Source organism: Thermostichus sp. OS-CIW-30 (assembly GCF_054060215.1).
The window spans coordinates 1-55565 of the sequence record NZ_JBSSCZ010000003.1; the positions used below are offsets into that span (position 1 = coordinate 1).

General features: G+C 59.6%; 53 protein-coding genes (1 of these 53 running past the window's edge). 29 read left to right on the plus strand and 24 right to left on the minus strand.

Annotation, left to right across the window (positions count from 1 at the left end; genetic code table 11):
* Positions 1-251 precede the first annotated feature (251 nt).
* The 4 genes from dnaN to pyk form a co-directional block, all read right to left on the minus strand.
* Complete coding sequence (gene dnaN / locus ACVWZF_RS01665; protein WP_457410722.1) at positions 252-1652, minus strand: DNA polymerase III subunit beta; 1401 nt, start codon at positions 1650-1652, stop codon at positions 252-254.
* Between the two features lie 740 nt (positions 1653-2392).
* Positions 2393-4675 carry a RelA/SpoT family protein gene (locus ACVWZF_RS01670; RefSeq protein WP_457396201.1) on the minus strand — a complete coding sequence of 761 codons (2283 nt, stop codon included), beginning with the start codon at positions 4673-4675 and terminating at the stop codon, positions 2393-2395.
* Between the two features lie 151 nt (positions 4676-4826).
* Entirely contained in the window at positions 4827-5057 is a 231-nt protein-coding gene (locus tag ACVWZF_RS01675; protein WP_457410666.1) for a DUF4327 family protein, read from the minus strand.
* A gap of 138 nt (positions 5058-5195) precedes the next feature.
* Positions 5196-7055, minus strand: coding sequence for a pyruvate kinase (pyk, locus tag ACVWZF_RS01680; protein WP_414374333.1), 1860 nt, complete (start codon positions 7053-7055; stop codon positions 5196-5198).
* Positions 7056-7225: 170 nt separating this feature from the next.
* On the opposite strand from pyk, the gene ACVWZF_RS01685 reads away from it, so the two are divergent.
* A complete protein-coding gene (locus ACVWZF_RS01685) occupies positions 7226-7468 on the plus strand; it encodes a hypothetical protein (RefSeq protein ID WP_414329067.1) in 243 nt (80 codons plus the stop codon).
* 88 nt (positions 7469-7556) lie between these two features.
* Here ACVWZF_RS01685 and ACVWZF_RS01690 read toward each other — a convergent pair whose 3' ends face one another.
* The 3 genes from ACVWZF_RS01690 to ACVWZF_RS01700 all read right to left on the minus strand — a co-directional run bounded on the left by ACVWZF_RS01690 (position 7557) and on the right by ACVWZF_RS01700 (position 10208).
* Entirely contained in the window at positions 7557-8219 is a 663-nt protein-coding gene (locus ACVWZF_RS01690) for a hypothetical protein (protein WP_457410668.1), read from the minus strand.
* A 143-nt stretch (positions 8220-8362) separates the two neighbouring features.
* Entirely contained in the window at positions 8363-9109 is a 747-nt protein-coding gene (locus ACVWZF_RS01695; RefSeq protein ID WP_011433160.1) for a GvpL/GvpF family gas vesicle protein, read from the minus strand.
* Positions 9087-10208 carry a nucleotidyltransferase family protein gene (locus ACVWZF_RS01700; RefSeq protein WP_414329069.1) on the minus strand — a complete coding sequence of 374 codons (1122 nt, stop codon included), beginning with the start codon at positions 10206-10208 and terminating at the stop codon, positions 9087-9089. The genes ACVWZF_RS01695 and ACVWZF_RS01700 overlap by 23 nt, the downstream gene beginning before the upstream one ends.
* A gap of 283 nt (positions 10209-10491) precedes the next feature.
* Here ACVWZF_RS01700 and hisG point away from each other — a divergent pair, with 283 nt between their 5' ends.
* The 4 genes from hisG to ACVWZF_RS01720 all read left to right on the plus strand — a co-directional run bounded on the left by hisG (position 10492) and on the right by ACVWZF_RS01720 (position 14719).
* Positions 10492-11199 (plus strand): ATP phosphoribosyltransferase, encoded by a 708-nt coding sequence (gene hisG / locus ACVWZF_RS01705; protein ID WP_457410669.1) that lies wholly within the window; start codon positions 10492-10494, stop codon positions 11197-11199.
* A gap of 108 nt (positions 11200-11307) precedes the next feature.
* The gene (locus ACVWZF_RS01710) at positions 11308-12102 is read left to right on the plus strand and encodes a photosystem II manganese-stabilizing polypeptide (protein WP_011433163.1); all 795 of its coding nucleotides are present in this window, start codon (positions 11308-11310) and stop codon (positions 12100-12102) included.
* 363 nt (positions 12103-12465) lie between these two features.
* Positions 12466-13650 (plus strand): NAD(P)/FAD-dependent oxidoreductase, encoded by a 1185-nt coding sequence (locus tag ACVWZF_RS01715; RefSeq protein WP_457410670.1) that lies wholly within the window; start codon positions 12466-12468, stop codon positions 13648-13650.
* Between the two features lie 97 nt (positions 13651-13747).
* Complete coding sequence (locus tag ACVWZF_RS01720) at positions 13748-14719, plus strand: GDP-L-fucose synthase family protein (protein WP_457394744.1); 972 nt, start codon at positions 13748-13750, stop codon at positions 14717-14719.
* Here ACVWZF_RS01720 and ACVWZF_RS01725 read toward each other — a convergent pair.
* From ACVWZF_RS01725 to ACVWZF_RS01735, 3 genes are all read right to left on the minus strand, one after another.
* The gene (locus tag ACVWZF_RS01725) at positions 14716-15453 is read right to left on the minus strand and encodes a DevA family ABC transporter ATP-binding protein (protein WP_011433168.1); all 738 of its coding nucleotides are present in this window, start codon (positions 15451-15453) and stop codon (positions 14716-14718) included. The two genes, ACVWZF_RS01720 and ACVWZF_RS01725, sit on opposite strands and share 4 nt — an antisense overlap.
* Before the next feature lie 225 nt (positions 15454-15678).
* The gene (gene devC, locus ACVWZF_RS01730) at positions 15679-16863 is read right to left on the minus strand and encodes an ABC transporter permease DevC (protein WP_457384302.1); all 1185 of its coding nucleotides are present in this window, start codon (positions 16861-16863) and stop codon (positions 15679-15681) included.
* A gap of 9 nt (positions 16864-16872) precedes the next feature.
* Positions 16873-18024, minus strand: coding sequence for an ABC exporter membrane fusion protein (locus tag ACVWZF_RS01735; protein WP_414329074.1), 1152 nt, complete (start codon positions 18022-18024; stop codon positions 16873-16875).
* A gap of 311 nt (positions 18025-18335) precedes the next feature.
* Here ACVWZF_RS01735 and murC point away from each other — a divergent pair, with 311 nt between their 5' ends.
* The 3 genes from murC (at position 18336) to ACVWZF_RS01750 (ending at position 21230) form a co-directional block, all read left to right on the plus strand.
* A complete protein-coding gene (gene murC, locus ACVWZF_RS01740) occupies positions 18336-19811 on the plus strand; it encodes a UDP-N-acetylmuramate--L-alanine ligase (RefSeq protein WP_457396188.1) in 1476 nt (491 codons plus the stop codon).
* Between the two features lie 61 nt (positions 19812-19872).
* Entirely contained in the window at positions 19873-20859 is a 987-nt protein-coding gene (murB, locus tag ACVWZF_RS01745) for a UDP-N-acetylmuramate dehydrogenase (protein ID WP_011433172.1), read from the plus strand.
* 104 nt (positions 20860-20963) lie between these two features.
* Positions 20964-21230: a hypothetical protein gene (locus tag ACVWZF_RS01750; RefSeq protein WP_041436475.1), complete on the plus strand. Its 267-nt coding sequence runs from the start codon at positions 20964-20966 to the stop codon at positions 21228-21230.
* Between the two features lie 49 nt (positions 21231-21279).
* Here the strand turns inward: ACVWZF_RS01750 and ACVWZF_RS01755 are convergent, their stop codons facing one another.
* Positions 21280-21408 (minus strand): hypothetical protein, encoded by a 129-nt coding sequence (locus tag ACVWZF_RS01755; protein ID WP_255344536.1) that lies wholly within the window; start codon positions 21406-21408, stop codon positions 21280-21282.
* Positions 21409-21534: 126 nt separating this feature from the next.
* Between ACVWZF_RS01755 and ACVWZF_RS01760 the strand changes: the two genes are divergently transcribed.
* Positions 21535-22317: a DUF3598 family protein gene (locus ACVWZF_RS01760; RefSeq protein ID WP_457410671.1), complete on the plus strand. Its 783-nt coding sequence runs from the start codon at positions 21535-21537 to the stop codon at positions 22315-22317.
* On the opposite strand, the gene ACVWZF_RS01765 is transcribed toward ACVWZF_RS01760, so the two are convergent.
* Positions 22283-23089 carry an alpha/beta hydrolase gene (locus ACVWZF_RS01765; RefSeq protein ID WP_011433176.1) on the minus strand — a complete coding sequence of 269 codons (807 nt, stop codon included), beginning with the start codon at positions 23087-23089 and terminating at the stop codon, positions 22283-22285. The two genes, ACVWZF_RS01760 and ACVWZF_RS01765, sit on opposite strands and share 35 nt — an antisense overlap.
* 42 nt (positions 23090-23131) lie before the next feature.
* On the minus strand, positions 23132-23905 hold the full coding sequence (locus ACVWZF_RS01770) for a ZIP family metal transporter (protein WP_457410673.1): 774 nt from the start codon (positions 23903-23905) through the stop codon (positions 23132-23134).
* A 329-nt stretch (positions 23906-24234) separates the two neighbouring features.
* On the opposite strand from ACVWZF_RS01770, the gene ACVWZF_RS01775 reads away from it, so the two are divergent.
* On the plus strand, positions 24235-25218 hold the full coding sequence (locus ACVWZF_RS01775; protein ID WP_457410675.1) for a DUF7933 domain-containing protein: 984 nt from the start codon (positions 24235-24237) through the stop codon (positions 25216-25218).
* Here the strand turns inward: ACVWZF_RS01775 and ACVWZF_RS01780 are convergent.
* The 3 genes from ACVWZF_RS01780 to ACVWZF_RS01790 all read right to left on the minus strand — a co-directional run bounded on the left by ACVWZF_RS01780 (position 25215) and on the right by ACVWZF_RS01790 (position 29585).
* Positions 25215-26222 (minus strand): aspartate-semialdehyde dehydrogenase, encoded by a 1008-nt coding sequence (locus ACVWZF_RS01780; protein ID WP_457410676.1) that lies wholly within the window; start codon positions 26220-26222, stop codon positions 25215-25217. The genes ACVWZF_RS01775 and ACVWZF_RS01780 overlap by 4 nt on opposite strands.
* A complete protein-coding gene (gene aroB, locus ACVWZF_RS01785) occupies positions 26201-27382 on the minus strand; it encodes a 3-dehydroquinate synthase (protein ID WP_457410678.1) in 1182 nt (393 codons plus the stop codon). The genes ACVWZF_RS01780 and aroB overlap by 22 nt, the downstream gene beginning before the upstream one ends.
* A gap of 100 nt (positions 27383-27482) precedes the next feature.
* Positions 27483-29585 carry a toll/interleukin-1 receptor domain-containing protein gene (locus ACVWZF_RS01790; RefSeq protein ID WP_011433181.1) on the minus strand — a complete coding sequence of 701 codons (2103 nt, stop codon included), beginning with the start codon at positions 29583-29585 and terminating at the stop codon, positions 27483-27485.
* Positions 29586-29810: 225 nt separating this feature from the next.
* Between ACVWZF_RS01790 and ACVWZF_RS01795 the strand changes: the two genes are divergently transcribed.
* From ACVWZF_RS01795 to ACVWZF_RS01805, 3 genes are read left to right on the plus strand one after another with little or no spacing between them, the layout of a single operon-like run.
* Positions 29811-31346, plus strand: coding sequence for a hypothetical protein (locus ACVWZF_RS01795; protein ID WP_238376718.1), 1536 nt, complete (start codon positions 29811-29813; stop codon positions 31344-31346).
* Positions 31346-31768: a thioesterase family protein gene (locus ACVWZF_RS01800; RefSeq protein ID WP_011433183.1), complete on the plus strand. Its 423-nt coding sequence runs from the start codon at positions 31346-31348 to the stop codon at positions 31766-31768. The genes ACVWZF_RS01795 and ACVWZF_RS01800 overlap by 1 nt, the downstream gene beginning before the upstream one ends.
* Positions 31747-32355, plus strand: a complete 609-nt coding sequence (locus tag ACVWZF_RS01805) for a hypothetical protein (protein WP_041436487.1) — start codon at positions 31747-31749, stop codon at positions 32353-32355. Before ACVWZF_RS01800 ends, ACVWZF_RS01805 begins: the two co-directional genes overlap by 22 nt.
* Before the next feature lie 364 nt (positions 32356-32719).
* On the opposite strand, the gene ACVWZF_RS01810 is transcribed toward ACVWZF_RS01805, so the two are convergent.
* On the minus strand, positions 32720-33781 hold the full coding sequence (locus ACVWZF_RS01810) for a carboxypeptidase-like regulatory domain-containing protein (protein WP_011433185.1): 1062 nt from the start codon (positions 33779-33781) through the stop codon (positions 32720-32722).
* 88 nt (positions 33782-33869) lie between these two features.
* The gene (locus ACVWZF_RS01815; protein ID WP_457394374.1) at positions 33870-35846 is read right to left on the minus strand and encodes a carboxypeptidase regulatory-like domain-containing protein; all 1977 of its coding nucleotides are present in this window, start codon (positions 35844-35846) and stop codon (positions 33870-33872) included.
* 165 nt (positions 35847-36011) lie between these two features.
* On the opposite strand from ACVWZF_RS01815, the gene rpmJ reads away from it, so the two are divergent.
* The 15 genes from rpmJ to ACVWZF_RS01890 all read left to right on the plus strand — a co-directional run bounded on the left by rpmJ (position 36012) and on the right by ACVWZF_RS01890 (position 48310).
* Entirely contained in the window at positions 36012-36128 is a 117-nt protein-coding gene (rpmJ, locus tag ACVWZF_RS01820; RefSeq protein ID WP_011433187.1) for a 50S ribosomal protein L36, read from the plus strand.
* A 201-nt stretch (positions 36129-36329) separates the two neighbouring features.
* Positions 36330-36713 carry a 30S ribosomal protein S13 gene (rpsM, locus tag ACVWZF_RS01825; protein WP_011433188.1) on the plus strand — a complete coding sequence of 128 codons (384 nt, stop codon included), beginning with the start codon at positions 36330-36332 and terminating at the stop codon, positions 36711-36713.
* An 84-nt stretch (positions 36714-36797) separates the two neighbouring features.
* Complete coding sequence (gene rpsK, locus ACVWZF_RS01830) at positions 36798-37184, plus strand: 30S ribosomal protein S11 (RefSeq protein WP_011433189.1); 387 nt, start codon at positions 36798-36800, stop codon at positions 37182-37184.
* 134 nt (positions 37185-37318) lie between these two features.
* Positions 37319-38326, plus strand: coding sequence for a DNA-directed RNA polymerase subunit alpha (locus tag ACVWZF_RS01835; protein WP_011433190.1), 1008 nt, complete (start codon positions 37319-37321; stop codon positions 38324-38326).
* 95 nt (positions 38327-38421) lie between these two features.
* Complete coding sequence (gene rplQ, locus ACVWZF_RS01840) at positions 38422-38772, plus strand: 50S ribosomal protein L17 (RefSeq protein WP_011433191.1); 351 nt, start codon at positions 38422-38424, stop codon at positions 38770-38772.
* Between the two features lie 13 nt (positions 38773-38785).
* Positions 38786-39643 (plus strand): tRNA pseudouridine(38-40) synthase TruA, encoded by an 858-nt coding sequence (gene truA / locus ACVWZF_RS01845; RefSeq protein WP_414331177.1) that lies wholly within the window; start codon positions 38786-38788, stop codon positions 39641-39643.
* Between the two features lie 45 nt (positions 39644-39688).
* A complete protein-coding gene (rplM, locus tag ACVWZF_RS01850) occupies positions 39689-40144 on the plus strand; it encodes a 50S ribosomal protein L13 (RefSeq protein ID WP_011433193.1) in 456 nt (151 codons plus the stop codon).
* On the plus strand, positions 40141-40551 hold the full coding sequence (rpsI, locus tag ACVWZF_RS01855) for a 30S ribosomal protein S9 (protein WP_011433194.1): 411 nt from the start codon (positions 40141-40143) through the stop codon (positions 40549-40551). Before rplM ends, rpsI begins: the two co-directional genes overlap by 4 nt.
* A 76-nt stretch (positions 40552-40627) precedes the next feature.
* Positions 40628-40852: a 50S ribosomal protein L31 gene (rpmE, locus tag ACVWZF_RS01860; protein WP_011433195.1), complete on the plus strand. Its 225-nt coding sequence runs from the start codon at positions 40628-40630 to the stop codon at positions 40850-40852.
* A gap of 54 nt (positions 40853-40906) precedes the next feature.
* Positions 40907-41989, plus strand: coding sequence for a peptide chain release factor 1 (gene prfA / locus ACVWZF_RS01865; protein ID WP_011433196.1), 1083 nt, complete (start codon positions 40907-40909; stop codon positions 41987-41989).
* Positions 41990-42091: 102 nt separating this feature from the next.
* Positions 42092-44716 (plus strand): bifunctional aconitate hydratase 2/2-methylisocitrate dehydratase, encoded by a 2625-nt coding sequence (gene acnB, locus ACVWZF_RS01870; protein WP_457410681.1) that lies wholly within the window; start codon positions 42092-42094, stop codon positions 44714-44716.
* 67 nt (positions 44717-44783) lie between these two features.
* Positions 44784-45095 (plus strand): PepSY domain-containing protein, encoded by a 312-nt coding sequence (locus tag ACVWZF_RS01875; RefSeq protein ID WP_011433198.1) that lies wholly within the window; start codon positions 44784-44786, stop codon positions 45093-45095.
* A 178-nt stretch (positions 45096-45273) separates the two neighbouring features.
* Positions 45274-45714 carry an Hsp20/alpha crystallin family protein gene (locus ACVWZF_RS01880; RefSeq protein WP_011433199.1) on the plus strand — a complete coding sequence of 147 codons (441 nt, stop codon included), beginning with the start codon at positions 45274-45276 and terminating at the stop codon, positions 45712-45714.
* A 279-nt stretch (positions 45715-45993) separates the two neighbouring features.
* A complete protein-coding gene (locus ACVWZF_RS01885; RefSeq protein ID WP_457410683.1) occupies positions 45994-47115 on the plus strand; it encodes an ABC transporter ATP-binding protein in 1122 nt (373 codons plus the stop codon).
* Between the two features lie 88 nt (positions 47116-47203).
* The gene (locus tag ACVWZF_RS01890; RefSeq protein ID WP_011433201.1) at positions 47204-48310 is read left to right on the plus strand and encodes an RNA-guided endonuclease InsQ/TnpB family protein; all 1107 of its coding nucleotides are present in this window, start codon (positions 47204-47206) and stop codon (positions 48308-48310) included.
* Between the two features lie 245 nt (positions 48311-48555).
* Here ACVWZF_RS01890 and ACVWZF_RS01895 read toward each other — a convergent pair whose 3' ends face one another.
* Positions 48556-49824: a class I SAM-dependent methyltransferase gene (locus ACVWZF_RS01895; protein ID WP_011433202.1), complete on the minus strand. Its 1269-nt coding sequence runs from the start codon at positions 49822-49824 to the stop codon at positions 48556-48558.
* Positions 49825-49996: 172 nt separating this feature from the next.
* Here ACVWZF_RS01895 and ACVWZF_RS01900 point away from each other — a divergent pair, with 172 nt between their 5' ends.
* Positions 49997-51745: a peptidase M8 gene (locus ACVWZF_RS01900; protein WP_011433203.1), complete on the plus strand. Its 1749-nt coding sequence runs from the start codon at positions 49997-49999 to the stop codon at positions 51743-51745.
* A gap of 56 nt (positions 51746-51801) precedes the next feature.
* On the opposite strand, the gene ACVWZF_RS01905 is transcribed toward ACVWZF_RS01900, so the two are convergent.
* The 5 genes from ACVWZF_RS01905 to ACVWZF_RS01925 form a co-directional block, all read right to left on the minus strand.
* Positions 51802-53367, minus strand: coding sequence for a hypothetical protein (locus tag ACVWZF_RS01905; RefSeq protein ID WP_148202728.1), 1566 nt, complete (start codon positions 53365-53367; stop codon positions 51802-51804).
* Positions 53368-53685: 318 nt separating this feature from the next.
* Positions 53686-54153: a hypothetical protein gene (locus tag ACVWZF_RS01910; protein ID WP_457410684.1), complete on the minus strand. Its 468-nt coding sequence runs from the start codon at positions 54151-54153 to the stop codon at positions 53686-53688.
* Positions 54154-54289: 136 nt separating this feature from the next.
* On the minus strand, positions 54290-54853 hold the full coding sequence (locus ACVWZF_RS01915) for a hypothetical protein (protein ID WP_457410686.1): 564 nt from the start codon (positions 54851-54853) through the stop codon (positions 54290-54292).
* Positions 54854-54901: 48 nt separating this feature from the next.
* A complete protein-coding gene (locus tag ACVWZF_RS01920) occupies positions 54902-55060 on the minus strand; it encodes a pentapeptide repeat-containing protein (protein ID WP_457410688.1) in 159 nt (52 codons plus the stop codon).
* 299 nt (positions 55061-55359) lie between these two features.
* On the minus strand, positions 55360-55565 hold the 3' end of the coding sequence (locus ACVWZF_RS01925) for a hypothetical protein (RefSeq protein ID WP_457410689.1). Its footprint extends 937 nt past the window's final position; only the last 206 of its 1143 coding nucleotides appear in the window; its start codon lies off the right edge, out of view — the gene reads right to left on this strand; its stop codon occupies positions 55360-55362.

Here is a 55565-nt window from a genome sequence, read left to right on the forward strand (position 1 = left end):
GTCTACTATATCCCTCTCAATGACTTTTGCCAAACCGCCTAAAGCTCAGTAAATTCAGCAAAGTTCAGGGTTTTGGGGGTTAGAGGCATGCTCCCTGAACGCTCGGCGCCGCTTCCGCGACCATCCCTGGCTCCTTTCCCTCTGGGAGAGGGGGCAATGCAAACAACTGTAGATTTGTACAAACAACTGTAGATTTGTACTGAGATGATCTTGAGAGTTTTGGACTAGAGCTGGGTGGAGCTCTCCTAAGACTAGGTAGCCCGTAGCTGCACCGGCATAACCAAATAACAGAGCCGCATTGCCCCAAGGGGCTTCCAGATGGCCGGCTGCGTGGCGCCGTTTAGCTCCAGGCTCACCTGCTGCGTATGAAACACCCTGAGGGCATCCAGCAGGTAACGCACATTGAAGGCCAGCTCCAGGTCAGGACCAGACATCTGCACTGGCAACGATTCCTCGCCACTGCCCACATCGGGCGCCTCGGTGCTGATGCGCAGGGTTTGGGTTGCGGCAGAAAGATTGAACTTGACGATGTCGTTTCTTTGGGCAGCAAGTACTCCCACCCGTTCCAGCGACTCAATCAAAGGCCGACGCTCCAGGGTTATCTGCCGCTCAAATTGCCTGGGAATCAGGCGGTTGTAGTCGGGATATTGGCCCTCCAAAAGGCGGCTGGTGATCCGCTGTTGGCACTGCGTTTTGCTGGCGCGAGGAGGCAGCACAAACTGCACCTGGGAAGGGACTCCGTCCCGCTGACGCGAACGGTCAAACCTCAGCTCCACCGTAGAGGTGACGGTCTGTGTGCCGAGGATGCGCTCCACCTCTCGCAAAGTGCGAGCAGGAATGGTGAAATCCAACCCTATTTCCCCATGGGCCGAAGCAACCGGGATCCCTTCGGCCTCCACCTGCACCATCGCCAGACGGTGCCCATCGGTGGCTGCAAACTCCAGGCAAGGGGGATCCCCTGGCAAGAGCTTGACATGCACTCCTGTGAGCACCTGCTTGGTCTCATCTCCAGAGGCCGCAAAAAGGGTTTGGCCGATCCCCTGCAACAGGCTCTCGATGGGCAGCTCCAGAGCCTGAGCTGTCGGGCTTTCCTCCCCCGCAAAATCGCCATCTGCGTCGGCGGCGGGAAGCGATATCTCCGGCAGGGTGGGGTACTCTTCAGCCGACATGCTGCGCACTTGGTACTGGCCGGCTGCCGACATGAGAATCACAGGGGCACTCTCCTGGGCTTGGCTGCTCGCGTCAAGAGTCACTGGGCCGCTGGGCAGACGGCTGACGATGTCGCTGAGCAGCTTGGCCGGCAGGGTGGTGCAACCGGATCCCTTGACCTGAGCCTCGAACTCGCTGCGAATGCACAAGTTCAAGTCAAAGGCAGTGAGGGCAACCCGTTGAGTTTCCGCATCGACCTCTACCAACACGTTGGCCAAAACGGGCAGGGCGGGGCGGCTGGCCACAGCCCGTCCAACGGAAGCGAGGTGGTGGCTGAGATCGGCTTGCTCGCAGGTGAAGCTAAAACCCTCCAGCGGCGCGTCAACAGCTTCGTTAAAGCGGCTCTCCCCACGATAGGGAGCTGCAGTCTTGCTGCTGCGCAACACCAGCGCGAACGACTCGGTTTCCGATTCTCGATCCACAGGACGCTGAGCTTGCACCATCAGGGGCACTTGAGGGCTGAACATGCACATCCTACACCGGCTGCCCCGACTGGATCCCTGCCCTTGCAGACAAGTTTTGGAAAATTTGCCTCGCGCGTAGGACAGATCTGAAATTTCGATCCCTGCCTAATTTAATTTTTTGATCTAGTAGTAGTAGGGGCTGTGGAAACTGTGGAAAGTGATCGTCAACACCTTGCGCCATGAGCTTTTGAGCTTATTCCCCACCTGTGGAAAAACTGTGGATAACTTGGCCACTTTTCCACAGAGTATTTATACCTGTTAATAACTTGGGGGGTTTTTCCACAGGTTTTCCACAAATTTTTCAGGTTTTTCCACAGGTTTTCCACAGGCTAATGTTATGGTTTTCTGACAAATTCATAAAAATTAACGCACAGTCAGTGTAGGATCCCGTAATGTAGTGAGTCCTCCCCCTAGATATGGCCAGGAACTCCATCGGAGCTGGGGCGGGCTTCGCTGGATTTCCACAGGTTTTCCACAGGCTGTCCAAGAAAGCCTGGGATATTGCTCTGGGCTTGTCGGCCTTGCCTGGCCACCTGTGAGCTGACACGGGATTTTTGGCAAGACCCCAGAGGAGCGGGAAAGCGCTCTGCGCACCAGAAGCGGCAAAGGAGGTCAGGATGAGGATGGGACAGCGCCTGACCCAAAATTGGGCTGCTGCAGGAGCGAGTCGCAATAGGGATGCGGTCTAGAGTCCGTACCCGCGAAGGGCCAGGCGTAGGTCAACGGGATCCGTTTTGGTGATGGCGGGAGCGCAGCACGAGCACGTCAGAAAGCTGGCGCAGTTGACTTTGAACCTGGGTGAGCTGTTTTTTATCACGTACATCGATACAGAGATCGATCAGGGCGGTGCGGTTGGCAAAAGTTTGTACCTTAGCATTGCGAACATTGATACCTTGATCCGATAGGCGGGAAAGGATGTCCCGCAGCACCCCGACGCGGTCGATAACCTCCAGATGCAGTTCTACCGGGTAGATCTGGGTGCTCTGCCGCAGTTGCTCTTCGTTCCAGCGTACTGGCACCAGGCGTTCCCCCGAAACCTGAGCCACCCGTGGACAGTCCTGATGGTGGATACTAATACCCTTAAAGCGGGTGACTACGCCCAAAATCGGATCCCCCGGCAGCGGGTTACAACACTTGGCCAACTGGTGTTTCAGACCCTCCACCCCCAGAATGGGAGATTGGGATTTGACGGAACTGGAAGCCACAGAAGCCCGCGGCAACAACAGCTTGGATCCCTCAAGCGATTCCTCCTCTGTGGGAGCAGATACTGCCGGCCTGCTGACCTCCTGTAGCCGATGGATCACCAGCGTGGGGGTCGTCTCGCCATAACCCAGAGCGGCCAACAAATCCTCTACGCTGGCGTAGTTGAGCTTTTCGGCCACCTTCTGCATCCGCTCTGATTTGAGCAGGGCATCAAAGCCCGTTTTGCCAAGTTCCCGCTCCAGCAAATGCCGGCCCCGCGCGATGTTTTGCTCGCGATTGGAGCGCTTAAACCATTGGCGAATGCGATTGCGGGCAGAGCTGGTGGCAACGAAATTGATCCAGTCCAGGCTGGGATGGGCATTTTTGTGCGTGATGATCTGCACAATGTCGCCGTTGCGCAGGCGGGTATCCAGGGGCACGATCTTGTTGTTTACCCGCGCTCCTGCACAGTGATCCCCAATTTCGGAGTGGATGCGATAGGCGAAGTCCACCGGACAGGATCCCTGGGGCAGAGCCAGCAAGTCCCCCTTGGGCGTAAAGACGTAAACCTCGCTCTCAAACAGGTTCTCGCGAAGGGTGTCCAGATACTCCTTGTCATCTTTGAGGTCGTTTTGCCACTCCAAGAGCTGTCGCAGCCAGGTGAAGCGCTCCTCGTCGGGCTTGACAGTGGTGCTGCCGGCCTCCTTGTACTTCCAGTGGGCGGCGATCCCGTACTCAGCCACGCGGTGCATCTCTTCGGTACGAATCTGCACCTCCACCGGTCGTCCCTGCGGGCCAATCACCGCCGTATGCAAAGATTGGTAACGATTGGCCTTGGGCAGACCAATGTAGTCTTTGAAACGCCCAGGGATGGGGCGAAAGCAGTTGTGAACGACTGCCAGCACCCGATAGCACTCGCTGTTGGTATGCACGATCACCCGCACTGCCGAGAGATCGTAAATCTCGTGAAATTCTTTGTGCTGCTGCTGCATCTTGCGATAGATGCTGTACAAATGTTTGGGCCGTCCGCTGATCTCAAAGCGTTCCAGTCCCGCTTGAAGAAGGTTCTGCCGCAGCTCTTCGATAAAAGCTTGGATCTCGGCCTCTCGCTCGGCGCGCTTGGCGTTGACCAATTCCTGAATCTTCCGGTAAGCCTCGTAGTCCAGATACTTAAAAGCCAAGTCTTCCAGTTCCCATTTGAAATGCCAGATCCCCAGCCGGTTGGCCAAAGGGGCGAAAATTTCCATGGTTTCGGCTGCAATCTGCCGTTGCTTGCTGGGGGAGAGATACTGCAGGGTGCGCATGTTGTGCAAGCGATCCGCCAGCTTGACCACGATGACTCGAATGTCTTTGGCCATGGCCACAAACATGCGGCGGAAATTTTCCGCTTGCTGCTCGGTTTTGCTGGAGAAGTTGAACTTAGAGAGTTTGGTAACTCCTTCTACCAGTAGGCGAACTTCAGAGCCGAATTCAGCTTCCAGGGCTTCTGGGGTAACTTCTGTATCCTCAATAACATCGTGCAAAAGGCCCGCTGCCACCGTCACCGCATCTCCCCCCAGCTCCCGCAGGAGAGTGGCCACGGCTACCGGATGGGCAATGTAGGGATCCCCCGATTTGCGTTTTTGGCCCTGATGCAAACAATAGGAAAACTCAAAGGCACGGCGCAGCAGATCGGCTTCTTCAGCCGTGTAGGGCCGCAACCCATCGCCGGGATCCTCGGCACCGGAAAGCAGAGCACGCAGCCACCCTGGCACCTCAAAACTGAGGTTATTCAAGTCGAGACCTCTATCTGAGGTGGCAATGACAGCCGTCTGACCCATGCGAACCCGGCGAAAAGGGATGTTTAATTACTGACTATAGTTCATCCAGCTTAGCCGCCGACAGATTAGAGGAGGAAAAAACGGCTGGAATAAAAAGAGGCATTGGCTGTCTGCCAACGCCGACCGCTTGCCATCCTCGGCAGATCGAGAGTCAGTCTTCGCTCCACTCCTCGCAGTTGGCGATTAAATCGCAGAGGGGATCCGAGGGGCAGTAGTCTTGCAGCTCCAGCTCTTGGGCAATCGCCTGCCACTCCCGCTGCGGGAAAAAGGGTTGCAGGTGGGCAATGGCTGCAGAGCGGCGTAAGACCCCCTGCTGAATGAGGCGACGAGCTTCCTCCTGGATGGCCTCAACCGCATAGTGGGTGGCTTGTAAAGTGGGCATAGCTTAACCTACACGTGGGATGAATGGGACGCACCGAAGGGTCAGGGAAAATCTTGCCCTGTCACCCCCATCATAGAACTGGGTCTCGTTTCGTAGCAAGAGATACAAGTTTGTATTGCAGGCAACCTTAAGGCCCGCTTAAAAGCCCAAGCCATCGGCTCCTGCGGTCACTATGCCTTTTTCTGGGTTCAGAGTGACGATAGATCCATCCCGGATTAAGCGGGTAGCATCCTTGACCCCCACCAGCACCGGCACTCCCAGCCGCAGGCCAATGACTGCTGCATGAGAGGAGGCTCCCTCTTCTTCGGTAATCACGCCGGCTGCCTGTTTGATCGCCTCCACATAGTTGGCGTCGGTGGATTGGGCAACCAAAATGTCTCCGGCGGTGATTTTGCTGGCATCGAGGCTGGATCTCAAGATGCGGGCCGGGCCGCTGACAATGCCTTTGCCAAACCCTTTGCCTTGAGCCACCACCGCTTTCACCACATCCACCTTGATCAGATCGGTGGATCCCGCAACGCCTGGCAGGGTTCCTGCACTGAGCACCACCAAGTCGCCATCCTTGAGCAAGCCATCTTCCTGAGCCAAGCTGATGGCCGCTTGAAAGGTCTGGCGGGTGGTGGCCAAATCCATAACCAACAGCGGATGTACCCCCCAAACCAACTGCAGCCGCCGTGCCACTTCCACATGGGGGGTTACGGCTAGGATGGGAGTGCGGGGGCGAAACTTAGAGACATTGCGAGCAGTAGCCCCTGTTTTGGTCAGGGTCATCACGGCTACAGCATCCAACTCTTGGGCGATCTCCCCCACGGCGCGGCTGATCGAGTCGGTGATCAGGGTTTTGGGCCGCATCCCGGCAGGACTGTTGCCGTTGTTTTGGCTCAGCTCCTGCATGGCAAGGGTGCGAAGGCGTTGTCGTCGGTCGGCGTAGGTCAGGTCAAAGTAATCGCGCTCGGTGCGCACGGCAATGCGGGCCATGGTGGCAACGGCCTCGACAGGGTATTTGCCCACAGCCGTCTCGTTGGAGAGCATGACGGCATCAGTGCCATCCAAAATGGCGTTGGCCACATCGGAGATCTCGGCACGGGTAGGTCGGGGGCTGTGCACCATGCTGTCCAGCATTTGGGTGGCCGTAATTACCGGGATCCCCAGGGAGTTGGCCAGGGCGATCACCCGCTTCTGCAGGATCGGCACCTCTTCCGCAGGCAGCTCTACCCCCAGATCTCCCCGCGCCACCATCACACCGTCGCTGAGGGCCAAAATCTGGGGCAGCTGTTCAATGGCCTCGTGTTTCTCGATCTTGACGATGATGGGTACCCGCTTGTCGGCTGAGCCGGAAGAAGGCCGTTTGGCTGAGGCAATGAGCTCCCGCAGCTCCAGCACATCAGAGGGATCCCGCACAAAGCTGAGGGCCACCCAATCCACCCCTTGGTTGAGGCCGAAGTAGAGATCTTCTTTATCCTTTGGGGTCACGGCGCGGATGCTCAGGCGCACACCGGGGAAATTGACCCCCTTGTTGTTGGAGAGGGTACCCCCGACAATGGTGCGGCAGAAGAGTTCGCCCGCTTCCGGATCCACGGCTTCCACCCGCATCTCCACTCGACCATCGTCGATGAGGATCGTCGCTCCTTCGGGCACTTCTTGGGCCAGCTTGTCGTAGGTGACCCAGCTGCGCTCTTGGGATCCCAAGACAGGTTTGCTGGTCAACACAAAGGGATCCCCTGCCTTGAGGGTGATCGAGCCTTCGGCGAACTTGCCCAGGCGGATTTTGGGCCCCTGCAGGTCTTGCAAAATGGCGACCTGGATGCCCAGATCCATCGCGGTTTGGCGGATCAGGCGAATGCTGCGGCGGTGTAGCTCGTGATCCCCATGGGAGAAGTTCAGGCGAAGGGTGGTTGCCCCTTGCAGGATCATCTCCCTGAGAATGGCTGGATTTGAGCTGGCAGGGCCGATGGTGGCAACAATTTTGGTGCGTCGAAAAGAATCCCTCAAATGCATGTCCACTGTTCCCAAGGGAGAGCAGCCCAGATCCTTCCCCCACATAGGGATCTCTCTGATTACGATAACCCGTTATGTCTTTTTTGAGGCACCGCTTTTTTAAAATCCCCAGCGAGAGAGGATGGGAAAATAGGCAAAGCAGAGTGTAGAGATCCATCTGGAGTCGAGCGATGCCGGTTGCCCCCGAATACGCCTTCCCCTTCGAGCACCATCAAAAGTTCTCTCTGGACAACCCCACCATCTCCAGCCCAGGGGTTTCCAAGCGGGAATACATAGCCAGCAAGGTATTGCAAGGTATCGTGAGCAATCCCCAGACTCCCGTCGGCGATTTGTCTCCTGAGCAACGACAGGCTTTGGTCTATACGGCGGTGTTGTTGGCAGATGATTTGTTGGCGGCCCTCGGCGCTCAGTAGAGAGGTTCTTGAGATTGCAGCGCACCCTCTTGGGGTGAGGTTTAGGCCGAGGTTGACCGTTCGCGGCGGGGGGCCGTAGGCTCTGCTACTACATACGCCGCAGCTGTTGCGTCAACTCTTCCCCCAAGCGCATCCATTCTGCCATCCCTTCGGGATTCACCTGTCGGTCATTCTGCCAGAGAATGAGGTGGGCGCCGGCCCCTTCGGCACAATAGTTGGGATGCTGCTCCCAAAAACCAAGGACGCCAGGATGGAACCGCAGCCGAACTTGGGCTTCATTCTCTCCTCGCAAGAGATAGCTCCGGGAGAACTTAGGGTGGCTCTCGAAATTGATATCTTGCATGCCAAAAGCTTTGGCGATGCCATGGAAAAGGGCATTTTCGGGGTGCAGCCGAAAACGCGGCAGATGAAGATCCTCGTGATAGGCGTAGAAGACGGACTGGCGATAAGTGCTGGAACTCTTGCCACTGCCGCGGGTGTATTGGTAATCAAAAACGGTAATCTCAGTGCCATCGATCAGCCGCTTGGACATCGAATTATAGAAACGCCGCCCATGGCTTCGTTCAAACAGTCCAAAGCCTGCTTGCAACAAGCGAGATCGAATCTCTTCAGGCAACTGGGCAGAAAAGCGCATTCCTAGCTGTGCAGCTACCTGCTCCAGAGCTTCTCGACGTTTCTTTTCGTGGTAAAGGGCTAGAGCCAAGATCCCGGCAGCCAGAGCTAAAAACAAGATAAAAATAAGCAACCCCATACCGTCTCCCTCGGCTTACAGACTGCAGCGCCCATCCCCACAATACCTGAGCAGATTTCCAAAAGGATCCCTGCCTTCGACCATTCAGCCGAGCGGTCTCCTCTTGTCTTTTGTAGAGAAGTGACCCAATACAGCTGAGTGTGTCAAAGTTTGACGAAATTGTAGGGAGCGGTGAAGTTGTTGTAGCGAATGCGCAGCCGCCCCTGGAAGGTCTGGTCTAGCTCCTCTACTTTTTGGGCAAAAACCGGCTCATCTTCCCAATTGATCAAAAACGAGCCGTTGTAGGCCATGTTTTCGGTGAGCAGATCTCCTTCTACGCGGTCGCTGGCCAAGGGGCTGAGGGCTGCTGTAAAGGTCTGGGCAATGCGCTGACGTCGCTGCTCTAAGAGCTGCTCCAGAGCCCGTCCGATCTCGACTACCGCGTCCAGCCCCAGAGGAGCGCCGGCCATTTCGTCTCGCCGAGCTTTGAGGGCAGGGTTTTCCTCTAGCCCCAGCTTGAGCTCCTGCTCGGGATCCCAGAAGACTTTGACTCCCACCTCCCGCTTGCCCTCCAGGCGCTCCAGCAGAGCCAGCAGATCCGCCAAGCGGGGCTGCACCAAGTCCCGTTCCACCTGCTCCCAGCCGCTCACCACCAGGCCAAATTGCAGAGGCAGCAGAGCCCGGTGTCCCTCGTTCATCACTTTTTCCAGCACGGCCTCATGGGCGAGCAAGTTGGCCCGGCTGGCCAGGTAGCGCTCCTGTCGAGCCTGGGAGTACAAGAAGGCCAGGGATCCCAGCCCATGAACCTGCACCGGCTGCTTGTCCAGCCCCACCACACTCAGATGACGCGGGCCAGGGGCAGCGACGATCCCGTAGAGGTAGAGGGCGCTATGGGGATTTGCCGTTGGCATTGCTGCGGGCATCTCCGATCAGCCACGTGAGGTTGGACTCTTCGGTGTCGATGGCATTGCCATCCGAGGAAATGCAGTAGCGACCCATCACCATCTGGTGGCGTAGGGTCACGCCTGCCGCAATCTGGGTGTAGTTAAAAATCAAGCTGCCATCCAGCGTACACCCTTCATTCAACACACATCCGTAGCCAATTGCCGTGGGGCCGATGAGTTTGACCCCGTCCGCCAAATAGCTGCTGGCCCCGATGTAGACCGGTGGCTCGATGTGGATGCGATCCCAGTTGGCGCGGATGTTGATCCCCGTCCATACGCCGGGTTGAATCTGGATCCCGGGCACCTTGACCCCCTTGATCTCGCCGCGCAGCACTTTTTGCACCGCCAGCCAGTAGTCGTGGGTGCGGCCAATGTCCACCCACTGAAAGTCAGCCGTGATCCCATAAAAGGGGGCACCCGCTTTCACCAAGGCCGGGAAGAGATCGCTGCCGATGTCGTAGGGGCAGCCAGGGGGAATGTAGTCGAACACTTCCGGCTCGAAAACATAGATGCCGGTGTTGATGGTGTGGCCGAGGGCCTCTTCCCGCCTAGGCTTTTCTTGGAAAGCAGTGATGCGACCCGTCTCGTCGGTGACTACCACCCCATAGCTGGAGACCTGGCTGGGATCCACCTGCCGCAACACCACGGTGGCCAGCGCTCCCTTGGATTTGTGGAAGTTGACGATCTGCGTGAGGTTCAGGTCGATCAGGGCATCCCCACAGAGCACCACAAAGGTACTGTCGAAAAATCCGGAGAAATCCTGGATCTTGCGCATACCGCCAGCGGAGCCCAGAGGTTCGGCCACCGGCTGGCCGTTCTCAAAATGGCCTTCGAAGGAAAAGCCGATGTGAACCCCCCATTGCTGCCCATCTCGAAAGTAGTCTTCGATTTGGTGGGCCAAGTGGCTGGTGTTGACCATGATCTGGTCGAAGCCGTGTTCCCGCAGCAGCTCCACCAAAAATTCCATGACAGGCTTGTGCAAAATGGGGATCATCGGCTTCGGCATCATGTAGGTGATGGGCCGCACCCGCGTGCCTTTGCCTGCTGCCAGGATCATGGCTTTCATGCCGTCATCACTCCTCCGGGCTAACCGTGCTCTGACTTTATCATCCCAGGATCGGCATTCCAGAGAACCGGCGGGGCTTTCAAGAGGCTGGGGAATCGCTGCTGGGATTCCGATCCCCTACAATCAAGGGGGCTTGCTCTTCTGGGCATTTCGCCAAGGGTTTCCCCTGAGCCCCTCGTTTTGCCCCGTCTCTCCTGAGAGTTCCACCCGGCAGACGGGGATCCCAGCATTCTTATATCGATTGCTCCCAGCTCAAGTTCAGAACTCAGATCGGCAGAGGAAGATGCTGGATGGCCGTCCCGACAGCCCACCCATCACGATTGCCCTGGCCAAGGGGGCCTTGCTGCCTGAGGCCATTCAATGCCTGCAGCAGGTGGGGATCGATTTTAGTCGTTTTTTGGATCCCGGCAATCGCCTGCTGCGGATTGAATCCCCCACCCGGCTGAACGGACAACGCTACGAAGCGCTGCTGGTGCGCACTCACGATGTGCCGGTGTACGTGGAGTACGGGCAGGCGCAGTTGGGCATTGTCGGCTACGACGTCTTGCGGGAGCGCTATGCCGGCACCGAAGCGCGGGTGGCCCACCTGTTGGATCTCCAATTTGGCCACTGTCGCATGTCGGTGGCCCTTCCCCAAGATAGCCCCTACCACTCGGCAGCTCAGTTGCCTGCTCATGCCCGCGTGGCTTCTAAGTTTGTCGGCTGCGCCCGGGAGTATTTTGACCGCCTGGATTTGCCGGTGGAGCTTATCTCTCTCTATGGTTCGGTGGAGTTGGCCCCCCTCACCGGCATGGCCGATGCCATCGTCGACTTGGTAGCCACAGGGCGCACCCTGAGGGAAAACGGCCTGATTGAGCGAGACTGCCTATTCGAGAGTACAGCTCGCCTGATTGCCCATCCCATCAGCTACCGTGTCAACCAACAGCCTATCCGCGAGTTGATCACCCAGATTCAGGAACGCTGGCTGGGATCCCTGTTGGTGGGTGGCTAATTTTGAGGCACTTCCTCTGAGGGGGATCACGATTGCGTACAATGGGGGCATTCGGGCTTATTTCCCCCAGCAGCGTTCAGATTCAAAAAAGGTTTTTCGAGGTTGATTATGCGGTACCGTCCACTGCTCGCCATCCTGTTGGCGCTTTGTTTGAGCGTCTTTGCTGTTCCGGCTAAGGCTGCCAAGGCGCCGCTGACCTATGACCAGATCCGCAACACCGGCAAGGCCGCCATTTGCCCTTCGGTCTCGGACAACGCCCGGGGCCGTATCGAAGTGCCTAGGGGGGGATCCCTGAAGCTGACGGATGTCTGCTTCCAGCCGGTGCAAATTGAGGTGGAAGAGGAAAAGCGGAACGGCGAGAAAGAGTTCATCAAGGCCAAAAACATCATGATCTCAGCGGCCACTCTGGGGCCGATTAAAGCTGAGGTGACTCCCAAAGACGGCGTGCTGGAGCTCAAAGTGGTGGATGGGATCACCTTTCAGCCGACCACCGGCCAAATGCCCCGCCGCGAGCTGGTGCCGTTTCTGTTTAGCGTGAAGGACTTGGTCGCCACTGCCCAGGGCTCCGCCATTGACCCTTCGACGGATTTTGAAGGGGAGTTCTTGGTGCCCGGCTATCACAGCAGCACCTTCCTCGACCCGCGCGGGCGGGGATCCAACACCGGCTACGACACTGCGGTAGGTCTACAGGCTGCCAAAGATGATTTTGCCACCAACCGCAAGGTGGACGAGGTTTCCCAGGGGAAAATGTCCCTGCGGATCGCTCGCGTGGATCCCAGCACCGGGGAGATGGCGGGATCCTTTGTTAGCATTCAGCCTTCCAGCACCGAGCAAGGGGCGATGGAACCCCACACTGTTCGCGTTCAAGGCTTGTTTTACGCTCGCCTGGCGCAGGAGTCTTGAAGAGGCTTGAGGAAAGCCGAGAAGAGATCCAATTTCGGGCTTGAGATGGGCAGAGATCCCGGCGATCCCTGCCTATTTCTGTTGATACTATGTCTGTCTGGGTTTGCCCGTTGGGGAAGTGTGCAGCGATAAAGTCTGGGCCAGATGCCGCCACAGGTTCATTTGCAGATGGCCGATGCCACTAACCTGCCTTTTATGTTGACCCTGGACCCAAGGGGACTCTCAATCTGGACTCAAGGAAGCCCTTTGTGAGTTCCGCTTCAGCCAGTACCGCCACCAGTGCGGATCCGAGTTCTGCTGCGCTTGCTACCCTGAACGGAGCCACTTTGCCGCAAGATGAGGTTCAGGGCAAAGAGGGAAGTGATGGCCAACTACGACTGGATTCTGATCGGCGGTGGGATTACCGGGGCAGCCCTAAGCTATGAACTGGCCCGCCAGGGGGGATCCGTTCTGCTGATGGAGAAAGATGGAGTGCTGAACGGAGCAACCCGCTACAGCTACGGGGGCTTGGCCCATTGGGCGGGCAAAACGCCGATGCTCAAAGCTTTGGGGGAAGAAGGGATCCAACGCTACCGCACCCTGTCAGAGGAGTTGGAGGCAGACATTCAATTTCGTGAGCTGGACCTGCTCATGCCCATTGCCCCCGGCTACGATGCAGAGGCCGTTGAGGCGGATCTGGCCGACTGTCGCATCCCACCCCGGCGGATTTCGGTGGCGGCAGCCTGCGAGCTGGAGCCGCTGCTGGATCCGGCCGCTCTGGAAGTAGTCCTCTGGGCTCGGCATGGCCACATCAACCCCTTGTTGACGGCGCTGGCCTTTCAAAAAGCCTTGCAACGATTGGGGGGATCCCTCTTGATCGCAACAGCAACGGCCCTGCGGCGGCAGGGAGCGCGCATCACGGGCGTAGAGTCCGGAGCCGACTGCTACGGAGCAGGCCAGGTGGTGGTGTGCGCCGGCGGCTGGACACGGGCTCTGTTGCGCCAAGCGGGAATCCGGGTGCCCATCTACTACACCCATGCCGAATCCCTGGAGCTGGAGCCCTCGGATTTGCAATTGAAAGCGTTGGTGATGAGCGTGCCCGTGCAACGCTTGGAACTGGAACGACAAGCCGCCCATCCCGATCGGGATCCCCTTTGGGACGAGCCAGGGCACGAGCTTTGCCCGCCGATTCTGGATGCCGGGATCCTGCAATTTGTAGATGGCAGCATTCGCATGGGCCAGATCAGCCGGGTATTGACGGATCCCCATGCCGAGGTGGATGCAGCCGCCAGCGAAGCCCAGATCCGGGCACAAGCCGGTCGCTACCTGCCCAAGTTGGCCCACCTGCCTGGACGGTGGTATCGCTGCTTGGTGGCCTTCAGCGCTGATCACCAGCCTCTGGTGGGATCCCTGCCCGGCTGGGAAGGCTTACAACTGTTTTCCGGCTTCAGCAATCCCCTGCCCATCCTGCCCGCTTTGGCCCGTCGCTTCGCCCAACAAGCCTATGGACAAGCGGATGAATGGATCCCTGCTCTGTCGCCGGCGCGGTTTGCCCAGGTTTTGAGTTGATGCCTTGCCTATTCTCGATGACCATCGCCAACAAGTCTGGAATACGGCTATCCCGTCTGCAGCATAATGAAAGCCGGAAGTTCTCTGCGTCGGATCTATGCCCAACAGCTTGCCCAGCTCCGTCGATCTCAGCCAGAAGCGCATTTTGCTCACAGGGGGCAGCGGCTTTTTGGGCAAACATGTGCTGCAACAGTTGCAGGTGCTGGGGGTAAAGCCAGAGCAGGTGCGCATCCCGCGCTCCCGCACCCAGGATCTGCGCCGTTGGGAAGTCTGCCAAGAGGTGGTGCAAGGGCAAGATATCGTCATCCATTTGGCCGCCCACGTGGGTGGCATCGGCCTCAACCAAGCCAAGCCGGCAGAACTCTTCTACGACAACCTCATCATGGGATCCCAGCTCATCCACGCCGCCTACCTGGCCGGGGTGGAGAAGTTTGTCTGCGTGGGCACCATCTGCGCCTATCCCAAGTTCACCCCCGTTCCCTTCAAGGAAGAGGATCTCTGGAACGGCTACCCAGAGGAGACCAACGCCCCCTACGGCATCGCCAAGAAAGCCCTGCTGGTGCAGCTGCAGGCCTACCGGCAGCAGTACGGCTTCAACGGCATCTACCTCCTGCCGGTGAACCTCTACGGCCCCATGGACAACTTCGACCCCGAAAGCTCCCACGTCATCCCAGCCTTGATCCGCAAAGTGCACGAAGCGCAGCAACGGGGCCAAAACTACGTCGAAGTGTGGGGGGATGGCAGCCCCACCCGCGAGTTTTTCTACGCTGAAGATGCGGCCCGCGGCATTGTCATGGCCACCCAGCTTTACGACGGGGCGGATCCCTTGAACCTGGGCACCGGCGAAGAGATCTCCATCCGGGATCTGATTGCCCTCATCTGCGAGCTGATGGAGTTCCGGGGAGAGATCCGCTGGCAAACGGACAAGCCCAACGGCCAACCCCGCCGCTGTCTGGATGTCTCCAAAGCCCGAGAGAGGATGGGTTTTGTGGCCAAAGTCGGCCTGCGAGAAGGTCTGCAGCGCACCATTGACTGGTACCGCTGCCACGCCTGTGCTGGGCAAAGTTAGGCAACGGCTTGGCTCTCCAGCCGGCCATCTTCCATGTGCAGCACCCGATCTGCAATGTCCAGGATGCGGTTGTCGTGGGTCACCATGAGGATGGTGCAACCCTGCTCCCGCGCCAACTTCTCCATCAGGGTCACCACCTCGCGACCCGACTTGCTATCTAGGGCTGCCGTGGGCTCGTCCGCCAGCACCAGCTTGGGATGGCTAACCAAGGCGCGGGCAATGGCCACCCGCTGCTTTTGTCCGCCGGAAAGCTGTTCCGGGTAGTAGTGGACGCGATCCCCCAGGCCCACCGCCGCCAGCATTGCTTCCGCTCGCTGCTGGGCTTCCTGAGGAGAGAGGCCGTTGTGCAGCTCCAGGGCCATGCGCACGTTTTGGGCTGCCGTCAGGGATCGCAGCAGGTTATGGGCCTGGAAAATGTACCCGACCTGGCGGCGGATTTGAATGAGAGTACTGGGCTGAGCTCCCCGCAGCTCCTGTCCCAACACCCGCAAGCTGCCCTCCTGCACCGAGCGCAAGGCCCCCAGCAGCGTCAGCAGGGTGGTTTTGCCGGAGCCGGAAGGGCCAGTCAGCAGCACGATCTCCCCTGGCTGCAGGGCAAAGCTAATGTCGAAGAGAATCTGCTTGCGCAGGGATCCCTCGCCGAAATAGTGGTTTACACCTTCGGCTTTCACCACTGGCTCAACGGCATTCTGGGCAGAAGCAAGGGCAGCTTGATCGAGAAGAGGAGTCAGCATAGGAAACTCAAAATCTCAAAACTTTGCGTTGACAACTCATTGACCACTTAGGCCGTCATTTGGAGCGTTGAGATGAGACCATTTAGAAACCTTTGGCCGGAGAGCGTTGATGAGGATCCCAGAAGTTTTTAGACAGCCTAGCTCAAACCCTTCACCATCCATCCGATCCCCTTTGGCAGACTATTGACTTACCAACGCCCCGGCGCCCTGCCCACAGCCAAAACTCTAGAAAATGTCGGCAGGATCCGCTGCCCGCAGCCGTCGCACGGCAATCGCTCCTGAGATGAAACACATGCTCACCGCCAGCCCCAGCACCAGCACTGCCCGGTTGAAGGTCATGGCAATAGGCAGCAACGTGGCATTGGCCGTCAAATCGTAGAGCAAAACCGACAGGGCAAAGGCAGGAATGTACCCCAAGCCGGCCAGCAGGAGCGCCTCCTGAAATACCACCCCCAGCAGGTAGGTATCGGTATAGCCCATGGCTTTGAGAGTGGCATATTCCGCCAGGTGATCCGACACATCGGTGTAGAGAATTTGATAGACAATCACAATGCCGACAATAAAGCCCATGCCCACCCCCAGGCCGAAAATAAAGCCGATGGCTGTGCCCTCTTCCCAGTAGGTTTGCTCCATATCGATAAACTCCGCCCGTGAGAGCACCCGCACATCTTCCGGCAGCAAAGCCCGCATCTGCCGCACCAAGGGATCCGGATCCACCCCCGGCTGAAGCTGCACCACGCCGATATCCACCAGGCCACGCCCCCGCTGCGGAAAAATGCGCAGGAAATTGAGATCGCTGGTGAGAATGGTGCCGTCGGCTCCAAAGGTGGCCCCCATCTCAAACAGGCCCCCCACCTGGACGCGGCGGTTTCCCACCTCAGTAACCACCTCTCGCCCGGACTCAAACCACTCTGGGATGGGGCCAAACTCGCTGCGGGAGCGGCGGTCAAACAGCACCACGTCCGCCTTTTTGATCTCTTCCAGCTTGTCCGGCGTCAGTTCCGGCAAGTCCAACAGATCAGCCGAGGGATCCACTCCTACCACAAAAATGCTGCGGGTACGGCGGGTCTCTGGGTTTTTCCAGAGGGCAAAGCCCACATAGACAGGCGAGATGGCCCGCACCCCCTCAAAGCCCAGAGCCTGATACAGCCGCCGCTGGGAGAAGGTGTTCATGGCAATCAGGGCGTTGGACTGAGGGCTGACCAGGAAGATCTCTCCCTTCAGGGCCACGTGGAAGCGGATGGCACTTTCCAGCAGACTGTCTTGGAAGCCCAACTGCATGAACATCAAGATGCAAGCAAAGGCAATGCCCGCCAGGGCCACCAGCAGGCGGATCTTCTCCCGCGTCAACTGCAGCCAGGCCAACGGGATCCGGCGCGCGATAAAAGCCACACTGAACAGGCTGTACATGGGCTGAGCCTACCCCTCGACATCGATGGCCACATTCACCTGCAGGTTGGTCAGGCCAGCCACGCGGGCGCTGCTCTCCGGATCCAGGCGGATATACACCTCTACTACACGGGCATCCACATCGGCAGCTGGGTCGGTGTTGAGCACATCTTTCTTGCCAATCTGCAGGCCTACCCGCTCCACTCGGCCCTGCAGGGTTTCTGGCAGAGCGCGGTTGCTAATGGTGGCCTGCTGGCCTGGCCGAACCCGCAAGATGTCTGTTTCGTAGACCTCGGCCACCACCATCATTTGGTCAGTGTTGCCCAGCTCGAGAATGCCCTCGCCGGCGGGGATGACCTCTCCAGGGCGGGTGTGGATCTTGAGCACCTGTCCAGCCCGAGGGGCACGGATGAGGGTGCGCTCTAGGCGAGCTTCTGCCAGTTCCAGATTGCGGGCCAGGGATCCCAGTTGGACTTGGGCTTGGGCCAGACTCAGTCCCGCCTCGGCAGCTTGGACTTGGGCTTGGGCATTGAGCAGATCCCGCTCACGGGCCAGGCGCAGTTGGCTCAGGGTGGCTTCGGCAGCCCGCAAGTCCTCCTGTCGTTGCCGCACCAGCAGCCGGCGTTGATCCAGCTCTTGTTGCGAGATTGCTCCTTCCTGCCAGAGCTCCTGAAAGCGGGCCAGATTGGCCTCGGCATCGGCCAGTTCTGCCCGGATACGTTCCACCACCGCTTCCTGGGAGCGGATTTGCATCTGTTGCGGCTCGTCCAGACGGCTGAGGCGGGTGCGTGCCTCTTGGATTTGGGCCTGACTGAAACGGGTCTCGGCCTGCAACCGGGCGCGGGCCTCTTGAAGTTGGGCGGCAGCGTACTCTCGCTCCGCCAACCGCTCGGCGTAGCTTTCCAAGCGGGCCAGCACTTGGCCTGCCACCACGCGATCCCCCTCGGCCACCAGCAGCTCTCCCAGCCGTTCTCCGGGGGAACCGGCAATGCGCAGCACTTCCCCCTCCGGCTCCAGGCGACCCAAAGCACCAACTTGCGGAGGCAGCCGCATTTCCACCGTTGCCTCTGCACTTCCCGATACCGACTGTGTGGCTCCCTGTTGGCTCAATCCCAGCCATGCCAGACCGGCACAACCAAGCAGCCCGACTCCTGCCAGCGACCAAAGCGCTCGTGGGTTCATGGCCTTTTACCCGCTGTGGCTTTGCAGACGACAAACGCCGCCTCTTTTTCTTAAATAAGTGTAAAGTTTTTGGGATGAAAATGTCCAGCTGTATTCTATGTTGCTTGTGCTCACCGTATTTTCACCCCCTGTGGGTTCCCCAAGGTGCCGGCAGATCACGGCAACCGGTGGGGCGCAGCCTACCTAGCTCTGGGGATTCCTGATATGATGTGGCCTGTTCGAACCTGTTTGTAGTCAGCAGAACGCAGTCCTTTTTTTGGAGTGTGGCGGTTTTAGGAGTGGGGCGGTTTTAGGAGTGGGGTGGAGTTGCGATGGTGGAAACAGTTGGAGGAGGGGATCCCATCCCGCCGTTGCCGGTTCGGTCTCAGCCTCCGCCCCTGCATTTGGATCCCCTAGATCCCTTGCTTTCCACCTATCACTTTGTGGGCATTGGTGGAGTGGGGATGTCGGCCCTGGCCTATATCCTGGCTAAACAAGGGTTTCGCGTTTCCGGATCCGACATTGTCGCCAATGGCCGTACCCGCCGCCTGGAAGCTTTGGGGGTGCGCTTCTTTCAGGGCCACAGCTTGGAGGGGTTGGTCGGGGATCCCCAGGTGGTCTATTCCAGCGCCATTCGCCCCACCAATCCGGAATTGGCCGCTGCCCTGGGCAAAGGATTGACGGTTTGGCACCGGGCAGACTTGTTGGCGGCTCTGTTTAACCGTCGCTCCGGCATTGGGGTGGCCGGCACTCACGGCAAAACCACCACCAGCAGCATGATCGGCTATGTGTTGCTCTCGGCGGGCTGGGATCCCACCTTGATTATCGGCGGGGAAGTGGATGCCTGGGATGGCAATGCCCGTCTGGGCCAGGGGGAGTATTGGGTGGCCGAGGTGGATGAGTCGGATGGATCCCTGGTGCGGCTCTATCCCAAGATTGGGGTGATCACCAACATTGAGCTGGATCACCCCGATCACTACGCCGATTTGGGGCAGGTGATCCGGGCTTTTCAACAGTATGGGCAGCAGAGCCAAACGCTGGTGGCCTGCCTGGACTGTCCCAACGTGGCGGCTCACCTGGCGGTGGATGTGGGCTACAGCCTGACCGGTCATCCCCAAGCCCAGTACCAAGCCCGTCAGATCCTCTACACTGCCAATTCCACCTGCGCTGAGATCTGGGAAAAGGGATCCCTCCTCGGACAGCTTCGCCTACAGGTGTTGGGATCCCACAACCTCAGCAATGCCCTGGCGGCGGTTGCCGTTGGGCGACAGTTGGGCTTGGAGTTTGCGGTGATTGCCTCAGCTTTGGCGCAATTTCGGGGGGCGCATCGCCGCTTTGAGCACAAGGGGGAAGTGGGTGGAGTCACCTTTATCGACGACTATGCCCACCATCCCAGCGAGATTCGAGCCACCCTGCAGGCAGCACGGCTACAGCAGCGGCGGGTGGTGGCGGTATTTCAGCCCCATCGCCACAGCCGCTTGGCTGCCCTGTTCCAAGATTTTGCCCGCTGCTTTGGGGAGGCGGACGTGGTGGTGATCGTGCCCACGTATGGGGCAGGAGAGCCGGCGCCTGAGGGTTCCGACAGCTTGCGCTTGGCCGTGGCGGTGGCGGAGCACCATCCCCATGTGCGCTATGTGTCGTCTTTGCCGCAATTGCCGGAGGTGTTGCCGTCCGTCCTGCAGCCTGGAGATCTCGCCGTTTTTTTGGGCGCAGGGGACCTAAATCAGCAGATAATCGCTACGATGCGGGCATATGCGGCTCAGGTGAGGGAACAGCCTGGGCAAGCCAAAAATCCAAACTTCAGCTGAAAAGGAAAGCCAAAAATCCAAACTTCAGCTGAAAAGATAGCTGCTTCTGAGGTATTGAATCATGACGACGGCTCCGGTGGTGCCTCAGCGGGACGGTTCCTGTGAGTCTGAGGCGGCAAGTCTTACCGCTGAAGACAGGCTTCTCCCCCGCGGGCCGGCGGCTCTGCTATCTGGACGAATTCAATCGGGGATCCCGTTGGCTCCTCTGACCACCTTTCGTGTGGGCGGCAAGGCCGAGTGGTATTGTGAGCCCCGTAGCCACCTGGAGCTGCAGCAGTGTTTGGCTTGGGCGCGAGCAGAAGGGATCCCCACGACGCTGTTAGGGGCAGGCAGCAATCTGCTCATCAGCGATGCGGGGTTGAAGGGGCTGGTGATCGGCACTCGCCGTTTGCGGGGGATCCAACTGCTGGAAGGGGGGAGAATTTGGGCCGCTGCCGGAGAGCCTTTGGTCAATCTGTCGCGGGCCGCCGCCAGGCAAGGCTGGAGTGGGTTGGAGTGGGCGATTGGGATCCCGGGCACCCTGGGGGGAGCCGTGGTGATGAATGCGGGTGCCCACGGACGCGCCATGGCGGATGTGCTGGTGGAAGTGCAGATTTTGGACGAGGAACAAGAGCCCTGCCGCCTAGAACCTGCCGATCTGCAATTTGGCTATCGCCGCTCTCGCCTGCAAGACTCACCCTGGACGGTGACAGGAGCGACGCTGCAGTTGATCCCAAGCAGGGATCCGTCCCAGGTGCAGTGGGAAACCCAGCGCTACCTCAACCAACGCCTAAGCTCTCAGCCCTATCATTTGCCCAGTTGTGGCAGCGTCTTTCGCAACCCAGAGTCTCACCCTGCCGGCTGGCTAATCGAGCAGGTCGGCTTGAAGGGGTACCGCATCGGTGGGGCCCAAATTTCAGAGCGCCATGCCAACTTCATCCTCAATTGCCATCAGGCGAGTGCCAAGGACATTTACCGCTTGATTCGCTTGGCCCAGGAAAAGGTCTATCAACAATGGTCGGTGCTTTTGGAGCCGGAAGTGCGCATTCTGGGATCCTTTGAGGATTAGAGGAGCATTGGGCAGACAATTTGGACTGTTTTCTTTTGGTGATTTTGATGATTCTGCTCTTAAACTGTTCTTACCGCCTTTTGTAGATGTTCGCCTATCGGCTTATGAGTCAAGATGTAGCCACTTTACGTCGTTTAATTCGACGGCTCAATCAGTCCCACACCACTGCGGAAGAACGCCGCTATTTGGTGGAGATCGGCAGCCTGGCTGCTTTGCTCACCCCAGAAGAGGCTGCTGCTTTGGCCCAAGATCCCAAGCAACTCACCGCCGAGCAGCACTATCGCATTTGGGACTGGGTGCATCGCTGGGAACGGGAGCACCGCCACGAAGATCTGGACTGGGATCCCTCCCTAGACCGACACAACGACTAGAACTCGAAAGAATCCCGTCCCGCTATCACGAACAAATCCCGGCCAGAGTCTAAGACAAAAGCCATCTCCAAGTCTCATTTTTGAACAGGATCCACACCCCCAAACCCACCAGAATCCAGGGCACCCAGCGCTCTCCCCGCTCGGCCAAAACCTTGGCTACTTCAGGTTGCATTGTCATTTTTTGAGCCGCGGTAAACCACAACCCTTTCATCAGAAAGCTGATGTTATCCCCAAAAGGTAAAATACCACCCCGGAGCTTCTTCCCCATCGGCTCTGTCTTCAACGTTGCACTTCAGGCTTCTTCATGAAAACCCCGATACAATGCCTAGCCCTACACTTGGGAGAATGGCACGGCCTCTTTTCTGACTATCGACCTACTGCCCACGGTGGTTGGGAGCTAGTAGGCCAAAAGCGCAGCCTCATTACCTTTGAGGCTTTGGAGTTGGGCGCGATCCGCCAAACCAACACCTACTACCCCCTACAGGGATCCCCCACTCCCGAAAGCTCCCAGAGCTGGGTCTACCAGGATTTCTCGCCGGGATTGCGCTTTTTCCCCGATGGATCTTTTTCCAATGGGCGGCTGCAGCTGGCGCCGTTTAGTGATTTTGCCGTCGAGCAGGGCTTTCTCTGGGGGGATCGCAAGGCGCGGCTGGTGCAACAGTGGGATGCCCAAGGTCGTCTGGTAGAGGTAACCGCGATCCTGGAGCGGCGCGGCCAAGCTTTGGATCCCGTTGCAGACTGTGCACCCCTGAGCAGAGAGCAGCTGAGAGCCTGCCTCCAGGGGAGATGGCGGGGGATCGCCCAGAGCTTTGCGGTTGCCGAGGGCCGGTTTGCCGAAACCGAGGTGGACTCCTCGGGGGCAGAGTGGTTGAGCAACTGGGATCCCTTGCCGGGAGGGCTGTGGATTGGCGGGCCGGATCCCTTGCCCATCCCCACTGCCCAGCGGGATCGCAGCTTTTCGGTAAGCCTGAGCTGGTTTCCGCAGCCGGAAGACTGCCACTGTCTCTTGCGTTTGAGCCGAGACTACGATGCCCGCGGTGCTTGGCAGCGGGTTACGCTGATCCGGGCGCAGAAGGATCCTGGTTGAGGAAGGCGCAAACCTGGTCAAACACCGTTTCCCGCTCGCAGTCCAAAGTGAGGATGTGGTCGGAGTGCTCCAGCCAAGACAAGATCTTCTCCTCGGATCCCAGCTCTTGATAGAGCCACATTGCCTGGTCGGGGTCCACCACCATATCTTGGCGGGATTGCAGGATCAGGGTGGGAACCCGGATGCTGGCCACTTCCCCCTTGACCCGCTCGATCAGCTCCAGAGCGCTGCGCACCGCCGACAGATTAAAGCTGCGGAAATAGGCCGTTCTTTCTGCCAAGGCTCGAGCGTCCCCATCCCGAATCGGCAAGCTGAGGCGGGGCACCTCCTTCAATAGCCAACCCAGGCTGTTCAGGTACTGCTCAGGGCGAAAAAGATAGTACCAGCGGTGGCGAATGGCGAAAAATGGCGCCAGCAGCACCAATTTATGGATGGGATGGGCAAAAGCCAGGTGCAAAGCCAGCAGACAGCCGGTGGAAAAGCCCACCAAGGAAACGCGCGGGTACTCCTGCTGCAAAGCCAGATAATGCTCCAAAGCCCGCCCGTACCACTCCGTCCAGCGGGAAGGGGGCATGTGGGCAGACCGGCGGTCGTGTAAGCGATGCGGAGCACTGTCATGGCCGGGATAGTTAAATCCCTGCACCGTCAGGCCAGCCGCCAACAGCCGCTCTGCCAGCCATTGCAACTCGTAAACACCGCCCCCCAATCCATGTAGCAGCAGACAGGCGTGTTCCCCTGCTCCTCGCCACAAAAAGGGTTCGTTACTCAACATAAAAAAATAAAACTCCGTTCCACTTCGCGACGGGATCCCTTGCTAGCCCAAGGTGATATCCAGCAACATCATCACCACAAACCCACTGATGACCCCAAAGGTGCCCTCCCGCTCCAACCCCTGCCGGTGCGACTCAGGGATGATCTCATCGGAAATGACAAACAACATCGCCCCCGCCGCAAAAGCCATGCCCCAGGGTAGTAGGGGCTGCGCCAGAGAGACCACCGTTGCTCCCAGGATCCCGCCGATGGGCTCCACCAGCCCGGTCAGCAGGGCGATGCCAAAAGCGAACAGCCGCGAGTACCCCTGGCCCACCAGTGACAAAGCCACCACCAGCCCTTCTGGCATGTTCTGCAAGCCGATCCCCAACGCCAACGCCAACCCATCGCCAACTTGGCCGGTAGCGAAACCCACTCCCACCGCCAGTCCTTCCGGGAAATTGTGCAGGGCGATGGCAATGATGAACAGCCAAATCCGTTTCAAATGGGCGCGGTTCTCCCCTTCCACCCCTTTGAAAAAGTGCTCGTGGGGAAAAAAGCGGTGGGCACTCTCCAGGAAGATCGCCCCCAACAACAGGCCTGCCACCATCACCACAGCCGCCCCAAATGGGGAATACCCCAGCGCTATGGCTGCCTCGGTGCCCGGCACCAGCAGGGAAAAAGAGGTGGCCGCCAACATCACCCCACCCCCAAACCCCAGCAGGATCCCTTGTACCCTTTCGGAGAGCGAGGGAAGAAAAAGGGCCGGCAAAGCCCCCAGCCCCGTCGCCAACCCGGCGATCAAGCTGGCCAGGGATCCCATCCCAATTGGAGGCACAAGCCCCTCTCCACAAAGGCCGAATGCTTTTCAATTCTCCTCCCTTTCCAACGTTGTGTGAACATTGCTGGCTCGAGCGGCATAGGCGAGGTTCTGAAAGTTGGCTTGGAGCGCCAGATTTTGTGTTTATGAGCAAGGTACACAAGAGCAAGTCTGAAGGAGCTATTCCCTAGTTGGAGTTTGCCAGCTAAGCCAAGGTTTATTACAATAATTGTGAATTGCCTCGGCGCAGAAGCGTCCTGAACAGCAATTGGACTGGAGTACACTGCAGCAAGACAGGTCGATAAAAACTAAAGTCAAGTCCGATAGTGATGAGGAGTGAGAGAGCGATGAAGAAAAAAGCAGTTACAACTCTTGTGGCCTTGAGTCTAGGAGCGGCCTGTCTAGGACTGACCGGCTGCGGTGGAGGCGGAAGCGGTGGGACGACAGTGCCTACACCTACACCGACTCCAACTCCGACACCTACGCCGACTCCGACACCCACGCCGGGTGCCCCGACTTTTAGCAAGGCATTTAGCCCCACCTCGGTAGCTGCCGGCCCTACTGCCAAAACAACCCTGACCTACACGATCACCAACACAGCCGCTCTGCCGCTGACTGGTCTATCTTTTTCCGACACCTTGCCTGCCGGCTTGATCGTTGCCACTCCCAACAACCTCAACAACGGCTGTGGCGGGACGCTGGCAGCTGCACCAGGAGCAACTTCCATCTTGCTGGTCAACGGCTCATTGGCAGCCAACGCTAGCTGCACCATCAGCCTGGATCTTCAGGTTACAGCCACGACAGCGGGACCCCTGACCAGCCCCGCGGTAACCCTGAGCAGCAACCAAGCGCCTAATGCCACCGCTGCTGCTATCAACTTAACGGTAACGGTGCCAGCTCCCGCCTTTACCATGGCCTTTTCTCCCAACCCGCTTGGCCCAATCGGCCCAGTTCCCCCTCCCGTTACCGGGAATGGAACTCTGACGTTTACAATAACCAACAACGCAGCCATTCCATTGACGGGCTTGGCCTTTAACCACACCTTGCCGGGAGCGCCGTCTTCTGGTTTGCAAGTTGCCGCTGCGGGGATTTTTACACCTTCGTGCGGCTCCCCCACTCTCACAGCCTCGGTGGGTGGGAACACCATTCAATTCACCGGAGGACAAGTGGCTGTCGGCGCAACCTGCACAGTGACCATCCCTGTAAAAACAGCGGTAGCTTTGACACCAGCCGGTACCTATACTTACCCCAACTCCCCGGTGACGTTGAACAGCACTCAGGCTGCCCCTGTTACAGCGGGGCCAGTAACCTGGACAGTTGTAGTGAATTAGTCCTTCAAAAGCAGCTCGGCAATTTGAAGAGCGTTGAGGGCCGCACCTTTGCGGATCTGATCCCCGCATAGCCACAGCTCCAGGGCCTTGGGCTCGGAGATGTCCTGGCGGATGCGGCCCACCGCCACTGCGTCCTTGCCGGCCACGTCGATGGGCATGGGAAAGCGGTTCTGCTGCCAATCTTCAATGAGCACCACCCCAGGGGCCTGGGCCAGGATTTGCCGGGCTTTTTCCACAGGGAAGGGCTGTTCAAACTCCAGGTTGAGGGCCTCGGCGTGGGTACGCAGCACCGGCACCCGCACACAGGTAGCTGTCAGCCGCAGGTTGGGGGATCCCATAATCTTGCGGGATTCGTTCACCATCTTCATCTCTTCCTGGCAGTAGCCGTTCTCTTGCAGGGGGCTGTTGTGGAGGAAGAGGTTGAAGGCAATGGGGTAAGGGAACACCTGGGGCTGCAACGGCTGCCCCTGGAGGTAGGCGCGGGTTTGCTCCTCTAGCTCCACCATGGCGCGGGCCCCGGCCCCACTGGCCGATTGATAGGTGGCGGCCACCACCCGGCGCAGGGGGATGTGGCGATGCAGGGGGTAGATGGCCACGCACATTAGGATGGTGGTGCAGTTGGGATTGGCAATGATCCCTTGGTGACGGAAGGCTTCCTGGGGGTTGACCTCCGGCACCACTAGCGGAACATTGGGATCCAGGCGAAAGGCGCTGGAGTTGTCAATCAGCACCGCCCCCGCCTCGACGATGGTTCTGGCCCAGGTTTTGGAGACACCGGCTCCGGCAGAGGCCAGCACCAGATCCAGGCCCCGGAAGGCCGCTTCTGAAACTGGTTCCACCGGGATCCGCTCCCCCTTGAAGGTCAAATAAGTGCCCGCTGAACGGGGCGAGGCCAAAAGCTTGAGGTCGGCTACAGGAAAGTGGCGCTCTTCCAATAGCGTCAGCAGCTCCGTCCCTACTGCTCCTGTGGCCCCCAAGATAGCTACCCGTTGTTGCCGTGCCATGCTTTCTTGTCCTTAGGTTTTCCTAATTCTAGGGTTCCAGAGGTGGCTGTAATCGAGGCCAAAGCAGCCTGCACCTCTGCCAGCTCGACTTGATCGGTCAGCTCCGCTTGGCCAATCCGGCGGGGCAAAACGAAGCGAATCCGCCCCTGTTTCACCTTCTTGTCGGCCTGCATTGCCTGCAGCACTGCCTCCCAAGGGATCCCGGCGGGCCATCGGCTGGGCAATCCTGCTTTTTCGATCAGGTGTCGTTGCCGTTCGGCTTCAGCGGCGCTCCACCAACCCAGGCGGCGGGCGATCTCCCCGGCAGCTACCATGCCGATGGCGACGGCTTCTCCGTGCAGGTAGCGGCGGTAGTGGGTGGCAGCTTCTAGGGCATGGCCGAGGGTGTGGCCGTAGTTGAGGATGGCCCGCAGGCCCGCTTCTTTCTCGTCCTGCTGCACCACCCAGGCTTTGCACTCGGCACAGCGGCGCAGCAGGTAGTGCAAGTCTGCGGGAGTAAAGTCGGTATAGCGGCTCAGTTGGGGTCGATCTTCCAAAAACTCAAATAGGTCGGCAGCCTGAATCACGCCATATTTGATCACTTCCGCTAGGGCTGAGGTAAACTCCCGCTGGGGCAGAGTCTGCAATAGCGTTGGATCAATCCACACCAGGCGCGGCTGATAAAACGCCCCAATGAGGTTTTTCCCGCCAGGATGGTTGACACCGGTCTTGCCACCAATGGCCGCATCCACCATGGCCAAAAGTGAGGTGGGCACCTGCACAAAAGGGATCCCGCGCAGCCAGGTGGCGGCGGCAAACCCCACTATGTCGCCAATGACCCCCCCTCCTAGCGCCACCAAGGTGGAGGAGCGCTCCAGGCCAAAGGCTAGGGCGGCGTCGTAGATCTTGGCCACCGAGCGCAGGGTTTTGTAGCGTTCGCCGGCAGGCAATAGGCAGAGGTGGGCGGCAAACCCCGCTTGTTGCAGCCCCTGCAGTAACTTCTCGGCAAAGTGTTTGGCAATGCCGGGATGGCTCACCACCAGAGCCTTGCCGGAAAGCCCTCTAGCTCGCATTTGGGATCCCAGCTGGATGAGGCTGTGGCCAGGGGGGCCTTCGGCAGACTGGAGGAGAATATCGTAGGAGCTGTGGGGAAGCTTGACAGGGATCAGATAGAGATCCATGCGTGTCGGTCCTGGGGGGCGGGATCCAGTGTGGCATGTTCTGCTCCCGTCTGCCTGCTGCAGGCATTGTCCTTGGGGTCTGAAAGCCCAGGGGATCCTGCTAGGGGTTGGGGTCAACTGGCTGCGGTTGGGGAGTGAGGGTTTCCAATTCCGGCAGAGCCATTCCCGCCGGGGAGGCCGAGTCTTCTTGGGCCAAATCCTGCAAAGCAGCTTGGGCCGGCTGAAATTGGGGATCCAGCTCCAGACAGCGCCGCAAGCTGGCCTGGGCGGCTGCTCGCTGGCCGGCCCGCAGTTGAATCAGCCCCAGGGTGTGCCAAAAGGCGGGCCGCTGCGGATCCAGGTGCGTGGCCTGTTGGGCGTCTGCCAGAGCAGGTTCCAGCTTCCCCAGTTTCAAGGCTTCCCAGGCGCGGTTGTTGAGGGCCACAGCATCTTCTGGGGTGAGCTGCAAAACCCGCGAGTAGGCTTGCACAGCTTGTTCGGGATCCCTCAGCTCGCTGTAGATCAACCCCAGGGCAAACCAGCCCCAGGGATCCCGTTCGTTGAGGTGGATCATCTGCTGGCAGGCGGCACGGGCTTCTTCCAGCCGGCCCAGGCGCCGCAGGCCGGTGATCTGGCCAAACCAGCAGGCAGAACTGCCGGGACGCTGCTGCACCAAGCGCTGGAAATGCCGTAGGCTGGCCTCATATTGCCCCAGCTCCTGCTGAGCTACCGCCAAGGCATAGCGGGCTGGAAAGTGCTCCGGCTTGATCTTGAGGGCTTCCTCGAAGTGGATACAGGCTTCTTTCAGGTAGCCCAATTTCTGGAAGGCCACACCGCGGGCGTACCAGCTTTTGTAGTTGTCGGCATCGTAGCGCAGAGCGCGTTCTAGGGCCTTGCTGGCCAGCCGATACTGCCCCAAGCGCAGCAGGGCCACCCCCAAGTTGTGCAGGGTTATGGGATCCCGGCGACGCAGCCGCAGCGAGCGCTTGTAACACTCGACAGCCGAGCGCAGCCGGTGGCAGTGGAAGAGGGCATTGCCTTGGTAGCGCCAAACCCGCGCACTTCTGGGGTTGAGCTTCAAAACCCGCGCAAAACTAGCCGCTGCCGAGCTGGGCCGACGCAGCCGCCGCAGCACGATCCCACGGGCCAGCCAGGTGCGGGGCTGCTTGGGGTTGTGGCGCAGCGCTTTGTTCAGGCTGTTCAGGGCCAGCTTCGACCGCTTCAGTTGCAGCAGGCGGATGCCGCGGTTATGCCAGGCCAGAGCATCTTCCGGGTTGCTCTCCAGCACCTTGTCGTAGTTAACCACCGCCGACTTGTACTGCCCCAGGCGCCCCAGAATCAGGGCCAGGCGCAGCCGGGTTTCTTCGTCGTAGGGGTTGATGCTCAGGGATCCGTTGTAGCTGTCCACCGCCTCGCGGTAGCGGGCCAGCTGCACCAGCACATCCCCACGGCGGCTCCAAGCCAGGGCGAAGTTGGGATCCATGTTCAGAGCCCGGTCGTAGGCGGCCAGGGCTTCCGTCAGGTTGCCGCGGCGACGCCAGTCTTCCCCCCGCTCGAATTGGATGTCGGCACTGTTCCACTGAAACAGCCGCTGAATGAACTGCAAAATGGCGATCTGACGCGCTCCTTCTTCTGGCGTGGCGGAGGGGGTTTCGCCTGTGGCAATGCGCAGGATGGCCATCTGGATGGCCCGCAAAAAGGCCTGAAATCCCCGCACCTCTTCATCTTCCAGGGACTCTTTCCCCTCACGGCGGCGGTATTGCAGCCGGAACCGCTGCAGATCCCCGGGGGCAGGGAAGCTGGGATCCAAAAAGTGCATTAGCTCCAAGGCGCGGTACTCAAACAGCACCGGATCCTCTTCTGAGCCAGTAAAATCCAGCAGGGGCGCCTCTTCCAGGGGGCGGGGTAGCTCAGTGGGGGTGTGCAGCAGCGTCAGCAGGCGCTGGTTTTGTCGTGCCGGGGCATGGGGAAACCCGCTGTACAGCTCATCCCTTGGCCAGGGATCGGCAACAAACTCTGGAGAGGCCACCACTCCCACCCAGCGGCATTGTTCGATGGCCAGTTGCAGCTCCAGCTTGCGGTTATCCCCCGGCTGCAGCATCCAGCGGTCAAACCAGACTTTGAAACCCTCGCGATCCAGCCGCTCCGCCAGTTGACGCGCCCACCGGGCTTGCTCTCGGTGGTAGTGCAAGAAAAGGTCGAACTTGTAATGCTCTGAAGACATGAACGCCCGCTCGCTGCTCTTCTCCAGCTTATCTTTGCGTTATCGCTGCGCGATGCTTTCACAAACGCAAACGCATTTGCTCCCCATCGGGTCTGGGGCAAGGAGCAAACCTGATGCTAGGCAACGCTTCCGCTCGATTGGTTCTGAATGGCGATGATGACCGGACAGCGATAGGCGATAGTTGGTGCAGGGCTTGAAAGGAGGGAGCACGTGCTGGGTGGAGTTTTGGCGATTGCGGCCGCGATTGGCTTGGTGGTCTTGCTGTTGGAAGCGATTCGATATCGCCGCTGGGGATCCGTTCGCCGCTGGCAACCGGCAGTGGGGCTGGGCTTGGTGGCCTTGGCGGCGCTGGGGTGCTGGCTGGGTCAGTTGCCGGATCTGATCCCCCTGGCTTTGTTGTTGGGGGGCCTGGTGGGGGTGGGTTTACTGGGGTTGAGTGGCTGCGGTCGGGCCGGGCAAGGGCTGGTGGTGCTGTTGCTCAGTTTGGCGGCCTGGCAAAGTCTGGCTATCGGCTCCCCCAGTCGCATCGGCATTGCGGAGCAGCATGGAATGCTGTTTCTGTGGGGCTGCGGCCTGGGGATGGGCTTGGTGGGGATCCCTTTGCTGGGGGTCTTGGCCGCAGCGGAAGCCCTGTCGTTGCTGATGGCGCTGGGCCAGGGGTGGAGCGGCATTGCCGCCATAACCTGGGGATCTCGCCTGCTGGAGATGGGATCCCAGCCGGATCTCCCTTGGCAGGTGCTGTTGCCGGTGGGGCTGGCCGCCCTCAGCTTGGTGGCAGGCACTGTGCCGCTCTTGACCGCCTCAGAAGACTCCCCCGGGCTGCTGTCGGCAGTGGGGCATGGGGTGGGGTGGCTGGTGGCGTTGGCGCTGGCCTTGGCCTTGACCCGCAACGGCCTATACCAGGATCCCTTTTGGGCCTTGCTCTACGGGGCAGGGGTGCTGCTCTCGTGGGCCTTGCTTGCCTTGGAAAACCAGACGGGACAGGGGATCCCTGCGCCAGGGGAACCTGCTGGCGTCAGCGGGCCGGAGGCTTCAGCCGGTCGCGTCAGCGTTGCCGAGCAACAAGGACGGCTGCTCTGGCGGGCCTGTGTGGGCCTAACGCTGGTGGGCGGAGGAGCGCTGCTGGCGTTGCGGCTGGGGGGATCCTACGGGGCGGCCCTCTTGGGGCTGGGATGTCTGGCTTTTCCCAGCCGTTGGGGGGCCATGGCCGCTTTGTTTTTGTCGGCCCGCCCTCTGCTGCAAAACCTGTTGCACCAGTTCAACCTGCAGGTTGCCGGGATCGACCTCACCCAACCCTATGTGTCGGCGGCGCTGTACCTGGGAATGGCGGCCATGGCGCTGGCGGCGCTCATTCACTGGCTATACGGGCCAGACAAACCCCTGCAGACGGGGATCGCCCTGACGCTGGCTAGCCTGGCTTTGCCGGTGGGGGTGGGCTACTTCATTCACGCTCAGCCGCAAGCGGCCTTCCTGTTGGGAGCCTTGACCACCGCCTTGATCCTGGCGGCGCTGCAGCCCATCCTCCTGCAGCAGGAGGGAAGAGGGGCGGAATCTCTGGGGATCCGAGGTTTGGGCCTGGCTGTGCTTGCCATTCTGGGATCCAACCTCAGCCGCGATTGGACGGTAACCGGCTTCCATGCCACCCGCTGGGAACGGGCGCTGGTGCTGGCCGGGGTGGTCGGGATCCTGGCGTTGATTCTCCTGCTCTGGCAAGGCTGGAGCCTGTGGCACTCTGGGAGAATGCGCGCCCCCGCCCGCTGATGAAACCTGTTCCCCTGGGCACCCTCGGCACCTGGCAGGGGATCCTCGGCCCGGAACAAACCGCTGAGGCTCTGGGCAACCCCGGTGTGAAGGTGATCGGATCCCCGGCTTTGTTGACGTTGATCGAGCGGTGCAGCCACACCACCTTGCAGCCCTTCTACGAGCCGGAGGAAGCGGCGGTCGGGATCCGCTTTGCCTTGGAACATCGGTCGGCAGCGGTGGCGGGGGATCCCTTGCAGATGCGGGTCGAAGTCGTGGCCGTGGAGGGGAGACGCATTCAGTTTCAGGTGGAGATCACCCAGCAGGAGCGGCTGGTGATGCAGGGATCCTACACCTGCCTGGTGGTCGATTTGCCCCGTTTTCTGGCCCGCTATGGATTGACCGCGGAGGATCCCAGTCGGTGCTCAAGCTGTTCGCGTTAGCGGGACGGAGTCCTTTGGGATTGCTGCTGGCCGTCTTTGTGGGAACTCTCTTGTTCTGGCCTCAACAGCTCATTCTGCGCTACCGCAAACCCTGGCAGGGCCCCCTTGCCTGGATCTGGAAATGGCACGGCTGGGGAGGCTGGGCCGTGCGGGGCAGCCGCCGTGGCTGGGAATGGCGTTGGGGATCCCTGCGCCTTCGCGGCCGTTGGCCGGCGCAGCGGGGAGAACGTTGCTCCCCCAGAGATTGGCCCTACCTGTGGAAGCTGGGCAAGCAGCTCCACATCCAATCTTGGCAAGGAGGGGTGGAAATTGGCTTTGCCGATCCGGCTTTGACGGGGCAATGCTTGGGACTAATCGCCGCTCTACCCCCTCAGTTGGCCCAACACCTGCGCTTGACCTTCGCTCGCATCGGTTGGCACGGATGGGGATCCCTGGTGATCCGGTTGCGCGGCTGGCAGGTGCTGGGGCTGGCCTTGAAACTGGGGTGGCTCGCCCTATCGCGCCATCGGAAGGGATCCCCAGCAAAAATAGCCCATGGGACAGCTGGCGTCAGGAGCAAAGCGCTGGGGGGGGAACTGCAGCGCTGACGCGGTCAGGCCGGCTGCAGCGCCGGGCAGCAATTCAACAGAGGCATGACCTACCCGCCTCCCCCTTCGCCCTGGCCGTTGGTAGGGGTGGGGGCAGGTGCTGCAGGGATAATCGGCGGCACAATGTACTGGCGCAGGCAGCGTCGCTGCAGACAACTGCAAAACCAGATCCAAGCTTTGCAAGCTCCTGTTGTGGCGGCTCCTCGCGCTCTTCTGGCTCTTTCGGCTCCTCCTCCCGCCCTTCATCGGGGGGCAGCTCTTCTCGCCACTCTTCGGGCGGCTCCTCCCGTCGTTGCTAGACGAACTCAGAGGACGATCCCTTTCACGACAATAGAAGAGATCCCGGAGCTGTTCTGCTTAAGACCTAGGGAGTCGGTGTGGCAGAGGGGATGCGCAGCTCCACAGCCGTATCCAGGCGAGAGCGTGGGGGTGGGGCTTCTCCCTGAGCCAGTTCTAGGTACTGGGCCAGCGGGTGATGCTCCTTCCAGCGGGATCCCACCTCAGCAGCCATCTGGGTGACTTGGATTTGATAAAGCTGGGCCAGCTCGGCAGCATTGAGGTTGCTCCGCTCCACCTGATCGCGACTGGCCTCGGCCAGGATATCTACCACAAGGTTGCCTTGCTCATCAAACCGCCACAGTTCCAGGCGGCTGCGGGAACGCAGGCTCAGCTCCGTTGGCGAAGCTGGTCGAGTGAGGACATCGACGCGGGCGATGACGATGGCTTCCAGGCCCAGGTAATCGAAAAATTGGCCCACCGCCTCCGGCTTGCGGCGATCCCACTCAAACAGCTCGTAGATGGGCCAGCCCACCTTCTGCAAAATGGGCTGAATGCGACGGTTGTCCAGGGGCACCACCTTCTCGCCGTTGGGGATCAAGCCCAGACGCACCGCCTCTATGGCCAGGCGCTGGCCCAACAGTTGGGTATGCTCCAACCCTCCCACCCCCAAAATGCCAAGGCGACGGCGGGGCTGAGGCCGAATCGGCACCTGCAAAACCACATCCACAGGGGTGGTCAGGCCCGCTTGCAGGAGGATCTCCTGCTCTGCCTTTTCATAGTCGGGGTGCCACACCGTCAACATCCGGCGCCCGGCTGGGGCTTGGTCTAGCTCAAAAGCGCCCCGCTCATCGGTTTGAATCGGCTGATTGGGGTTCTCCATGCCCTCCAACTGCACCTGTGCCCCCGCCACAGGTTGCCCCACGCTGTTGCTCACCTGCCCCACCAGCCGTGCTGTTCCCTGGGGCTGCCCTCTGTTTTGGGAGGGAAACAACGGCGTCAACCGCGGAATGGGGGTGGCCGGAGCCTGAGCCAGCGCTCCTGAAGCCAGTGCCAGCCAGCCGCAGAGGGCCAGACTGCCTGTTCGCGAGAGCGTTGCGTAGCGATAGCTAATCCTGTGCCGGAGAGGATGAAAGAAGAAAAAAGGCATGGCGAAGGTTGCATCCGGTAGTAGCAGTCGGTTCTATTCTGCTCCGCACCCCTGACGCGAACAGGGCAAGATCCTGCTGCAGGGATCCTCACCCCGAAAAGGGGTTGTTGGTTTGCCATTGTTGGACAAACACCGGCACCATGTTGCGCACCTGCAGCCGAAACAGGCCCGCTGCCGCATCTTCAAACATCGGATCCCCGCCCACATCATCCCGCCCATAGGCTTCGTAGTAGCGGGCCCGATCCCCAGGCCGATCCCTCTGCAAGTCCACCACCACCACCACCCCGCGGCTGCGCAACTGGTTGGGGGTGAAATTGGGAATTTCCACCGGCACCGTCGGGGCCACAAAGCGTAAGGCCGTATTCAGCAGAGAGTTGCCCTGGCGGTTGTAGTCCCGCGAGATCTGCATCTGGGTCAAGAGGATATAGCGCAATCCCAGGGCATCCCCGATGGCCTTCAGCTTGGCCAAGTCGGCGGTGTAGCGCTCATCCCGATCCAACAACGTTAGGCCCTGGGTGAGGGGCAGAAGCGGCTCAAACCGAGGATCCGGCCCCAAAGGCCCCTTCAAGAGGATCACCGGTCGCTGGGGCTGCAACTCCTTCAGGGCCATGCTGAGGTGGCGGGCCAGCTCATCCGAGTAAACGGGTTCATCCGGCAAAAGGCCAATGCCCTCCGGCCGGCGGGTCGGTTCCCCGGGCGGCAGACGAATATCCTGAGTGGAGACAAAGCCGGCCCGGACTTCCACCTGGGTGCTGGTCAGCGGAAAACCCGGCACCTCCACATCCACCAAATACAGGCCGGCCGACAGTTCCGGCAGCACGTAAGTGCCGTCGGCAGCAATGCGGACGGTTTGCCTGGGTTGGGTTGGCGTGGCGGCCAAGTGCAAAACCCCGGTCTGAACGGGTTGGCCGGCAATATCCAGCACCCGCCCGGTTACCACACCGCGGTTGCCTGGAGAGGGGACTCCCCCGTTCAGGACCTCTGTCCCGCCGTCGCCAACTTGAGCCTGAATATCCTGCAAACGGCGCAAAGCCGGGATCCCTGCTGCCACCACCCACAGATCCCGCTCCCCCAGCATCACCAGACCCGTCGGCTGTCCCTGCAGCCGCAGCGAGGCCACCAATCGCCCCGTCTGTAAATCCACCAGCTGCAGGCGGTCGCTATCGCGGGAGGTCACGTAAGCCCAACGTCCATCAGGGGAAAGGGCCAGCCGCGTCGGTCGCCAATCCAGGCCAACCCGCTGCAGGGCCTCGCCGCTGCGGCTCAGATCCAGCACTGTTAGATCTTGGCTGCCGGAGTTGAGCACCACCAAGCGTTGCCGTTCCGCATCCAGGGCCATGGCTTCCGGAGTATGACCGCCCCGCCAACGGGCCAACAGCTCCCCATTGTCCGGGTTGACCACCAGCAAGCTGAGGGGATCCTCCCCGGCTAGACCCACAAACAGGGATCCCCGCTGCGCATCATAGGCCAGCGCCAAGGGGGGGCCGGGCATCGGCAAATTGCGGGCTTGCGGCTGCTCTGAGGGATCGCTTTGCGCACCGCTGACGCGCAGGGGAGCAGCCATCACCGCCAAACTCTGGGCAGAGGGCAGGGAGGCGAAAACCCGCCCTGTGGCCGCATCCACGGCAATATCCAAAACCCCTGCCGGCAACCCATAAGCCTGAATCAGCTCCCCCGTCAGCAGATCGAGGGCCACCAGCCCAGGGGCATTGGGGCCAGAGGCGTAGACCACCTGCCGTGCCTCATCCACCCGCACCACACTGGGAGCAAACCCCACCGCCGCCTGCCACAAGGGATCCCCGCTGGCCCCATCCAGCAGGGTCACGGCCTGCTCCTCCAACAGCCCAACCGCAACCCAGCCCCGATCCGGTACCCCATCGATGCGATCGGCAGAGCTGCGCAAGGGCAAAAGCCAATCCCCCTCTGTCCTCAGGCCGTTCCCGTCCGTCGAAAAGTTCTCCACCGCAGAGGAGGAGCCTGCTGCCGGCAAAGGGATCCCTTGCCCCAACACAGGGGATCCCAGCCCCAGCACACCACTCAGCAAAACCAGCCATTGCCACCGCATGGCCTTCTCCACCCCACAGTCGCGCCTACTTTGACTCAGGAGATCCTCGCCCAACCAGCATAGCCAACCCGACTGTCCGCTCGCTGTCAGCAAACCCAAACACATTTTGACAGGTTGCCCAGACGAACATAGAATGGATATTCGCTGGTTTTGTCAGGATCAACCATGAAGGTGCGGCCTTCCGTCCGTCGGATCTGTGAGAAATGCCGAGTCATCCGCCGCCATGGTCGGGTGATGGTGATCTGTTCTTCCAACCCGAAGCACAAGCAGCGGCAGGGCTAGAGGGTCGATGGTGGGTGGGTTCAGCCTGCAACGGGAGACAGAGGCAAAGGCTTCCGACACAACCGAGCAAAACGTTGGCTAGACCTCTCGGTGAGCATGGATCCCAAGACCAGCATCTCCACGGCCACATCCCCCTGAATAAAAATCCCATCTCAGGCAGGCAACTTGGTTTGATTTGATTTCGATAAGGTACCCCTGACTATGGCACGGATTGCGGGAGTTGACATCCCCCGAGAAAAGCGAGTGGAGATTGCCCTCACCTACATTTACGGCATTGGGCTGACCCGCTCCCGCCAAATTTTGGCGAAGACCGGCATCAATCCGGATACTCGTACCCGCGACCTCACCGACGCTGAGGTGGCCGCCCTGCGAACGGTGGTGGAGGGCGAATACCAGGTGGAAGGGGATCTGCGCCGCCAGGAGGCGATGAACATCAAGCGGCTGATCGACATTGGCACCTATCGAGGTCGTCGCCACCGCCTGGGTCTGCCCGTGCGTGGCCAGCGCACCCGCACCAATGCCCGCACCCGCAAGGGGGTCAGGAAAACGGTGGCCGGCAAGAAGAAAGCTCCCGCCAAGAAGTAGTCGCTGGACTTTGCGCGGAAGGCAAAACTCTTCCACCATCCCGAATCCCAACCCCAAACAGTCGATTGCAAGGACACCTGGATCATGGCTCGGCAGCAACGGCGCGGACGTAAAGTCAAAAAGAACATCCCCAATGGGGTGGCCTACATTCAGTCCACCTTCAACAACACCATCGTCACCATCACGGATCCCAACGGCGATGTGGTGTCTTGGGCCTCGGCAGGTTCTACGGGCTTCAAAGGGGCCAAAAAGGGCACTCCCTTCGCCGCCCAAATGGCAGCAGAAAGTGCGGCGCGTCAAGCCATGGAGAACGGCATGCGCCAGATCGAAGTGATGGTCAGCGGGCCGGGAGCCGGTCGGGAAACCGCCATTCGCGCTCTACAGGCAACGGGCCTGGAAATTACTCTGATTCGAGATATTACCCCCATTCCCCACAACGGTTGCCGTCCTCCCAAGCGGCGGCGTGTCTGAAGGATCCCGCGTTGAGGGCCGGTCGAGCGTCTGTAGGAGTTTGCTCCAGAGCTACAGGTCTGCCCAAGCGTGAGATGACCTCGAAGTTTCATCAGTTCTCCAAACGGATGTCGAGCCAGACGGACGGGGCCACCATGACGATTCAAACCAGCCGAACCCTCTCCCACTCTCTGGGCAGCAGAGCGAGCTCAAGCGCTGTTGCTTACCAGACCGAGTGTGTTGAATCTCATCGGGATGATAACGGCGTTCACTACGGCAAATTTGCTCTGGGGCCACTGGAGCGCGGCCAAGGGATCACGGTGGGCAACGCTTTGCGGCGGGTGTTGCTCTCCAATCTAGAAGGGACGGCGGTGACTGCTGTACGCATTGCCGGGGTGACCCACGAGTTTTCCACGGTGCCGGGGGTGCGGGAAGACGTGATGGAGATCCTTCTAAACATGAAGGAGCTGGTGCTGCGCTCCAGTTCCCCCGAGACTCAGGTGGGCCGCTTGGTGGCTCAGGGGCCAGGGGAAGTTACTGCTGAGAAGCTGCAATTGCCCAGCGATGTGGAGGTGATCAACCCCCGTCACCACATTGCCACCCTGGCGGAAGGGGCGATTTTGGAAATGGAGTTCATGATTGGCCGGGGACATGGCTACCGCGCCGTCGATTACTCCGACAGCAAAGCGATGGCGATTGATTTTCTGCAGATCGACTCTGTCTTCATGCCGGTGCGCAAGGTGAACTACGCTGTGGAAGCAGCTCGGGTGGGCCAATTCCTGGAAAAAGATCGGCTAGTATTGGAAATCTGGACCAACGGCAGCCTCACCCCGCAAGAGGCCCTCAGCCAAGCGGCCCGCATTTTGGTGGGCTTGTTCGCACCGCTGCAGGAGGTCAGCTTCGATGCTCCTGTGCCGCCCAAGCCAGACGAGGACAACCAAAAAAACCAGATCCCCATCGAGGAGCTACAGCTCTCGGTACGGGCCTACAACTGTCTGAAGCGAGCTCAGATCAACACGGTGGCCGATCTGCTGCTCTATACCGAGGAAGATCTGCTGGAGATCAAAAACTTTGGCCAGAAGTCTGCCGAAGAGGTGGTGCAGGCTTTGAAAGCCCGCTTTGGTCTGACACTGCCCCGCACCCGCGAAAAAGGCAAGGCCTAGAGTTTAGGTTCCGTCTCAAGCATCTGCACCGCTAGCACAACCGCGTCAAAACGCAAGGATCCCCGAAGAGTGTAGGACACAAGACAGAGGTTACCATGCGCCACCGCCGTCGTACCCCCCACCTCAATAAGCCCGCCGACCAGCGCAAGGCCCTGATGCGGGCGCTGACCACGGCTCTGCTGCGGGAAGGGCGGATCACCACCACCAAAGCCCGCGCCAAAGCCATTCGGGCCACCACCGAGAAGATGATCACCCTGGCCAAAGAGGGATCCCTGGCGGCGCGGCGACAGGCGCTGGCCTACATCTACGACAAGGAGCTGGTGCGCTCCCTGTTTGAGCAGGCTCCTGAGCGCTACCGGGATCGGCCCGGTGGCTATACCCGCATCTTGCGCACCGTGCATCGGCGGGGGGATGGAGCAGAAATGGCGGTCATCGAGCTGGTGTAGCGGAAAGGGATCCATGCCGTACCGTCGCATTGCCCTGAGAATTCAGTACCTCGGCAGCAGGTTCTATGGCTGGCAGCGCCAGGCAGCCCGCCGTACCGTGCAAGGGGTGCTGGAGGAGGCGATTGCGTCGCGGGCGGGGCATCCGGTAACCCTCTATGGGGCCGGTCGCACCGATACGGGGGTTCATGCTGCAGGCCAGGTGGCCCACTTCGACACCACCTCCGGCATCCCTGCGGCGGAGTGGTCGAGGGTGCTGAACGACTGTCTGCCGGAAGATGTGGTAGTGCTGGCTTCTGCTCAAGTGCCTGACTCCTGGCACGCCCGCTTTTCGGCTCGCTGGCGCCGTTACCGCTACCTGATCCTGAACCGGGAGCGACCGGATGTGTTCTGGCGCCTCTTTAGCTGGCAGGTGCGTTGGCCTCTGCAGGTGGAGCCGATGGCGGAAGCCCTGAATTCCCTGCTGGGGGAGCACAGCTTGGAAGCCTTCCGGCGGCGGGGATCGGATCGGCCCCACTCGCGGGTACAGGTGCAGGAGGTGCTCTGCCAGCGGCTGGGGGACTTGATCAGCATCGAGGTGCAGGCCAGCGGCTTCCTCTACCGGATGATGCGGCTCTTGGTGGGATCCCTAGAGGTGGTGGGCCGGGGCCAGCTCAGCCCGGCACAGTTTGTCCACCTGTGGCAACACAACGACTGGAGCCAGATGCGCACCCGCTACAGCGCTCCTCCGCAAGGGCTGTGCCTGACGGATGTGGGCTATGCTGCGGATCCCTTCGGTCAACAGTTCGCCCACTCGCCGCCCTTTTGGGCCTTGCCCACAGAGCCTCCCTCCGCCCTCCGGTCGCCGGCTGCGTTGGCCCATTCCTGCGGTTGATCTGGGCGATCTCCAAGCTTGTCCTGATATGTTTCCTTGGCTGCCATGAACAAAACTCCCCTTCCCAACCCCGAGACTCTGGCGCCCCGCTGGTATCTGGTGGATGCTGCCAATCAGCGCCTGGGCCGCTTGGCCGCCGCTGTGGCCACCCTCTTGCGGGGTAAGCATAAACCGGACTTCACCCCTCACCTGGATACGGGGGACTATGTAATTGTGATCAACGCTGAGAAAGTGGTGGTCACTGGCAAAAAGCGCACCCAAAAGCTCTACCGCCGCCACTCTGGCCGTCCTGGCGGCATGAAAGTGGAAACCTTTGCCCAACTGCAGGCGCGCCTGCCGGAGCGGGTGGTGGAAAAAGCGGTCAAGGGAATGTTGCCCCACACCCGTTTGGGCCGGCGGCAATTCACCAAGCTGAAAGTTTATGTCGGGCCAAACCACCCTCATGAGGCCCAGCAGCCCCAAGTTTATCCCCTCAACACGATCCCAGGAGCCAAAGCATGACTCAAGCGAGCAGCCAACGAGCCGTTTATTGGGGAACGGGACGCCGCAAAACCGCCGTTGCCCGCGTGCGTTTGGTGCCCGGCACGGGCAAAATCATCATCAACGACAGGCCGGGAGACCAGTATCTGCAGTATCAAGAAGCCCTTCTGGCCAGTGTGAAGGGGCCGCTAGAGATCCTTGGTCTGGAAAACTCCTACGATATCCTAGTGCGAGCCCATGGCGGCGGCGTTCACGGCCAGGCGGATGCGATCAAGCTGGGGGTGGCGCGCGCCCTCTGCGAGGTGGATCCGGCCAATCGCGGCCCTTTGAAAGTCGAGGGTTATCTGAAACGGGATCCGCGCGCCGTGGAGCGGAAGAAATACGGCCTGCGCAAGGCCCGCAAGGCTCCCCAGTACTCGAAGCGCTAGGGATCCCTGCCGTTGTTTTTAGAGGAAGATGTTGATAGACAAGGGTATAGAAACAGGCCCAGAGGAGGAAAGGGTTATGCCCAAGAAAGGATTGCACCCGCAGTGGTATCCAGAAGCCAAAGTCATCTGCAACGGCGAAGTGGTGATGACGGTGGGATCCACCAAGCCGGAGCTCAAGGTGGATGTTTGGTCGGGCAACCATCCCTTTTTCACTGGCAGCCAGAAGATCATCGACAGCGAAGGCCGGGTGGAGAAGTTCATGCGCAAATACGGCATGAGCGGTGGCAAAAAGGCCAAGTAGAGGTTCCCCCATCTGGGTGTGGGCAACGCTTGGATCCCTGGGTATTGCGAATCTATGGCTTCTGCTCAACTGATCGACCAGCTTAAGAATGTCGAAGCCACTTTTCAGGAGCTGACGGTGCGCTTGGCCGATCCGGACGTGGCCACGGATCCAGCTGAGCTGCAGCGGATTGCCAAGGCCCGCTCCTCCTTGGAGGCCACCGTCCAGGCTTTTCACGACTGGCAAAAGCTGAATCGCGATCTGCAACAGACGGAAGAGCTCTTGCGGGAATCGGCCTCCGACCCGGAGCTGGAGGCGATGGCAAGAGCGGAACTTGAGCAACTGCGGGCCCGCCAAGAACAACTGGAGGAAAAGCTCACCCTGCTGCTGCTGCCCCGGGATCCCAACGACGACAAGAACATTATGTTGGAGATTCGCGCCGGCACCGGTGGGGAGGAGGCGGCGCTGTGGGCGGCGGATCTGGCCCGTATGTACACCCGCTACGCCGAGAAGCTGGGCTGGTCGGTGCGTCTGGCGAGCCTCTCGGAAGGAGAGCTGGGGGGCTACAAAGAGGCGATCCTGGAGATTCAAGGGGATCAGGTGTACAGCAAGCTCAAGTTTGAAGCTGGCGTGCATCGGGTGCAGCGGGTGCCCGTCACCGAAGCGCAAGGCCGTGTCCACACCTCGACGGCCACGGTGGCGGTGATGCCAGAGGTGGACGAGGTGGAGGTGGTCATCGACCCGAAAGACATCGAAATCAAAACGGCACGTTCTGGGGGGGCAGGCGGCCAAAACGTGAACAAGGTGGAGACGGCGGTGGATCTTCTCCACAAGCCCACCGGGATCCGGGTGTTTTGTACCGAGGAGCGTTCCCAGCTGCAGAACCGCCAGCGGGCCATGCAGATTTTGCGGGCCAAACTCTACGAGATGAAGCTGCAGGAGCAACAGGCCTCCATTAGCTCTGCCCGGCGCATGCAGGTGGGAACGGGATCCCGCTCGGAAAAAATTCGCACCTACAACTACAAGGACAACCGCGTTACCGACCACCGCCTCAACCAGAATTTCCCTCTGCAGCCCATCTTGGATGGGGAGCTGGACGACTTGATCCAGGCTTGTATTGGCCTTTACCAAAAAGAGCTGTTGGCGGAGCTATCCTAGGCCAAACTGAGTTACCGCCAGCGGATGGGATCCCTTCTCGAGGACCTTTCCTCTGCCGAGCTAGCGGTAGAATAAATACCCACGTCGAGTGCCTAAACCCCCATGCTGGCCGAATACCGCCAACACGCCGCTGCCCGCGAGGCCCAAGGGATCCCGCCGCTGCCCTTAAACGCTGCCCAGACCAGCCAGGTGTGCGAGCTCCTGAAGGCCCCGCCTGCTGGCGAAGAAGCCTTTTTGTTGCACCTCTTAACAGAGCGCGTCCCGCCGGGGGTCGATGAAGCCGCCTATGTGAAAGCGGGCTTTTTGGCCGCTGTGGCCAAGGAGGAGGTTGAATCCCCGTTGATCACTCCCCTGCGGGCGGTGGAGCTCTTGGGCACCATGCTGGGGGGCTACAACGTCCAGGTTTTGCTGGATCTGTTGCGGGATCCCCGGAGTGAGATTGCAGCGGCAGCAGCCCGCGCCCTCAGCCACACCCTGCTGGTTTTCGATGCCTTTCACGACGTGCTGGAGCTGAGCCAGTCCGGCAATGCCTATGCCCAACAGGTGATCGAGTCCTGGGCCAAGGGCGAATGGTTTACCGCCAAAGCTCCCCTGGCCGCAGCAATCACTGTAACAGTGTTCAAGGTTGCCGGCGAGATCAACACCGACGACCTTTCCCCCGCCGCCCACGCCACCACCCGCCCGGATATCCCCCTCCACGCCCAAGCCATGCTGGAGTCCCGCGCTCCAGGATCCCTGGTTACCATTGCCGAGCTGAAGCGCCGCGGCCATCCCGTTGCCTTTGTGGGGGATGTGGTAGGCACGGGATCCTCCCGCAAATCCGCCCTCAACTCGCTGCTCTGGCACATCGGCCACGACATTCCCCATGTGCCCAACAAGCGGGCCGGCGGGGTCATCCTGGGGGGCACCATCGCGCCCATCTTCTTCAACACCGCCGAAGATGCCGGGGCCTTGCCCATCCAGTGCGATGTCTCCCGCCTGGAAACCGGCATGGTGGTTACCATTTGCCCCTACGAAGGTGTGATCCGCTCTGAGGCCGGCCAGGTTCTCTCCACCTTTTCCCTGCGGCCCGTAACCCTCCCCGACGAAGTGCGGGCGGGGGGACGTATTCCCCTGTTGATTGGCCGTGCCCTCACCGACAAAACCCGCCAAGCCTTGGGTTTACCTCCCTCCACCTTGTTTATCCGCCCCACTCCACCGGCAGACACCGGCAAAGGCTATACCCTAGCGCAAAAAATCGTGGGCAAAGCCTGTGGGCTGCCAGGCGTGCGCCCGGGCACCAGTTGTGAGCCCCTCATTACCACGGTGGGATCCCAGGACACCACCGGCCCCATGACCCGCGATGAGCTGAAGGAGCTGGCCTGTCTGGGCTTCAACGCCGACCTGGTGCTGCAGAGCTTCTGCCACACCGCCGCCTATCCCAAGCCGGTGGACATCCAGATCCACAAAGAGCTGCCCGACTTTTTCGCTTCCCGTGGGGGCGTTGTCCTGCGTCCCGGCGATGGCATTATCCACTCCTGGCTCAACCGCATGCTCCTGCCGGATACCGTCGGCACCGGGGGCGACTCCCACACCCGCTTCCCCTTGGGGATCTCCTTCCCGGCGGGATCCGGTCTGGTGGCCTTTGCCGCCGCCATGGGGGTGATGCCCTTGGACATGCCGGAATCGGTGCTGGTGCGCTTTAAGGGGGAACTGCAGCCGGGGATCACCCTGCGGGACATTGTCCATGCCATCCCCTACGTGGCCATTCAGAGGGGGCTGCTCACCGTTGAGAAAAAAGGCAAGAAAAACGTCTTTGCCGGGCGCATCATGGAGATCGAGGGCCTGCCGCATCTGAAGGTGGAGCAAGCTTTTGAGTTTACCGATGCCTCGGCAGAGCGCAACTGTGCCGGCTGTACCATCCAGCTGAGCCTCGAGACGGTCTCAGAATATCTGCGCTCCAACGTGGTGCTGCTGAAGAACATGATTGCCCGCGGCTACCAGGATGCGAGAACCTTGCTGCGGCGCATCGCCAAAATGGAAGCATGGCTGGCCAACCCCAGCCTGATGGAAGCGGATCCCGACGCCGAATACGCCGAAGTCATCGAAATTGACCTCAGCACCATCACCGAGCCGATCGTCTGTGCCCCCAACGATCCCGACAAGGTGATGACCCTAAGCGAAGTCCATGCCCAACACGCCGCCGGCAACCCCGATACGCCGATCAAGATTGACGAAGTTTTCATCGGCTCCTGCATGACCAACATCGGCCACTACCGCGCCGCCGCCAAAATCCTGGAAGGCCAAGGGCGGGCCAAGGTGCGCCAATTCTGGATCTGTCCGCCCACCCGCATGGATGAGGCACAACTGCGCTCGGAAGGCGTATACGGCATCTTTGCTGCCGCCGGGGCCAGAACGGAAATGCCGGGATGCAGCTTGTGTATGGGCAACCAAGCCCGCGTGGAAGACGGGGCCACCGTCATGTCCACCTCCACCCGCAACTTCAACAACCGCATGGGCAAAGACGCGCGGGTTTATCTGGGATCCGCCGAGCTGGCCGCCGCCTGCGCCCTTTTGGGCCGGATCCCCACCCCTGAGGAGTACCGAGAGATCGTCTCCACCAAGATCCAGCCCTTTGCCGGCGAGCTGTATCGCTACCTCAACTTCCACGAGATCCCTGGCTTTGAGGACGAAGGACGGGTCATCCCGCGGCAGCACGTGGAGGAGCTGTCCAGGAGCCGTTCTTGAGCGAGAATAGGGGCTAGCTGCCCTGATAGCATGGCAGGGATCGCCCCATTGCCCTGGAGAAAGCTCAATGGCCCTGAATCCAAAGAGGATCCGCCGCATCCACCGCACCCTTGCCCCCATCCTGGCCTTGCCTTTGGTGGTAACGGTGCTAACGGGATCCCTGTATCAAATTGCCCGCCTCAACCAAAACTTCGACTACTACTGGCTGATCCAAATCCACAAAGGGCAGTGGGGCCCCCTCGATCTGCAAGCGGTTTACCCCTTCTTAAACGGACTGGGGCTGCTGGTGATGGTGGCCACCGGTCTCAGTATGTGGTTACCCACAAAACTCCATCGCCGCCCCAAACATACGGAGTCCCAGAGGGTTTTGGATGGATAAACCTGTAGGGTAAACACCTAAGAAACATTCCAGAAAACCCTACACTTCTCGGAATAGATTTGAATACACTAGAAGCATAGAGGTTTTGCTTATACCTCTAAAGTTGAGCCCCGAAAGCTAAGCTAAAAACTCGAACTGGAAGTCAAAAAAGCAAAGTAATAGAGGAGGAGGATGCTCTATGGCTCTTGTCCGCTGGGATCCATTTCGTGAAATTGACGAAATTCAACGGGAAATGAACCGGATGTTCGACCGGCTGATCCCTCGCACCACCGAGGCCGACGGCTTTGCCTTCATGCCGGCAGTGGAGATGCACGATGATCCCGAAACCATTACCCTGAAGCTGGAGCTGCCCGGCTTGAACCCCAACGACTTGGATATCCAAGCGACAGCCGAAGCGGTCTCCATCACCGGGGAACGGCGATTTGAGAAGCGCTCTGAAGACAAAGGGGTAACCCGGACTGAATTCCGTTATGGGCGCTTCCAACGGGTGATCCCGCTGCCGAACCGGATCAAACACGATCAAGTGAAAGCCGAATACAAAGATGGGATCCTCACCCTCACCTTGCCCAAGGCAGACTCTGAAAAAGCCCAAGTGGTCAAAGTGAGCGTTGTCTCCTGATGGCCTAGAGGTTAGGCAACTTCCTAATAGGGAAAAAGGATCCCATAGAGGTAGGCGATGAGCCTACCTTTTTTTACATTTCGGTTCAAGATTCCATGGCTTCCCAGCTCCCCTCTCCTTCTGGGAAAGGGGCCGGGGCAAGGGCAGGGGCAACGACCATAAACTGGCTTCGCTGCAGGGATCCCCAGCTCTCCCTACCGAACTCAACTCAACTCGATTTGACTTTTGCCCGCCGCTTTGGATAGGGTTTGAGTGCGCAACGGAGCCAAGGTTGAGAGCATGGCCAGCGTTACCTACGAACACGTTACCAAGCGCTACAGAGACACCACCGCCGTCCACGACCTGAACATCGCCATCGAAGACGGGGAATTTCTCGTCTTCGTCGGTCCCTCCGGCTGCGGCAAAACCACCTCTTTGCGCATGCTGGCCGGACTGGAAGAGGTGAGCGCCGGCTCCATCTACATCGGCGACCGAGTGGTCAACGATATCCCCCCCAAGGATCGGGATATCGCCATGGTCTTCCAGTCCTACGCCCTCTACCCCCACATGACCGTGGCCGAGAACATGGCCTTTGGCCTCAAGCTGCGCGGCCTGCCACGGGCGGAGATCGAAAGCCGGGTTAGGGGGGTGGCCAAGCGCCTTGGGATCGAGCACCTGCTTAACCGCAAGCCCAAGGAACTTTCGGGTGGGCAACGGCAGCGGGTTGCCGTCGGGCGGGCCATCGTGCGCAATCCGGCGGTGTTTTTGATGGATGAGCCCCTCTCCAACTTGGATGCCAAGCTGCGGGTACAGGCGCGGGCCGAGATTAGCAAGTTGCACATGCAACTGGGCACCACCTTTATCTACGTTACCCACGACCAGGTGGAGGCCATGACCATGGGCAACCGCATCGCCGTCATGAAGGATGGCCGCCTGCAGCAGGTGGATACCCCCCACACCCTCTACACCCGCCCGGCCAACCTGTTTGTGGCCGGGTTCATCGGCAGCCCTGCTATGAACTTTTTCCAGGCCAAGCTGCGGGAGCAAGAAGGCACTCTCTGGGTGGATACCGGCGCCTTCCGCGTGCCCATCCCACCCCACCAGGCGGATCCCTATCGGCACTATGCGGGCAAGTCGGTCATCTTCGGCATCCGCCCGGAAAACATCCACGATCCCCACTACCAACCCCCAGGGATCCAACCTGCCCCGGTGCGGGCTAAGGTCTCCGTCACCGAGCTGATCGGCCATGAAGTGATCCTCCATCTCAGCACCACCGACCGAGAAGGGATCCTGGCCGAGCAGGAGTTTGTGGCCCGCGTGGATCCCCGTACCCAGCTTCGGGTTAACCAGTGGGCAGAAGTGGTCTTCGACATGGATCGCTTCCACCTGTTTGACCCGCAAACCGAGCAGCGGCTGGGATAAAAACGATGACCAAAAAAACTGGGTTACAAGCCCCGCCCTTCTAGGGCGGCTTTTGTAAGATGCTATTCGACAGAAAAGGCAACTTTGCATGTACCTTGTCCGCAAGCTCAAGCTAGGCGTCTCAGAGCAACTGCAGCTGTTGAGCAGGGCAGCAGGCGAGCTGTACTCAAAGGTGCTCGTTCACTTTTGGCGGGTTGTCCGCAAGAAGGGACTGTGGTTGAAACCTTCCACGCTAATGCGGTGGTTTCCCAACGACCCTGAGAATACACTTCATGCTCACAGTGCAGACGCGGTAGTGCAAAGCTTCTTTGCCTCTTTGAAGTCCTGGCGAGAACGCCGCCAAACCGACCCCAACGCCCGTCCACCTCGACGGCGTCGGTACTATTCCAAAGTTCAATGGAAGTCTTCAGCCATCCAAGTCGTCAATGGAAAGCTGCGATTGTCGAACGGGAAAGGCAATGAGCCCCTGATGATTAACTGGGCTTGGGACACACCTGTTTGGGTAGAGATGGGCTGGGATGGCCAGCAGTATGAGTTGAGAGCTTGCTACAAGGTGGGGGATACGCTGCCGGAAGAAGAGGGGGAAGAGAGCAACGTTGCCGCTGTGGATTTGGGTGAGATTCACCCCGCAGTCGCTCATGAGGGGGGACAAACCTACCTTGCCAATGGCAGGCTGCTGCGCTCCAAAAGGCGCTACCAGAACAAGCTGCAGGGCAAGCTAGCTCGACTCCTGGCGCGCAAAAAGCGGGGTTCTCGGCGGTGGAAGCGGCTAATCCGTTCCAATCGCGTGAGCGGGACGGAGTCCTTACGCCTGCAGCTCAAGAAGCTACACCACCAAATCCAAGACATTCTGCACAAGCAGACGACCAGACTGGTCTCCACGCTCCACGAGCGAGGCGTGCAGACAGTTGTGATTGGCGACATTCGGGATATCCGGATGTCTGCCAACTACAACAAGAAAGCGAATCAGAAGATCCACCAGATGTTGCATGGTCAAGCTCGGCACCAAATCACTTACAAGGCCGAACGGCTGGGGATGAAGGTTGTGCTGCAGGATGAGCAGTACAGCTCTCAGGAGTGTCCTGTTTGTGGGCAGAGAAACAAGCCCAAAGGTCGTGTGTACAGGTGTGGGTGTGGGTTTGAGTTCCATCGGGACGGGGTGGGTGCAATTAACATTGTTGCTACGCAACGCTAACGCGAACGCAGGAAGTATCTGGGCTCCGGCCCAGTAGTTGGGGTTATGGCATCCCCCATAGGGTTGAGGTTGAGGACTCCGTCCCGCTAACGCGAACAGCCTCATGCCCTGTGTAGCTCAGTTGGTAGGAGCAATTCTGCTGGCTGAGAAAGAATCCCCGTCCTTTAGGGCGGGGGGTATGTCAACCAAAAAGGCCCCCATGTATGAATCAGGGGGGCTTTCGTAAGTCCTGGCTTTGCACTTGCCTAGCGAAGTGGGGAATCCAGCAGAATGACCAGGCGTTCTTCCAAAAACTTCAGGTTGGCCAACACTTGACTAAACGCTTCTTCCTGCGTCCAGTCCATAATCTCCATGGTCTTGTGGACTAGAGATTGCACCGGCACCGGCAAGGGGCCGAAGACATCCACCAGCCAGCGCACCGAGAAAGGATCGATGGTAATGTTCCCCTCAGCTCCCGGCCAGCCGTTGATGTTGACAGGCCCGTTGTCCCGAATGGCGTTGAGAAAAGCCTGCTTGGCATCCAACTTCACCAGAAGGGGGTGGGCTTGCACCGTGCCGTTCCACCATTCGTCGTTCGTAAACGGCTCAGCCTTGGGAATGCCGGGGTGCCCACACCAAAAGTCGATCAAGCGGGTCATGTTGGGGAAAATCAGCTCGATGAAGTGAAGCTTTTGCTCCTCGCTTAACTTATTGAGTTGCCGCATCGAGTAGGGCACCGGCTTGGTCAAGACCCTCTCCAACTTCCACTGCTGCCAATTCACCATGCTAATAAACTCGAGGCCGGCCTGCCTCAACATCTCAAACACCTGCGGCACCGTAAAGCCCTTGTCGCTGCGCAGCAGGAAGTTGGCCAGGATCCCCGCTGTGGTTTTGATGGCATCGCCGTTCCAGTGGCTCTTCACAAAGCTGGCGTCGGTGAGCGCTTCCATCACCTCTCGTAGCAGGGGCACCGCTTTGGCTGCCGGCTCGTCCATCACCCCCAGCAGCTCCATCGCATCCTGCATGTTGAAGATAAACTGCCGCTGATAAAGGCTATGAACATTGGTGCGGATGATCCCATCGGGCTTGAGCACCTGCCGCATGCCTTTCAAACCGGCAACCGGGTCGTCCAGTAGGTAGAGAACGTCGTTGCAGGCAATAAAATCAAACTCCTCCCCCAGCGCCGTCATGTCGGTAATGTCCATAACATGAAAGCGGGCGTTTTCAATCTTATGGAACTTAAAGCGCTGCTCTGCCATCTTGATGGACTCCGGCGAAATATCCACACCCACATAGCGAGCGCCGGGGTTGGCCGTTGCCAAAACCAAAGTTTCCCAACCGGAGCCACAGCCGGCATTGAGCATCACCTTGCCTTCCGGCAATACCACCTTGCGATCCCGCAGGTACCTGGCCGTCGTAAGGCTGTTGGCAAACAAGGCAAGGTTGTCGGTAACCGTCTGCTCAATCGGCACATTCGGGTAGGGAAACTCGTCAAACTGCGCCTGTACGGGGTTGGACACAACTTTCTCTGCCATGGCAGTCTTCCTGTTTTTGGGTATCCCAACACTCTTAGCACGCACCCTATCGTACTGCACAGCAAGCAAAAGACTGAGGCAAATCCAGAAAAGCCTGAGGATGGTATAGTGGTGGGGTGTTTTGTAACTACCTAACCTAGAATTCAGGGGAGTCGGGAAGAGGGATCCTTCGATGAGCCCCCGCAAGCGGCTGTTTTGGTTAATGGCAACTTTTCTCCTTGGAATTCTGGCTGCTTGTGGGCTAGCTAGCGGGCCCAGCCTCCTCAGTCGCCCAGAGACTTCATCGCCCGCCCCAGAAGGAGGCGTTGCTGCCTACTACGACGGCAACCCGCAATCGGTAACCATCCGCGATGCCGCCATTGCCTTTGCCATTGCCAGCGGGATCACCCAGCCCAGCCAGATTGTCAGCTTTGTCAACACCGTTTTGCGGGTGCAGCCTCCTCTCACCTTGGCTGAGGTGACCACGGCCGACCCCAATCCGGTGGCCATCTCCGATTTTGATGGGGATGGCACGCCAGGCACCATTCGGGATGCGGCTATTTTGTTTGCCATTGCCACTTTGCAGACCCGCGATGCCAACCGCATCAACACCTTCGTCAACACCGTTTTGCGGCTGCAACCTCCCCTCAACCTTACGCCTGAACAAGCGGCCAGATTGCCAGGGCCGGGATTTGTTCCGCCCACAGGGCTTCCAACCGCCTCGCCTTCGCCGTCACCACCTGGGATCCCCACCCTGGGGGTGCCGCAGGCGGTTACAGGGCGCTTGACCACCAGTAGCCCTCGGGATCCCCGTCGTCCTACTCACTTCATTCAGGATTTCCTGCTCAGCGCGCCTGCGGGGCAAACGGTGCGGATCCAGCTTTCCAGTATCGACTTCGATACTTACCTTTTCATCGTTAACCAGGCTACCGGCGAGGTGATTGCCGAAAACGACGACTTTGGGGGGAGTACGAATTCCCAGCTCGACTTGGTTGTGCAAGCTGGAATCAACTACTTGGTGCGGGTTAGCAGTTATGACCCTGGTGCTACGGGTGCTTTCCAGCTTAGGACTGCTCTGGTTGCCCCGGCACCCACTCCTTCTCCCACGGCTTCGCCCACTCCCTCTGCTGGCGGCTTCAACATCGAGATTGAATTCATCGACAACAGCCTCAGCCCTTCCCAGCGCAACATCGTTCTGCAAGCGGCCCGGCGCTGGGAGCAGATCATCACCGGGGATCTGCCTGATGTAACCGTAACTCTGGAGGCTGGCTTCTGCGGAGCTGGTTTCCCCCCGACTCCCCTGGTCAACCGGCCTGTGGATGATCTCTTGGTTCAAGTAACCGGCGCCCGGCTCCTCTCCAGCCCCCCTGAGAGTGATGGTCCGGGTAAGGCTGTGGGTCAAGCGGGCCCCTGTGGCCCCCTTCGGCCCGGGATCGGCATCATCCCCTATGCCAGGATAGGGATCGACCCGGCATATCTGGGTCGCTTAGAGGATCAGGGATCCCTGTTTGACGTTGTCCTGCACGAGCTGGGCCATGCTCTGGGGTTTGGCACCGTCCCCAACTGGCGTCCTCTTCTCCTCAACAGCGGCACCTCCAACCCGCGCTTTGCCGGCCGGCAGGCCACTGCTGAGTACAACAGCCTGGGCGGATCGGGGAATGTGCCGGTGGAGGTTGAGCCACCTCCCGAAGGTCACTGGCGGCGAACCCTAGGGTTGGAGCTGATGACGCCGGTGCTGCCACCGCCACCTGCACGCCCTGCTCTTAGTCGTATTACGGCTGCAGCCATGCAGGACCTGGGGTACCCAGGCGTTAACCTGGCTGCTGCGGATCCCTATACCCTGCCTCCAGAAGGGCGCCGCCTGCCCCCAGGGGAGGGGCTCTTCCTTGGCAACGACGCTGTTTTTGGCCCAATTGGGGGTGAGATAGAGCTTTTGCCCTAGCCGAGTACCTTCCAAAAAAGGCCCCCTAGCGGGGCCAGCAGGGGGAGGAGTCAAGCTTAAAGAGGAGGGAGAACTTTATGCTTCAGGCAAGGGTTCATAGGGCTGCAGGAAGAAGGATCCCCAGAAGGAGGAGGGAAAGTGTTGGTACCTAAGCTTAGGGTTCCCGTTCCCGTTGCTGCATTTTTGATGCCAATACCAACCTCATTGGTTCCAGTGCTGAAGGTGGTGCCATCCACGATCACAGAACCGCTGGAGTGGCTAGCTTTAATCCCAATTGCCCCTAACTGATTGGCTGTGTTACCGTTCAGCTTGATCTTAGAGCTTGGGCCCAACACCTTGGAGCCTCCGACGTTTAGCCAAACGGCTATGCTTGGTTTAAGGTCGGTTCCACTGGTAATGCTTTCGAGATTCACCGTGCTCGATTGAACAATCACCGGCCCTGCTGAAGCTCCACCTAAAACACCCACAACACCTAGACCATTGCTGCCGGTAGATTCAATGGTACTGCCGACTACCTCCAGAGTTGTGTTGTTACCTGCATGCACGATGGCGGCGGTGTAGTCTTTGTCGCCTTTGATCTGAACCTCCAGCCCTTGCAGCAAGATGGTACCGCCCAGCGTTAGAGCAGTTACTGCAATACACCTGTCACCCAAACTTGTAAAGGGCGTGCCGCCAGTGCCAAGATCCTTACAGTCAATCTTCATGTTTTCTAAAGATGTGCCCACACCGGCAAGGTTGATGGCTGCTGTAGGAGTAGGCCCACCCGGATCCCCGCTGGTAATCTTGAAGCCCTTGAGGCGATAGCCTTTGTTGAGAGTTAGGAGCTTGCCGCTCAAATTGAGGTTAAAGCCACTGGGGCCGACCACCGTCACAGATCCTTTAGTCAGGTTAGGGGTGCTGATGTTGCTAGAAACGCCCTGAGTTGCTGCCCTGACAATCGTTACCGTTACATCTGTTCCTCCGCCGGTGCCTGAGCCGGTAGTGTTGGCAGCAGAGCTGACGATGGGTGTAGTTAGCGCATACTCCACTGTTTGAAATGGCTGAGTAGCCGTACCAGGGTTCGTATTGTCTCCATACACTGGATCTACGAAGAACTGGATGGTCGAAGGTGTGGGCGTCGGAGTCGGGGTCGGAGTCGGTGTCGGAGTCGGGGTGGGCTCGCTGAAGAGGGTATCTAAGTTCGGCTGCGTGACGCTGACACCGCTGAGCTTCAGGGTGGTGGCAAGGAAGGGATTGATCTTACTGGCCGTCGGCGGAAGACCTGTTGAAATTGCCGCAAACAAAACCGCCGCATCCTTGCAGTCCACCACCCCATCGGCAGTAAAGTCCGAAATGGACGGCTTGAGCGGGTTGCCCAACCCCGTCACGTCGGCAGCCGTAATCGGCCCCACCTTGAGGGTGTTATTGACAAAGTTAACAATCTTCCCGGAGTCGTTGGTGTTGAGGGTGCAGGCGGCAAAAAGGACTGCCGCATCCTTGATGGTGACTGAGGTCTTTACCCCGTCGTAGTAGAAAGCAATGCTCTCGGAACCCCGAACTGCCGTTTCCGGCGCCTGAGCGGAAATGGTCGGCGGAACTTGAGTAACCGTAGGCGGATCCGAAGAGAACGAACAAGCGACCATGCCTCCTGCCAGGGAGGAAGCCAGAAGCAGGGGAGCTAACGAAGACCGGAAGCCGGGCCTTGAGCCGCGGGAAGCCATGGTAAACCTCCTACTGAAGAATCCTTGCCAGGGTAGAAGTCCTTGACAAGACTTGCCCAGCTCACTCCAGGGAAACCACAAGACAAACCTTACGCTGATCCTAAGGATACCCAAAGAGCTCTCAAAAAAAGAAGTACAGAGACGGTGCCTTTCCCAAAGTTGAAGAACAAGAAAGACAACCGGCTGCCACCCAGCTCCTCCTGAATGAGAACCGATTGCCCTCCTGGAGCCAGCCCTGAGTTAGTTCACCAAAATGCCAGGCCCGAAGTTGAAGTAGGTGGTGCTGCCAGGGTTGGTGGTGTTGTCAAAGGTGCTAAGGGTAGTACCGCCGACCGTAATCGGCCCAGGTGAAGGAATGGCGGGAGTCACCCGGATCTGGCCGCCAAAGGGAATGGTAAAGGAAGTGGGGAAGGTGGCCACATTCCCAGACACCGAGGTGGAGGTGGCGATCACCGTGCCATCTGCTTGTCGAATGGTTACCGTGGCCCCTGCCGGCAAGCCCGGGATCGTAATCTGCGGGCCGGCAGGAGTCGGTGTTGGCGTGGGTGTTGGAGTTGGAGTGGGCGTGGGTGTCGGTGTTGGCGTGGGCGTGGCAACCGTGAGAGGATCCCTTGAGGAAGAGCCACAGGCCACCACTAGCCCGGCCAGAGCAGCAGACAATACCAACGAGGCCAGGGAAAAATGCCGCCTATGTGGGAACTTAGACATTCTCAGACCTCCAGCAAAGTGAGTAGGAATTAGGACAGCGGTTGCAGTCCTGGCCCAGTATCGGCCAGCTCAGGGGAACTAACGGGTATTATTCCCTAACCCCAGCCCAGAAGGAAGAGGATCCACAGCTCTGGACCTAGTCTTGGCTCATAAGGTAGTTGATGGCGCGGTTTTGCTGCTCAACCACCTGGCGCAGCTCGGCAATGCTGGCCCGCAGCTCAGCGATGGACTCCCTAGTTTGGGCAATGGCTGCAAAAACTTGCCCAATCGCCTCTGTGTTTTGGGCAATGACTGCGAAAAGACGCTCAATGGCCTCTGTGTTCTGGACAGTAACTGTGGAAACACGCCCAATGGCCTCTGCGTTCTGGACAGTAACTGTGGAAACACGCCCAATGGCCTCTGCGTTCTGACCAATGGCTGCAAAGGCTTGCCCAATCGCCTCTGTGTTCTGGGCGGTGGCTGCAAAAAGACGCTCGATGGCCTCTGTGTTCTGGACAGTAACTGTGGAAACACGCCCAATGGCCTCTGCGTTCTGACCAATGGCTGCAAAGGCTTGCCCAATGGCCTCTGTGTTCTGGGCGGTGGCTGCAAAAAGACGCTCGATGGCTTCTGTATTCCGGGCAGTGGCCTGGGCATTGGCCAGCGTCTGCTGGGCCAGGACTTCCAAGATGGCCTCCACCCGCTCCAACCGCTCCGACATGGGGTTCCCTACACCAGCTTAGGATCCCATTCTAGCCGGATCCCTGGCCTACCAGCGGCAGGGGCCGCGCTCCCCATTGGGGCAGATGGTCTCCCCGTCCGTCCGCACCCCCCCCAGCTGGGCTCCTTTCAGAATCGCCCCCCTGAGGTTGGCCCGCCGCAACTGGGCCCCGTTGAAAGCGGTGTTTTCCACATAGGCCCCGGCCAAATTGGCCCCCGACAGATCTGCTTCTAGAAAGACTCCCCCTGCACCAGCGCCTCGCCCAGATCAACGCCGGCCAGCTTGGCGTTGGGAAGCACCACCCCAAGCAACTGGCAGCCGGAGTGTGTCGCGTAAATGTATCAGCCGCCCGCCCTTGCCGACACAGTCCAGCAGCCCCAGGGCAAGCAGCTAGGCAAACCTTTTGGCCATCCCCTCTGCCCCAAGGGAGAGCAACGCAGCGACCTTCAGCCAACAAAAAACCCCCCACACAAGGGGGGGGAGCAACAAACTAGCCTTCTGGCCGGTTATGGATTAACATTCTTGAAAAGGTTCGGCGGTTGAGGGAAGCTGTTGCCGTTCACGACATCGTTGACAAAAATTCCAAGTCCTGATCCTCCCGCATCTATTCCGATGCCTACATTATTGACAGAAGCCTTGAACTCATTGTCTTGAATTAGGTGTCCGGTGGCGCCAGGGTCAACCGCAACACCAAATGAATTGGGGGCATCAC

Bases quoted from the DNA above. Each gene is read 5' to 3' on its own strand.
- dnaN (WP_457410722.1), bottom strand. From the start codon at position 1,652: ATGGTGCAAGCTCAGCGTCCTGTGGATCGAGAATCGGAAACCGAGTCG.
- ACVWZF_RS01670 (WP_457396201.1), bottom strand. From the start codon at position 4,675: ATGGGTCAGACGGCTGTCATTGCCACCTCAGATAGAGGTCTCGACTTG.
- ACVWZF_RS01675 (WP_457410666.1), bottom strand. From the start codon at position 5,057: ATGCCCACTTTACAAGCCACCCACTATGCGGTTGAGGCCATCCAGGAG.
- pyk (WP_414374333.1), bottom strand. From the start codon at position 7,055: ATGCATTTGAGGGATTCTTTTCGACGCACCAAAATTGTTGCCACCATC.
- ACVWZF_RS01685 (WP_414329067.1), top strand. From the start codon at position 7,226: ATGCCGGTTGCCCCCGAATACGCCTTCCCCTTCGAGCACCATCAAAAG.
- ACVWZF_RS01690 (WP_457410668.1), bottom strand. From the start codon at position 8,219: ATGGGGTTGCTTATTTTTATCTTGTTTTTAGCTCTGGCTGCCGGGATC.
- ACVWZF_RS01695 (WP_011433160.1), bottom strand. From the start codon at position 9,109: ATGCCAACGGCAAATCCCCATAGCGCCCTCTACCTCTACGGGATCGTC.
- ACVWZF_RS01700 (WP_414329069.1), bottom strand. From the start codon at position 10,208: ATGAAAGCCATGATCCTGGCAGCAGGCAAAGGCACGCGGGTGCGGCCC.
- hisG (WP_457410669.1), top strand. From the start codon at position 10,492: ATGCTGGATGGCCGTCCCGACAGCCCACCCATCACGATTGCCCTGGCC.
- ACVWZF_RS01710 (WP_011433163.1), top strand. From the start codon at position 11,308: ATGCGGTACCGTCCACTGCTCGCCATCCTGTTGGCGCTTTGTTTGAGC.
- ACVWZF_RS01715 (WP_457410670.1), top strand. From the start codon at position 12,466: ATGGCCAACTACGACTGGATTCTGATCGGCGGTGGGATTACCGGGGCA.
- ACVWZF_RS01720 (WP_457394744.1), top strand. From the start codon at position 13,748: ATGCCCAACAGCTTGCCCAGCTCCGTCGATCTCAGCCAGAAGCGCATT.
- ACVWZF_RS01725 (WP_011433168.1), bottom strand. From the start codon at position 15,453: ATGCTGACTCCTCTTCTCGATCAAGCTGCCCTTGCTTCTGCCCAGAAT.
- devC (WP_457384302.1), bottom strand. From the start codon at position 16,863: ATGTACAGCCTGTTCAGTGTGGCTTTTATCGCGCGCCGGATCCCGTTG.
- ACVWZF_RS01735 (WP_414329074.1), bottom strand. From the start codon at position 18,024: ATGAACCCACGAGCGCTTTGGTCGCTGGCAGGAGTCGGGCTGCTTGGT.
- murC (WP_457396188.1), top strand. From the start codon at position 18,336: ATGGTGGAAACAGTTGGAGGAGGGGATCCCATCCCGCCGTTGCCGGTT.
- murB (WP_011433172.1), top strand. From the start codon at position 19,873: ATGACGACGGCTCCGGTGGTGCCTCAGCGGGACGGTTCCTGTGAGTCT.
- ACVWZF_RS01750 (WP_041436475.1), top strand. From the start codon at position 20,964: ATGAGTCAAGATGTAGCCACTTTACGTCGTTTAATTCGACGGCTCAAT.
- ACVWZF_RS01755 (WP_255344536.1), bottom strand. From the start codon at position 21,408: ATGACAATGCAACCTGAAGTAGCCAAGGTTTTGGCCGAGCGGGGAGAG.
- ACVWZF_RS01760 (WP_457410671.1), top strand. From the start codon at position 21,535: ATGAAAACCCCGATACAATGCCTAGCCCTACACTTGGGAGAATGGCAC.
- ACVWZF_RS01765 (WP_011433176.1), bottom strand. From the start codon at position 23,089: ATGTTGAGTAACGAACCCTTTTTGTGGCGAGGAGCAGGGGAACACGCC.
- ACVWZF_RS01775 (WP_457410675.1), top strand. From the start codon at position 24,235: ATGAAGAAAAAAGCAGTTACAACTCTTGTGGCCTTGAGTCTAGGAGCG.
- ACVWZF_RS01780 (WP_457410676.1), bottom strand. From the start codon at position 26,222: ATGGCACGGCAACAACGGGTAGCTATCTTGGGGGCCACAGGAGCAGTA.
- aroB (WP_457410678.1), bottom strand. From the start codon at position 27,382: ATGGATCTCTATCTGATCCCTGTCAAGCTTCCCCACAGCTCCTACGAT.
- ACVWZF_RS01790 (WP_011433181.1), bottom strand. From the start codon at position 29,585: ATGTCTTCAGAGCATTACAAGTTCGACCTTTTCTTGCACTACCACCGA.
- ACVWZF_RS01800 (WP_011433183.1), top strand. From the start codon at position 31,346: ATGAAACCTGTTCCCCTGGGCACCCTCGGCACCTGGCAGGGGATCCTC.
- ACVWZF_RS01810 (WP_011433185.1), bottom strand. From the start codon at position 33,781: ATGCCTTTTTTCTTCTTTCATCCTCTCCGGCACAGGATTAGCTATCGC.
- ACVWZF_RS01815 (WP_457394374.1), bottom strand. From the start codon at position 35,846: ATGCGGTGGCAATGGCTGGTTTTGCTGAGTGGTGTGCTGGGGCTGGGA.
- rpmJ (WP_011433187.1), top strand. From the start codon at position 36,012: ATGAAGGTGCGGCCTTCCGTCCGTCGGATCTGTGAGAAATGCCGAGTC.
- rpsM (WP_011433188.1), top strand. From the start codon at position 36,330: ATGGCACGGATTGCGGGAGTTGACATCCCCCGAGAAAAGCGAGTGGAG.
- rpsK (WP_011433189.1), top strand. From the start codon at position 36,798: ATGGCTCGGCAGCAACGGCGCGGACGTAAAGTCAAAAAGAACATCCCC.
- ACVWZF_RS01835 (WP_011433190.1), top strand. From the start codon at position 37,319: ATGACGATTCAAACCAGCCGAACCCTCTCCCACTCTCTGGGCAGCAGA.
- rplQ (WP_011433191.1), top strand. From the start codon at position 38,422: ATGCGCCACCGCCGTCGTACCCCCCACCTCAATAAGCCCGCCGACCAG.
- truA (WP_414331177.1), top strand. From the start codon at position 38,786: ATGCCGTACCGTCGCATTGCCCTGAGAATTCAGTACCTCGGCAGCAGG.
- rplM (WP_011433193.1), top strand. From the start codon at position 39,689: ATGAACAAAACTCCCCTTCCCAACCCCGAGACTCTGGCGCCCCGCTGG.
- rpsI (WP_011433194.1), top strand. From the start codon at position 40,141: ATGACTCAAGCGAGCAGCCAACGAGCCGTTTATTGGGGAACGGGACGC.
- rpmE (WP_011433195.1), top strand. From the start codon at position 40,628: ATGCCCAAGAAAGGATTGCACCCGCAGTGGTATCCAGAAGCCAAAGTC.
- prfA (WP_011433196.1), top strand. From the start codon at position 40,907: ATGGCTTCTGCTCAACTGATCGACCAGCTTAAGAATGTCGAAGCCACT.
- acnB (WP_457410681.1), top strand. From the start codon at position 42,092: ATGCTGGCCGAATACCGCCAACACGCCGCTGCCCGCGAGGCCCAAGGG.
- ACVWZF_RS01875 (WP_011433198.1), top strand. From the start codon at position 44,784: ATGGCCCTGAATCCAAAGAGGATCCGCCGCATCCACCGCACCCTTGCC.
- ACVWZF_RS01880 (WP_011433199.1), top strand. From the start codon at position 45,274: ATGGCTCTTGTCCGCTGGGATCCATTTCGTGAAATTGACGAAATTCAA.
- ACVWZF_RS01885 (WP_457410683.1), top strand. From the start codon at position 45,994: ATGGCCAGCGTTACCTACGAACACGTTACCAAGCGCTACAGAGACACC.
- ACVWZF_RS01890 (WP_011433201.1), top strand. From the start codon at position 47,204: ATGTACCTTGTCCGCAAGCTCAAGCTAGGCGTCTCAGAGCAACTGCAG.
- ACVWZF_RS01895 (WP_011433202.1), bottom strand. From the start codon at position 49,824: ATGGCAGAGAAAGTTGTGTCCAACCCCGTACAGGCGCAGTTTGACGAG.
- ACVWZF_RS01900 (WP_011433203.1), top strand. From the start codon at position 49,997: ATGAGCCCCCGCAAGCGGCTGTTTTGGTTAATGGCAACTTTTCTCCTT.
- ACVWZF_RS01905 (WP_148202728.1), bottom strand. From the start codon at position 53,367: ATGGTCGCTTGTTCGTTCTCTTCGGATCCGCCTACGGTTACTCAAGTT.
- ACVWZF_RS01910 (WP_457410684.1), bottom strand. From the start codon at position 54,153: ATGTCTAAGTTCCCACATAGGCGGCATTTTTCCCTGGCCTCGTTGGTA.
- ACVWZF_RS01915 (WP_457410686.1), bottom strand. From the start codon at position 54,853: ATGTCGGAGCGGTTGGAGCGGGTGGAGGCCATCTTGGAAGTCCTGGCC.